Genomic DNA, 48,406 nt, shown 5'->3' on the forward strand with positions numbered 1-48,406 from the left:
CGATCGACGCCGCCATTCGCTAACTTTCCATATTCTGCAAGCTGCGCCAACAGTTGGTTCAGCCAATCCTCATCCAGCTGTCGGGCAACCCGTAAGCCTGTTTCCATCATGGTAGTTTCTCCAGTTCTTCGGGTTGCAGAGGCCGACGAAACAGCGGCGCGAGAAAGCTCCGCAGGCGCTCGCTTTTCGGCTGTGTAAAAATCTGTCGCGGCGTGCCGCTTTCAATAATGTTGCCGTCGGCCATAAACACCAGCCGTGACGAGATATGGGCCGCAAACGCCATCTCATGGGTGACCATCACCATGGTCATCCCCTGCCCGGCCAGATCCCGGATAACGTCCAGCACCTCTTCAACACGTTCGGGATCGAGCGCCGAGGTGGGCTCGTCGAGCAGCAATAACTCCGGATTCAGCGCCAGTGCGCGGGCAATACCCACTCGTTGTTGCTGGCCGCCGGAGAGTCGCACAGGCCAGTCATTCGCTTTTTGCGCCATCCCGACACGGCTGAGGGCAGCCATCGCGGCCGTTTTTGCCGCCTGGCGGGACATTTTTTTCCCCAGTACCAGCGGCGCGGCGACATTTTCCTGCACCGTCATGTGCGGCCAGAGATTGAACTGCTGGAACACCATCGAGAGCGGTTTGCGCACATCGGCTATGAGGCTGGCGCTGTCGGCATGCGCGAGGCCACGCTGCGTGCCGGAATAGCCGAGCAGTTGTCCTTTAATCAGCACGTCCCCTTTGTCGTAGGCTTCCAGAAAATTCATGCAGCGTAGCGCGGTGGTTTTCCCGGAGCCCGACGGGCCAATCAGCGTGACTATCTCACCGTGATCGACGCGTAAATTGATGTCGTTCAGTACCACATGGTTTGCGAATGACTTGCCTACATGGCGCATTTCGAGCACCGGCACAGCAGTATTATTCACGTTATTCTCCGGTCCGTAGTAGGTGGCTCAATGTTTTTATGCTTATACTCACTCCCTGCGCCAGCAGCCAGTAGCTGGCGATCAGCAAGGTATAAGGCAAGATATAGCTGTAGGTGTTAGCAACGATCTGACTCGTCGTCATGGTCAGTTCCGGTACGGTAATGATCGATGCGACAGCGCTCTCTTTGATAGTCAGAATGAACTGGTTGCCCAACAGCGGTAGCGCAAAACGAACGGCCTGCGGTGTCTGGATATGCCAGAAACAGCGGATCGTAGAGATATTGTTTGCCAGCGCCGCCTCTCGCTGTCCCGGTGGGATGTTGTTCCACGCGGCGCGAAAAATTTCGCTGAAATAGGCCGCGCTATACAGCATCAACGACAGCAGCGTAGCTTCAACGGCGCTCAGCATGATGCCGATGGACGGCAGGCCAAAGTAGATAACGGCCAGCTGTGCCAGAAACGGCGTGCCGCGGATCACCCACACGTAAGTACGCCACAGACGAAAGGCCAGACCACGTCTGCCGCAGAGTCCGTTTAAGGCAAACCCCAACAGCATGCCGCCGCACGCGGCGCAGAGACTTATCCACAACGTCACTCCCAAGGCCTGAATGTAGGCTGGTAGGTATTGTGCGAGTTCAGTCATCGTTGTTCCCTCTGCCAGTGGCGTTCTGCCTGACGGCCCAACAGGGCCAGCAGGCTGGTCAGCAGTAGATAGACCAGCGCCACGGCCAGATAGACCTGCAGCGGCTGGTACGTTGATGACGCCAGTTGCTGACCCACGCGCATCAAATCTGTCAGCGCGATAACCGACACCACGGCGGAGGCTTTGATCACATCAATCAGCTCGGAAATCAGTGACGGTAGGGTAGTACGGACAACCTGAGGTACCTGAATGCGCCATAAAATCTGCCGCGGGCTAAGCCCGCAAATCGCGGCGGCTTCCAGTTGACCTGGGGTGATACTGGCGAAACCACTTTTCAGGATTTGCGATTGATAGGCCGCCGTGTTCAGCGTTAATGCCAGCGTGGCGGCCGCAAAGCCAGGAATGTCGATCCCCAATTGTGACGGCAAATAAAAACAGAGCAGCAACTGAGCCAGAACCGGAGTACCGCGAAACAGACTGACCCATCCATGGGCCGTCATGCGGTAAATCCGTAACGGACTTGTCGACATTCGCCATACGCCAATACCCACCAGAAAGCCGGCGACCATCGCTGTCAGGCAGAGCACTGCGGTGGTGAGTGCTCCTTGCATCAGCATCGGCAGCCAGTGGATAAAGCTCGTCATGAAATCCGTCATCGTTTTCCACTCACAGCGCCGGTGCAGGCATTTCTGTTGCCGGAACGGTCATCGTAAAGCCGAACCATTTCTGCTGCAGCGCCTTCATGGTGCCGTCGCGATTGGCTTCAATGATTCCGTCAGCGACCAGTTTCACCAGAGAGGCGCTGTCGGCATCTTTACGCCCTACCCAGCCAAAGAAGGTCTGTGGCCCTATCATTTCCGGGAGTGTGGCAAAAACGCCCGGTCGAGTTTTAATCAGCGGCCCCAGGTTCGAGAGCGACTGGGCGACACCATCAAGACGGTGAGATGCCAGATCGGCATAGGCTTCATCAAACGCGACATACTGTTTGATCTCTTTGATGCCCGGTTTGCCGCTGGCGCGTAGTGCCTGGTCGAACGATTGCAGCACCTGTAGCTGACCGGAACCGGCCTGCGAGCCCACCACTTTGCCGCTCAGGTCAGCCGGCGTTTTAATCGCGCTGTCCTCTGCTCTTTTGAGCAGTGCAACGGTAGATTCCGCCACCGGAGCGGTAAAGCTGAAGCGTTCAATACGCTGTTTATTGACGGTGACGGCGGTAACCACGAAGTCGAATTTTTTCGCATCAAGCCCTGGCAGGATGCCCTGGAAAGGCAGATCCAACTGTTTCACTTTCACGCCTGGCAGTGATTTGGCAAAGATGTGGTTCATCAGGTCAACGTCGTAACCGACGATTTTGCCGTTATCAACATACTCAAAGGGGGCGTATCGTGCTTCCGTGGCAACGGTGATCTCTTTTGCTTCTTTAATTCTTTCAAGCAGATCGGCACTGAAAGCCGTTGAGCAAAAAAGGCAGGTGGAGATAAGTACTGGTAGAGAAAAACGATTTAGCTTCATGGCATGCTCCAATAAAGATATATGAATTACATGAAAGTAACTTGAATTCAATGAAAGCATGAAGCATGCCAATGACGTTAAAATCAGTCATTAAACTGTTATCACTATGAAAAATAATATTTATTTTATGATGAAGTGCAGAAGGTACTGGGTGCTGGTTTTTTGGGGTTGGGGATAGGAATGGTGATCATGCACACAAATAGTGCTCTTTTGGTTGAAAATAGTGCAATCGCGACAGCCGTGTTGCCTTCCTGAATTCAACTCCGCGCTTGTCGTTAATTTGTCCCTGAAGAGACAGTGAGGAGCGATGGATGACTCTGTTCCCGCTGCCTTTCAGCTTCACTTATCTCGCCAGATCCTGGAGCGAACGCGAGCATATTTTAAGCGACTGCCAGCAGAACAATCCCGCCAGCGCACGTGAATATACCGTCGAACACATACTCGCCGCAGGGTTAACTCGACAAGCTTATATTCTCAGTCGTGGCTACCTGCAACGTAATGATTATAAAAATTAGCCTATCTGAACCTCAGCAGATCCCACGTCTGGTACCGTGTGGACAAGAGACTGAGATGGATGTCCGAGAGGAGCGAACATGATACCCTCGGGAAAGTCTGGAAACAGTGTTGTTCCATCACCCGTTTTAGGTTGATGCTTTCCTTATCAGGTGCTTTATGTTGGTCACACTCATCCTGCAGGGTATAACCATGATAACAGTTGAGAAATCAGATCCATTTTCTTCAGAATCCCATCGCTTAATCGAAATGCTGTCAGCAGAACTTGCCGCTATTACTGGTGATAACGGCAAAAGCAATTTCACCGTTGAAGCAATGAGTGATGACAAAGCTTTATGGGCATTAGCCAAGAATTCTCATGGCAAAGCTATAGGATGCGGTGCTATACGACCATTAACGCAAAATATAGCCGAGCTTAAAAGAATGTTTTCAGACCGAAGTGTGTCAGGGGTTGGCAATGCTTTACTGACTTTTCTTGAAAAATCTGCAAAAGTGATGGGATATACCGAACTTAGACTGGAAACCCGACATATCAACTATCGGGCTGTAAATTTCTACGAGAAAAATGGTTATATCCGTATTGAAAATTACGGCCCATACATAGGTAGGGCAGAAGCTGTCTGTTTCTCAAAGGCATTGCGCTGATTGTATTAATCGGATCTGACGTCCGTGCCTGGCACCGGGCAGACAAACTCACTGAGGTATAGGTCTGTTGTGAGCGAGAAGCGGAAGCCGAAACACTTTCCTTTTCGCGGTCAGCATATGACAAAAGGCCATACACTACGCAGGTGATATATTTATTGAAAGCGATATCCTGTGTGGGCACTACCTGCTGCGCAGGCGCTGGGATTCAGGACCGTGCTGATGTCAGATGCGCACACCACGATGGATAACGAACATTTGTCAGCAAAGGAAATCATTGGGCATCACAATGCGACGCCTGGCGGGCCGTTTGTGACACTCTCTCCTGCCGCTAACTGGAGCGTTGCGTCTAACTAACGCGTTTGAGCTGAATGAACCGCCGCAGATCAACCACGCCTGGCTGGCGCCGGGATGCGTGTATGGCGATCGCAAGATCCATCTGGACCTGCGTGATACCGGGCAACAGCGCAGTGTTAAACGAGTCTGGCGGCTGATTAAGCGTGCCGCAATAAAGGCCCTACCCGAACAGCCAGTTAAATTCAGGCATTCCTCCTGCAGCACCTGAATGATTCTACGCCACAGAGGCAACCGGCTATTTAATGTTCTCATTATCATTGAGTTGCAGTGATCAGCAGCTGATGCTGATCGCTACAACCAGACTACCGGAGAAAATCTGAGGCCAAAGGAGCTACAGACTCTAAAGTCACTTTTAAAGAATTTTATTCTTAGCGTCATTGATAATTTGTCACATATTTAAGATGAAAAGAATTAATACTCTAGCGCCAATATTCTAATGATAGTAACCAGCTGTGTGACGACAAAAATACGAACGCGCCATCATTGGTGAATTAATTTTCAATGGTAAAGTAAGACTGATTTTTTGAATGCCTTTTTATAGTTAGACCTTCGATTTTGAATGCATTGCATAATATGTCCGCATCACCTGTAGAAAGAATATCCATTGACCTCCTCATATCACCATCATCTGAAAAACACTCAACCAAATCAATTCCCAGGATAAAAATTGCCGGTGCTGCAGTATTTATGTCCACATGCTTAACCGTTGTCCAGTTTCGTTGTTTCAGGGTGATATCTGACCACCCCTGGCATTTAAGTATCCGGATAACGCGTGTTAATCGTGAGAGTGGAGAATCATCCTTTGGCCTGATAATACTGGTTTTCCAAAGCGTTTCTAAACGTTGACCTAGCCTTGCTGATGGTCCCAGATCTCTGCTAAGTTGTATAAGGTAGTCAATGTCTTTTGAAATAGTCAGAGGGAAACGTCTTTGTTTTTTAGCGGTAACAAGCCAGTTTTGCAGAAACATATGCTCCATTAGTGGTGAGAGGGTCTTTCCATCAATGCGAGACAGATGAAGCGCTATAAGCGCACACCATAAAAAATGCTCCATGTCGGCAAGTTTTTTTTGATTAGTTATGTCAGGCATAGAATTTTTCATAACACCTCCGGTGCTTAGTAATTAAATTTATCTGACAAGTCCTGTTAGCCGTACAATGTGTTTTTTATGCCCTCGCCTGAAAATTAAGCAATTGACTGAGGATATATTTAATTATACGCGGCATATCTCTTATGACTTCCCTTTAGTATCATGTTTATTATGCACGAGATGAGAAGTGTAACTCACCACAACCATCACTATAATGGTACTTCCCAGACAGGAAACAAAAATCAGACCAAACTGCGCTCGCAGTAAACCCGTATATTGTATAACTCCTGCGCCAATTGGAACAAATAACAATGCCATATAACGAACAAGAAGAGTACACCCCGGATTAACCCACCTCTCAGGGATTATTTGAAATGAAAGAAGAACGAACAAAATAATCAACCCCAGAATACTTTCCGGAATAACCACTGGCAATACCGGTGCTATAAATATACCCAGGTAGAGACAGACATAAATTATGACGAATGCACGTATATATTTCACAATGGTGATAGGCATGGTATATTCCTCACCTGTTCTAAGTGACATGGTTACATGTTAAAATGACTCTTAGCTCACAATACTAATGATAACCCTACCAGTGATGATTAAAAATAAAAACATATTCTATATACCCACAACCAACTATACTTAATGAGTATAAAATGCATTTTTTTACAACCATATATGTAGGCATAATTACATACTCTGTTATATATCAATAATAATGCTGTGTACTGACCTAATGCAAACAGTCTGCTGTATGTTTTCTGCTCTCTTTACGCCAGGCTCCAGGCGCCAGCCCAAAGGTACGAGAGAATACGCGAGTAAACGTTTGCCGGGAATCATACCCGCAAGTCAAGGCAATATCGTAGATACAAGCATCAGTGTTGGTTAACTGAAGAGCTGCAAGCTCCATTTTTCTTCTTCTGATATAACTTGCCAGGTTTTCCCCTTTGTAATGAAGAAATAACCTCTGGATGTGCCATTTTGAATAACCTGAATGATTTGAGATGTCTTCAATACATAGTTTTCTATGTAAATTCTCATTAATCCATTCAACAACAGTGTCGATAACCGATGCAGAAATATGCATAAATAATAACCTCTGTATTATTTATTCAGTAACCAGGGGACGAGAAGCATGACTATTTTGAAAACATAGGGTGCAAGCACGGCGGTTATGATTCCACATAGCACCAGGGCCACGGAACTAAATGCGGCTTCTTCTGCGTCAATTTCTGCGCAGCGGGAAGTGCCCAACGCATGACTTGCAGATCCCATTGACAGTCCCCGTGCTATCTTGTGATTGATGTGCACAATGTTCAGATACACATGGCCAAGTACAGCCCCCAAAATACCAACCAGAATTACACATACTGCAGTGATAGCAGGGATACCTCCGATAGCGCTACTTGCAGCCATTGCAATGGGCGTTGTCACTGATTTAGGCAAGATGGTCGCGGCCATTTGAGGCGTAGCTCCCATTTCTAAAGCTATAATGCTGCCTGAAAACATTGCTGTAAGGCTACCTAGCGTGCAGATGGAGAGCAACGATTTCCATTTTGCACGGAGCTGAAGCAATTGCTCATAAAGAGGAAAAGCCAGTGCCACAACTGCTGGCTGCAACAGAGAGTTGAGTGAAGAAGCACCCTGGAAATAGTTCGCATAAGAAATGTGCCCTAATTCCAGGATAACAATTATGAGAATCAGCGTAATGAGGAGTGGATTGAATAAAGGGTTTTTTATTTTATTCATTGCCAGCCAGCGCGCTGAAAAGAATATACATAAAGTTAACGGCAGGGACCAGCAGATATTAAAAATCATTTATTTTCCACCTCGAATCAGACATCAACAGGTTCTCACGCTCACTACTCTCATGGTCATTTCTGTATACATAACTCGATTTATAACTGATTCAGTTAAATTCAGATGCCCCAAGGAATATAAGAGTCATCCTCAGTGTTCGCAGGATACTTCACTGTTAGTGAGAAGATGATAGAGATAATGGCTAAAACGAAGATGACCCAGAAAGTTGACTGGAAACCACCGAAGACCGAAGCAATCACGGACCCCAGGAAAGATCCAATCCCAAAACCCAGATAAATTACGCCATAATTCTTAGTAACGTTATTAAGACCAAAGAACTCAGCCACCAGGGATGGAAAGGTGGTAAGGTGGCCACCAAAATTGAACGCGACACACCCCAGAGCAAAGAAGAAACTATATTCACTCAGATGGAAGAAATTAAGCAGAATCATACCTACCAGGAGGATTATCTGACCAAAGGTGACAATTCGTATGATGCGTATGCTATCGGACATTATGCCCATCACAAGACGACCAACCAAGTTGGCGACAGCAACAACCGTTACCGCATTGGCAGCCGTCACTCCGTCGAGATGAGCGATGCTTTGTGCAATATCTTTTGCCACACCAATAATGTACAACCCTCCCATCATTGCGGTTCCAAACATTAGACATAACATCCAGAATTGCACCGTACAAACAGCTTCACGCAGAGTATATTCTTTTTGGATCGCACCACTGGCAACTTTCACGTTTTGATATGGCGCATCTGTCATCAATAGCCCACCAATAACGCAAATGACCGCAGCAATAACTCCCCAGTACAGTAATGCGGTATGTAATGTGTTATTGGCAAGCAGATCCATATTAATGAATTTGAAGGCTAACGATCCCACCCCATAACAACCGATGGATAAAGCGGAAATAAGTCCTTTTCGTTCCGGGAACCATCGAATACAGTTGGTCAGCGTAAGTAAGTAGCCAATACCATCGGCCAGTCCTACCAGTACACCACCAAAAATCCACAACATTGTCAGATTATGCGAGATCCCCGTCAGTCCTAAACCCACTAACAGTGCGACACCAGAAAATATGGTAAGCAATTTAACACCAAATTTATCCTGTAACCTCCCCGCAAAACTGGATGCAAAAGCCAGGCACAGACACAGGATGCCAAAAGTGAAAGCTACATTTGGAACAGTAGTGTGGAGCTGTGTTGCAAAATGGCTATTAAATAAACTCCAGGTATATACCGAACCCAACGCGAACTGAGCAAGAAGAGTGCCTACGAAAGTCAACCAGCGAGTAATAGGTTGAGATGTTTGCCGTAAATCTTTTTTATGGATCATAATGATACCTGTCAATGGGTTTCTACTGGGGAATTGTTATTTGTCAATTCCTATATCATTCAGATTTCCCTTAGAGAAGGACGATTACTGAATGGGTCAGGTTCGTGATTTAAGACGATATTGGCGTGGAGTTAAATGATAATGCTGTCGAAATGACCTACAGAAGGCTGATTGCTGTCTGTAACCGAGATACATTGCGATCTCCGTAATTGAGCTATTTGTTTCTGTTAGTAAATCACTGGCAATAGCCATTTTACGATTCTTTATATATACACCTGGAGACATACCAGTAACTTCTTTGAAACTTTTTTGAAAGTGCCACTGGGAGTATCCTGTTTTTTCTTCCAGGACTCGAAGTGTTAGCTCTTCTGCTAAATTAAACTCTATCCACTCCAGTATATCTTGAATGGTTAAACGCATAAGACAGGAAGAAGTTTTATCTTTCATTTAAATGCCTTAATTAATATAAATTTTTCGTTATAGAAGGCTGGCAGACTAAAAACAACAGGGCAATCATACTCTATTCAGTACATTCTAAAATGTGAATATTTAGAATACATAACATTCCATTACGGAATGTTCTTTAACGGTTACACATACCGGGTCGAAGGAGGATATCTGGCTGGGAAACGGCGTTTACAGGAGGGGCATCTCCGAGAGAAACGGTTGCTTCGGAAGGTTTGCAGCAGACTGGCATTGTTAAGCTGATGGCTTGACACCTCAGGACATTCAGACATTCCGAAGAATACTTATGAAAACGTCTATTGCGCAGATCGGCCACGTTCAGGCAATGTGGAATGGCTGACGGATAATGGTTAGGCTTACAAGTCCATAAAACGAGGGCATTCGCCCGAATGCCAGGGATTGAGCCGTGCACGACAGCGGTACGCGACCCGGAAAACAACGGTATCGCAAAATCGTTCGTGAAGACGATTAAACGTGATGACAGCGATCTCATGCCAAAACCGGACAGTTAAGTGGCGGTGATGAATCTGACGCTGGCGTTCAGTAATGACCATGAACATCCCACACACAGCACGCTGGGGTATCGCTCACCACGGGATTATCAAACTCTGCCAGTCACCGCGATTCATCGACTTTACGCTGAAGGGGCGTTGACTCAACACGCGCATCTCAGCCACTGACACCGATAAGCGCCTGTGACTTCACGGCATTGCCGCGTGATTCGGCCTATGGCCTCTCCTTTCGGGAACAACGTAAGCGCGGTTCCCGAAAGGGGAAGGCTTTGTCCTGCGACGCGCATTATTTAGGGTATATTACGCGCCACTACGATAAGGATTACCCTATCCAAAGAACGGCGCAGGCGGCAAGAAGACAGTAGCCGCCAAAAAGGTGCCACTTGTCATGTTCAAGCCAGCCTGCTAGCCAGCGAAGCGCCACTAAACCGGCGATAAAACTGAATACCATACCCAGTAAACTCGGCAGAATGATGGATAAAACGGTCGGTGAGACATCATGGAGTGCGGCACCGGCATGGAAAGCGCGCGCCACCTCTTTAACAATGACAATAGGTGTCAGCACAACCGCCAGCGCAAAGCTAAATTCTTCTGCGGTTTTTCGGGCAACGCCTACGGATAATGCAGTAGAAATTGTCGCGCCGGAACGGGATAACCCGCGAAAAGGCAGACAAAGTCCCTGAACCATCCCCACAATGACGGACTGGATTAAAGAGAGACTTTTGCTGTGACTTTCTTTTATTCGTGACGAGATAATGATGAGAATACCTGAAACGACAAGCCCGGAAGCAATCAGTTTACTGTTGCTGAACAGTGATTCAATTTCGAAATTTGGTGTATTGCCAGAGAAATAAACCTTGATGATATGTTGCAAGGTTAATCCTACGATCCCCGTCATCATGGTGGCAATAATGATGCGCAGAGCATAATGTTTAAACGCCGCGCCAGAGCTAAAATAAGTTACACACCAGGATTTCCAGAAATGAACGATAACGGCAAACATAGTCCCCGTGTGCAGCATAACCAACAGCAATGTCATGTCTGGTGCACTTGGGTTAAGCCCCAGAATTTTTTCCGCCATAATAACATGTGCCGAGCTGGAAACGGGCAACAGCTCAGCCAGTCCCTGAATGACTGCCAAAATCAATATGTTCAAAAAGGTCATATTTTCTCCGGGTGATGGATTCCCATGTTGAATACCAAGACAAAGCATCAGGTCATGAATCCATTCAGTCCCCTGCGTGAATATAATCCTTAGCGGTTACATCTTTAATCGTTATATACAGCATCGGGTTGAAGAAAGCGTTTCGTTTAACCTTCGTTTGACTTTACCCAAGAACCGTTGGGAGAGGTGGATTTTCGCATCCCGTTTTCAGCCGTCCGTGTTCTCAGACACAAGACCTGACCTCTGACATATCAGGCGGTCAAGGTCTTCACGCACCACGCCGCTTGCGGCTTCACAGGCTTCACGCCCGATGAACTTAACTACTTTCTGGACGTCATCGGCGCACAGGTGACGGCTATCCATACCGCGCCATGGGCTCCTACGATAATGCCTACTGTGCGACGCTGCGCCGCCAGGCCAAAGTGCTGACCTCTCTCCACCACGGTGAAGTTATTATGTGGCCTCAGCCGGAACAGATTAGCTATCCATACTGATGCGTTGAGTACGCCCGTTCGGCTATTGAGAGCAGGCCCTTCCTCCTCACCCTTTGCCCAGCTTCGACAACATCTCCGGGCGCATAAACTTATGGATGACCAGCATAAACAGCAGCGACGGTACCAACAGAATCAGGGCGGTAATGGACGACACCTGATAGTTCCCCGACATACTGGCGTTGTACAGCAGCAGCGGCAGCGTGCTGATGTCCGGTGCGCCGACGAAAAATGTGCCGGTAAATTCATCCAGCGATTCGAGGAAGACAAAAATACTGGCGGCAATAATGCCCGGCGAAGCCTGCGGCAGCACAATATGCCAGAAGGTGTACATCGGCCCGGCACCGAGGTTACGCGACGCCCTCGCCAGCAACGGGTCTACGGCGGAAAAGGCCGCCACGCAGATCCATACCGAGTACATCAGGCCGTGCATGCTATGCACCAGCACCACTCCCGCTACCGTACCGTTTAACCCCCACTGATAAAAAAGCCGGGCGATATTCATGTACACTGTCAGGTTCGGAAACGCCTGCGGAATCAAAAACAGCAGCATGAACAGCACCCGCAGCGGCATCCCTCGCCGTGACAGCGCATAACCTGCCGGCACCGAAATCAACAGACACACCCCCACCGACAGCACCGCGATCAGCACGCTGGTGAGGAGTGAACCGGAAACATCACTGTAGGGACTGAACACTTGATACCAGTATTTCAGCCCCCACTGGCTGGGCAGCGCATGGGGGAAAAACCAGCTCTCCGCCACCGTCCAGATGAGTAAGTTCAGCAGCGGGCCAAACATCGCCAGCAGCATAAAAACCAACAGCAGCGTCTGGAGCAGCAGACTGGCGCTCAATTTTCGACGCCCTTTCGCCAGCCACGTCTCCGGCAAAGCCATACTGACCTCTTTCATAAGTCTCCTCCCTTCTGTTGCAGACTGTGACGCAGGTAGAACCACGACAGTGCACCACAAATCAGCAGTGACACCACACCCAGCGCATTGGCCACCGCGTAGTCGCCATATGAATTGACACGAAACGCCATGTCCACGGTCATCATCGTCGGCGTGCCGACACCGATCATCAGCGGTACGGAAAGAACCGACATCATGGTCACGGTAGAGATCACCAACGCCACGCCGATAGCAGGCAGCACCTGCGGCAGAATAATGTCGAACAGAATACGCGGACGCGAGGCCCCGAGATTGCGAGCGGCCAGAATTTGCGACGACTCCAACGCCGCCATCGCGCCGCAGATAAGCAGCGTGGCGAACGCCAGTTGTTTCCAGACAAAGGTAATGATGATCCCTTTCCAGCCCAGCCAGGAGACAGTCTCCATCGGCGTAAACAGATCGGTGGCCACCAGCGCATTGTTCATCAGGCCGTTTTTGGCCAGGAAGGTCCGCATCATCTGCGCTGCCACAACAAAGGGGATAAACAGCGGCAGACGGTACAAGAACCCCAGCATATGCACAATCGGCCGACAGGGTGACAAGGTGATCACCGCCGAGAGCGTAATGGACATCGCGGCCAGCAGCGCCACGGAGGTCAGCACAATCACCACCGTAAAGGCAATATCGCTGGAATAGAGGGCATAAACCTTAGCGAAATGGGCCAGAGTCAACTGCCGCACATCGCTGGTAAACGCGACAATCAGCGAAAACCCGAGCGGGTACAAAAAGAGCACGGCGATCATCAGCGCGGCAGGCGCGACCAGTAACAGATATTTCAACGAACGGCGCATAGCAAACCTGACATCAGAAAAAGAAACGCTCAGGGCGACGTCATGCCGCGCCTGAGCCTTAGCGATAATTAGTTGGCGACTTGGCTTTCATAGCCTTCTTTTATGTCGTCAAAGTAAGGGGTTATCGGGAAGCTTTTGCCATAGTCCGCCAGCGCTTTCGGGGAGATTTCCGCGAACAGCTTCTGCCAGGTTGCCGGATCCAGCTTCGGCTTCACGTGCTCCGCATCGATGCCTGGGTACCAGTTAAACTGTTTCACGATCCCCTGCGCCTGCACGTCCGGGCTGGTTGCCAGCTCGATAAACTCACGCGCCAGCTGTGGGTTTGCCGCCTTCGCCGGGGTCACGTAGTACATCGGCTGTCCCGGCATACCCGGCGACAGCAGCGCCAGCTTGATAGACGGCGGCAGCTTGCCCTGATCTTTCCAGCTGTAGAACATATCCACCCATACCGGCCCCATGGTGATCTCGCCGCGGCTGAGCATATCGAGCGTACCGGCATTGCCTGGCGTGAAGGTCACATTCTTATTGAAGGCCTTTAGCTTCTCGTATGCCTGGCTCCAGTTTTTCTCCACGCCTTTGTCGTAAGGCAGCGCAGACAGACGCCGGGCATCCGTACCATAAGCGTACATCCAGCCCACCACAAAGCTCACGCCGGACATGCCGTTTTTGATGCCGTTATAGCCGAAAGCCTGCGGGTTTTTCTGCACCCAACTCACCAGTTCATCGTAAGACGCCGGGGGCGTTTTGATGGCTTCGCTGTTCCACGCGATAGCGGTCTGGCTTAAGAACATCGGCATCACGTAGCCGTCGACGTTCACGCCGAGGGCATTTTTAGCGTTATCCGCGCTCACCATGCTGCCGGTGCTAATCTGCTGGCGATATTTCTCCAGCAGCCCCTTCTCCACCAACTCGCCACCGGCTTTCTGGTGAACGACCGCCACATCAATATCCCAGGTCTTCGCGCCACTCTCTTTTTGCGCACTCAGTTTCTCGATGATTTTATTCGAGCCGGCATCCCCAGGACCGGTACCCACCACCTGCACTTTTACCCCCGGATGCGCCGCTTCAAACTTCGGCCCCAGCCAGGTTTTCACGTAATCCACCATATTCTGATCGCCTGCTGTGGCAACGTTCAGAATGGTGTCGGCCTGTGCGCCGTAGCTCAGAAACAATGCAGTCACTACCGCAGCTTTCGTTTGAGTAAACATGGTCTATCCCCAAAATGAACACAATGAAGTCAACTTGCTTAAGACGATGGAAAAATATGTAACGCGGCGGCTGGAACGTGCAGTCGGACGGATGACTGTGCGGGCCAGTTCTGGGTTGAGTCCGCCAGTAATACGCGGTCACGGCAGCGCACGCTGTGGCGGTATAAACTGCCAATAAAAGCACTTTGTTCGACCACCCCATTCAAGGTTAAGCCCTCGTCAGGCGCGTGGGCGGTTAACGCACTGAGCACCGTATCGGCGCTGCGAAAATAAAAAGTACGATCGCGAAAATCGTCAGCGGAACATTTCCCTGGCGCGCGCAGGGAAATATCCTGAGCGGCGAAGAGCTCGTTGGCAGATATTTTATTGTCCGCCCCCATAAAATCTGCAACAAATGGCGTTGCGGGACGCTGATAAATATCTTCCGGCGTGCCTATTTGCTCGATGTGGCCATTATTTAACACCGCAATGCGGTCGGCCATAACCAGCGCTTCCTGCTGATCGTGGGTCACAATTAATGAGGTAAAGCCGAGACGTTTTTGCAAGGTTTTAATTTCATGACGCACGTTGAGACGCACTTTTGCATCGAGATTCGACAAGGGTTCATCCAGCACCAGCACGTCCGGCGCAATGGCCAGCGCCCGCGCCAGAGCAACACGTTGGCGCTGCCCGCCGGAAAGCTCCGTCACCTTCACATCCGCCAGACCGGTCAAATTGACGATGCTGAGCAGTTCCGTGACGCGGTGGTCAATATCGTCACGACGCCATTTGCGCAGTTTCAGCCCATAGCCAATATTGCGCGCCACCGTCAGATGCGGCCACAGCGCGTAGCTTTGAAATACCATTGTAATATTGCGCTGCTCCGGAGCACTGTGGGTAATATCGCGATGGGCAACGGTAATCTCCCCGGTGTTTACCGGAATAAAACCGCAAAGTGCATTGAGAAGCGTTGTTTTTCCGCAGCCGGACGGCCCCAACAGGGCAATCATCTCGCCTTTCTCGACATGCAAATCGATATTATGCAACACAACCTTTTCGCCATAGCTAATTTTAAGCCCGGCAATCTGTAAATAACTCATATTCATTACCCAAAAATCGCTGCGTTGACTGTTTTTACTGCAATGAACACGTGTTCATTCGAATGTAAAAAAAATGCAATGTTGACTCGACATTATGTGAGCCTACTTTGTCGGGTATTTGTGACAATTTAATTAAGCGTCAAACATTTTTGGTGAGGGAAAATGAAAATAGATGTGCTTGGGTGCGGCAGCGCCTTCTCCCGCGAACAAAATACCTCTGCGCTACGGATAATCGATGAGGCGAACCGACAATGGTTAATTGACTGCGGCCCCACCATTCCCCGGGCCTTGTGGCAGCGCGGGGGAGACGTCAATGATATCGACGCCGTCTATTTTACCCACGTTCACCCGGATCACTGTACCGGGCTGACGGCGCTGCTGAACTACTGGCACAGCTTCTCGCGCCAGAAAGCGGTGATTATTTACAGTCAACCGCAGCAGCGCCCCGTACTGATGCAACTGGCAGCGCTCGCCCACTGGCCGCAGACCACGTTGTGTTTTGATCTCGACTGGCGCGACACCTCCGACGCATGGACGTGGCACGACTGGCATATTCAGACCGCCGAAACCCGGCATGAGCTCACCAACCGCGCCATTCGTATCACCCAGGGCAAGCAGACGCTGTTTTACAGTGGTGACGGTCGCCCAACGCCGGCGTCGGTGGCGCTTATGGATGGCGCCGGTCTCGCTTTCCAGGAGTGTGCGTCACTGACGCCGCTCAGCAATGACGCGTCACACGGCGATTTCCCCTCCTGCCTGGCGCTGTTTCAGCAACTGAATCTCCCGGCACTGGGGCTCTATCACTGTAACGATGCGATACTGCCTGACCTTCAGCGCGCTTGCCAGCCGTGGAACGGGTTGTTCGTCAGCCATGACGGTCTTGAATGGACGCTCAATCCCCTCGAGATTTCCACTGAGGAACGCCCGGCATGAATTCAGTCCCCCGTAAACAGAGCGTCACCGCGCAGGATGTAGCCCGCCGGGCGGGCGTCTCACGGGCGGTGGTCTCGCGCGCACTGAGCAACAACGGCAGTATCTCTCCCGACACCCGGGAGCGAGTCCTGCGCGCGGCGGAGGAGCTTGGTTATCAGGTTAACTTTCTCGCGCAAGGACTCAATCGCCGCCGCAGCCATCTGATTGGCGTGATTGTCTCACGCATCAGCGACCCGTTTCGCAGCAGCTTGCTGGATGCCCTGCTGAGCGAGATCCAGCGCTGTGGTTTTCAGGCGCTGGTGAGTGAAATTCGCAGCGAAAAAGACCTTGCCCGCACGCTGCGCCGTTTTTCCCAGTTCCGTGTGTCCGGGGTGATCGTTACCTCAGGTCAGCCACCGGAATCGCTGGTAAATGAGTGCGTATCGCAACAGATCCCAGTGGTGGGCATCAACCGCCAACCGGATATCCCCTTTGTGGATTACGTCAGCTCAGACAACGTCTACGGTGCAACACTCGCAGCCGGGCAATTGGCGCGCAACGGCTGCCGTCGTTTCGGCTGGCTTAATACCGCGCACTCCACCTGGGCCGGGCGAATGCGCGGCGATGCCTTTTACCAGGCGCTACAGACCTTCGGTGTTGACACCGCCCACAATCTGCAGGCGATTATCGCGCCCACCGAAGGCTATGACGGTGGGTTTCAGGCCGCTGTCGGAGCCGATGAGACCCTTGATGGCATCTTCTGCGCCAATGCGCAGCTCGCCTGCGGTTTTCTTGACGGGATGCGCCAGCGCGGCAGGCACGCCCCAGACGATTTTCAGCTCATTGGTTTTGACAATACGCCACAAACGGCGCAATACAGTTATCAGCTCACCACCCTGCATCAGGACGTTGAGGAGATTTCCCGTCAGGCATTAACCCGCCTGCTGGAACGCGCTGACGATCCGTTACAGCCCTCGCGAACCACCTGGGTGGATGTGCAACTCATTTCCCGGCGCACGTCGCCATTATCTCAATAAGAGCAGGCCATGACGGAAGAACAGCAGCAATCATTATGTATATTGATTCGCCAGTTGGGCGCAGAAGCGCAGGCATTACGTAATGCCGGACTACAAGTGGACAAAAAAGCCCGCCAGGATTTTGTCTCACACGCCGATTTGTATGTGGAAAAAGAGATCAAACGCTGGCTGAACGCCCACTGCCCGCAGGATGGCTTTCTCGGGGAAGAGAGCGGTCTGCAGGCCGGTAAGCACGGCACCTGGGTGCTGGACCCTATCGACGGGACGACCAACTATATTCAGGGGATGGATTACTGGTGCATCTCACTGGCTTACGTTCGCGAGAACACCACGGAGCTGGGGATGATTTACGCCCCGGATCGGAATGAGTTTTTCTTTGCCCGCCGTGGCGCAGGGACGTTTCTTAACGATCGGCGTCTGACGCTACGCGAGCCGGATCCGGAAACGGTGGTTATCGGTATGGGGCGCTCAAGTCGCGCGCCGGTCGAACACTATACCCGTACCCTGGCCTGCGTGCTCAATGCCGGCATGGAGTATCGCCGCTTTGGTGCCGGGGCGCTGATGCTCGCCCACGTTGCCACCGGGCAGGTGCATGCCTATTACGAAGAGCACATGAACAGCTGGGACGCGCTGGCGGGGATGTTGATCATTGTCGAAGCGGGCGGAGGCAGTAATGCGTTTCTCGCCGATAATGGCCTGTTAAACGGCAATCTGGTGCTGGCCGGATGTGTCGATGTGGTGGCGCGTCTTTCCGCCCTGCTGGGGAACCCCTAATCGTTCGTGCCATGAGCCAATAAAAAGCCTGCTCGCAGCAGGTTTTTTATTGGCTCACCTTTGCGCTTGTTTCGGCGTTCGCCTCCTGTAAGCCTCCCGCTAAAACGCCCCCTTCACGTTTAGTGATATTCCGATATCCTGATCCAACCAATAATTTCCTATCCGCCACGTTCAGAAGGTGCATTACCTGGCCTCTGGAAATATCCGCTGTCAATATCCCCTGAGCAATTCATGGCATAAAAGACCGAGTTGTTCCACTGCATTCAAAAGCTGGCGGGTGGGTTCATTCGCGCAGTTCAACCGCAGGTAGTTTTGCAGTTCTGCCGCCCCCGGCGAAAAAAGCGGTCCCGGACTGACCCCAATCCCAAGGGCGAGTGCGCGACGATGGACCTCCAGCGCATCTATCCCGGACGGGAGTGTTACCCAAATCAGAAAACCGGCTGCTGGCGCGGCAACGCGCGTGCCCGGCGGGAAGCTTGTTTCAACCTTTGCGATGATAGCCCGGAGGCCTTCCGCAATCCGCCGCTTCAGGTACCGCAGATGTCAGTCATAATCACCACTGGCCAGGATCTCGTTCGCCGCGGCTTCAATCAGCGGTGCGCCTGCCCACTCCCCCGCCATGCGGGCCTGCAATACCGTTGAGTGATAGCGTCCGGCCACAATCCAGCCAATTCTCCAGCCCGGCGCCAGGGTTTTAGACAGTGAGCTGCAGTAAATGACATTTCCGCATCTGTCGAAGGCTTTACACGCTGGCGGACGCTGCGCGCCACCGGCCAGATCGCCATACACGTCGTCCTCAATTAAAGGAATGTCCTGACTGGCAAGCAGGGTCACCAGATCCCGCTTGCGTTCAACAGTCATGCTGGCACCCAACGGATTTTGCACCGTGGGTGAAGCCAGAACGGCGGCAGGTCGGTGGCGCAGAATCGCGTCTTCAAGGGGCGCCAGCAATAAACCTTCAACAGGGTCAGTGGGAATCTGTAATGCCTTCAGCCCCAGATCCTCCAGTAGCAGGAGCGTGCCAAAGTAGGCGGGCTGCTCAATCGCCACGACATCGCCTGGCCGGCACATGGCGTGGAGCGCCAGACGTAGCGCCTGTGTTGCACCTGCGGTAATGATCAGGTCATCCGCGCCAAAAAGGCCCCCCCACTGTGCAGCGCGTGCGGCAATCTTTCGGCGCAGATCGGCTCCCCTCTCTGAGACCGTGGCACGCAAGCGGCCTGCACGCCTTATGTCGGCGATAAAGACAAACTCATCTTCTTGCCTGAAAATCTCGGGAAGTAAACGAACCGCTCTGTCGGGAGAGTTACCATCGTATCAGGCCCACAGTCCAATACATTGTGGAACAGACCGTTGCTATAGTTCAGGGTGTTAAGGACAGCGCCTGCGATTGCGCGCGACTCTTTAGAATTTTCGTACTTCGATGTTGAGTTTCTGCAATGCGTAATAGAGCTGGCGCGGCGTGATATTTAATAGCCGTGCCGCTTTCGCTTTCACCCACCCACTCTTTTCCAGTGCGGCGATAAAGCGGTGGCGAATGTCATCGTCCACATCGCTGCCGCTGACGGATACCGCAAGCGGCAGCTGAACATGAGGCGGTGCGGCACAAGGGTCCCACAGTGCCGGCGCAGACGCAGTGCTTTTGCGCCGTTTGGTATAGTGATCAATACGCAAATTCAGCTGCTTACGCAGGCATACGCTGTGAATGCAGGGCAACTGTTCAATCAGATCGTCTTTGCGGTGCAGAACCGCATATTCAAGGCAGTTTTCCAGATCGCGCAAATTATCAGGCCACTGGCAGATATACAGCGGCGCCAACGCATCGGGCGTCATGATCACGTGGGTGTGATTACGGCAATTAAATCGGCTAAAAAAGTCGTCCACCAGTGCCACGATATCTTCCCGGCGATCGCGCATCGGTGGTAAGACAATGTTCGCGACATGTAGCCGATAGTAAAGTTCGGGCAGAAATTCCCCCTCCGCCACCTGTTGTTCAAGGTTGACCTCGCTGGCACAGACCAGGCGGGTATCTCCGCAGTGCGGCATGTTATCGATAGGTGAGGTAAAACTTTTCTGTTGTAGTATCTGCAATAGCAGCTGTTGCAGGCGCAACGAGAAATGGCCAATCTCGCTTAAGAACAAGGTGCCTTTTGCCGCGCGCGCCAGCGCTCCTGGGCCTTGCGTTGCCCGGGACACATCCCCCAGCAGCAAAAACAGAACCTCTTCATCGCTCACATGGTCGCAGCCTAATTTCACAAACGGCCCCTCCCGCCAGGGCGAACCGTGATGCAGCGCGTGGGCGATGGTGTCTTTGCCGGTCCCTGACTCACCGCGTAATAACACCGGCGTCTGCACAGAGGCATATTGCTGCACGCGAAGCACCACCTGCTGCATGGCTGGCGAGTGGGCGATGATTGGCCGCGGTGCATGGCGCAGCGCTGGCCGCTCGGGGGTCTCGATCATGGCAGTTTTACTTCGCGTCATCGTCTGACTCAGCCCCGAAACTGCTTATAGTTTACCTGGTATTTTTCCAGCCGCAGTCCCAGCGCCCGGCGCGTCATGTTCAGGTGCGCCGCCGCACGGGAGACATTGCCCTGAAAGGTGGTCAGCGTTTCAATAATCAGGTCATGCTCGACACGGGCGAGACGCGCCTCCAGCCCGCCATGTTCAATCACGTGGTCAATGATAGGTTGTAAGCTAATCGGCAAATGCCAGGTGTTAATGATGCCTTCATCGGCCAGCAGCACTGCCCGCTCCATCACATTTTCCAGTTCACGCACGTTCCCAGGCCAGTCGTAATTGAGCAGCATATTGAGTGCCGGCGTGGCAATCGTGGGAATGTCGACACCCTGCTCGTGTGCAAAGCGTGCGTTGAAGTGGTCGGCGAGGATAAAAATGTCGTTGCCCCGCTCCCGTAGCGGCGGGATGGTAATGGGAAAGACGTTGAGTCGATAGTAGAGGTCTTCACGAAAGGTCCCCTTTTGCACCATTTCACTCAGGTCCCTATGGGTCGCAGCCAGAATACGGACGTTGACCCGCAACGTGTCATTGCTCCCTACCCGTTCAAAGCTGCGCTCCTGAATCACCCGCAGTAGCTTTGACTGGGCCGAAGGTGACAACTCCCCCACCTCATCAAGAAAAATGGTCCCTCCGTCGGCCTCTTCAAAACGCCCGGCGCGGCGCGAAATCGCCCCGGTAAACGCCCCCTTCTCGTGGCCAAACAACTCACTTTCAATGACGCTTTCCGGCAGCGAGGCGCAGTTGAATTTGATAAAGGGCCCACTCGCACAGTGACTATTCTGGTGAATGGCGGTCGCCACCCGTTCTTTGCCGACGCCACTTTCGCCCAATATCAGCACCGTGGTCCGGGCGTGGCTGACTTTTTCAATAAGCTGGTAAATCGACTGCATGGCGCGGGAGTTACCAATAATATTGGCGGGCTTGAACTTGTCAGTACTTAAACGCATCGCCGCGCTTTGCGCCTGTAACACTTTCTGATGGGCTCGCTCCAGCAGATGAAGTTCCACCGCCTGCGCAATAATGGCGGCAATCACCCGCAGCACTTCAAGATCGAGAAAACGCAGTTGCACGTTGTTGTAAACCCGCTCGATCCCGATGGTACCCATCACTTTTAGCCCACGAATAATCGGCACGCAGATAAACGAATGCTGGCCGTCACGGTGTTTATCCCAGCTTCCGGTGCGGTTAAGAAATAACGGGTCGTCGGCGATATGCGGCACGATGATCGGCTGTCGGGTTTCGATTACCCGCCCGGTGATGCCTTCGCCCGGAGAATAGACCCCTTTTTTGACCTCTTCCGGGGAGAGGCCGTAACTTTCATGAATGAAAATCTGATCGCAACTGGCGTCATAGAGGGTGATCATGGCACGGATCACCTGCATATGTTTTTGCATCAGCTCCAGCACCAGCTTAAGCGTGCGTGACAGCTCTCCTTCGACGCTGACCACTTTGCTGACCTCAGACAGCAGCGGCATCAGTTCCGAACGGCACTCCCCCAATCGACAGCTAAATGAAAGCGGTTCTGCCAGCAGCGCAGGCAATATGCCCGTCGCGGCCAGGTTTCGTTTCTCACGGTGCATCGCAGGTCTCCCGATCAATCAACATTCAGGTTCTGGGCGAGCCGCCGCGGGCGTGTGCCGCGGCGGTTAATCGAGCGGTGCAAAATCAGCGCCAGCCGTTATTGTTAAAAAACAAATTTAACTTTTTGAATTTATTTAATTTTAATTAAAAATACAGACTTATCCGACAAACAATGTACGACCATGAACAGGTTTGTCGGCTTTCCCACATTAGCCCACGGCGGCAGCGGTAACCGGTGTGACGATCACCCGCAGTACACCGTCAACGGCCGGCATCACCTGGTAACGCAGCCGGGTGGGATCCAGCGAGGAGAACCATTTCGGCAGATGATCGCAGGTGATCTCAAGGCGCGTGAACTGGCACTGTTCAAATAAAGGCATCAGTACGCGCTTTGAGGTGTGCGCCCCGCCGCCGCACAGCGCCTTGATCAGATCAACCCGGAACTGCCCTTCCGTTTCCCCCGGTTCGATAAAGACCTCGGGGTACAATAGCCGCGGTTCTGTCGCAGGAGGGATCTGTGCCGCAATACGATCAAGCGCATCCAGCGGGCGCCCGATACATTTCCACATCGTCAGCCCTTTACCATCGATCCACGCCAGCAGCGCGCCGTGGATATCCCGGGCGACAAAATGGCGGCACTCGGGCAACTGTGTCAGCAGCGACAGGGTATGCTCACGGATCTCCGCCAGCGACATTTCTGGCGTCAAAGCAAACGGAAACTGCTGGCAGACGCGCCATTGCTGTACCTCGCGGGTAAACAACAGCACCGTTCCGGACTGACCCAGCGGTGCGATCTGCCCCATATCGTCAACAAAAACGGCTATTTTCATGACGCCCTCTGCTCAAAACCCATGTTGTTTACCCTTCATCGACGTAATATCGATGCGAATTACCTGCGTTGCCGTCAAATTTGCCGCCGGAAAGGTGAAGATTTTCTCCGTAAAACGCGCCATCAACTGATGCAGCATGGCGATTTTTTCCGCATCGTCCTGAACGAAACTCGCCGTGCCGAGGCCAATGACCGTGCGATGCCGGGCCTCAAAATTACAGGCCAGTTCATCTTCGATAATCCCGCCATAGTGGGTGATGGCAAAGCAGATGGCCGGGTTCTTTTTCATGATCTCAATCTTGCTGCCGCCACGCGCGGAGTGGAAATAGAGAGAGGTGCCGTTCCAGACATAGAACACCGGCAGTACAAAGGGCACGTCATCGCTGGATAAGGCGATATACATCACCCGCTGCTGGGTGAGAATGGTATCGATATCTGCCGGGTCGCAAATCTCACGCTCATCGCGGCGCATTTCGCCGTGCGGGTGGCCTGGCGGCATAAAGGTTTGCATCATCGCGTTTTCTCCACGGGGATGCCGGTCAAGCGCGCCTGGTCTGCATGGATCAGCGTGTCGATGGCGTCGCAGATAGCAAGAATGCGTACTTTGTCTTCGTCATTCGGCGTGCCGTGATGGTAGTCATCAATCGAGCAGATACCAAAAATGCTATCCAGCGCATGAATATCGTCACGCAGTGTAGCGTCGATTTGGGTTTTACCTTCCACACTGCGTAACAGGCTGCGGTAGTTATGGTTCATCGGCATTTCGCCATGCAGCGCGCACAGGGCGATGAGATAGCACTCCACGGCTATCGCCGCAACGTTGAAAACCAGGCTTGCCGATGAGGTCTGATTGACCAGAAGCCGCGCACGGCGGTGATAGCCGCAGGCATGTTCATAGCAGCGGGCGAAGCGCTGCTCCTCACTCTCAAACAGTAATGTGGACATAGCCTTATCCTGTGTATGACCGGGGCGAACCCCGGTCGGGTGGGATGTCGGGGATTACCAGACGTTGAGGATCCACTCTTTGTTTTTCTTGTATTCCATATCGGTAAACAGCGAGTTCGCCATTTGTTCCGCCAGCCAGATGGCCCCGGCATAACCCACCACCGGATGGCGGTAGTGCCCTGCGCGGTCGTAGGTGGGAAAGCCCACGCGGACCATCGGGATCTGGTTGTCGATGGCGGTAAAACGCCCTTTCGAGTGACCGAGAATCAAATCCAGCTCAATCTCTCCTGAGGTAATGCGCTTTTCCATTTCCCACAGATCCGCGTTGGTGATGATCTCCATTTTGTATGCCACCTGCTGTTGCAGCGCCTGAATACGCGGGTCCTTATCGTAGCTGGCGTTGTCATCCCCCAGCAGCAGCAGAACCGGCTTCATCTCCAGGTCGAGGCAGAATTCCGCCAGGCCCACCACCAGGTCCGGGTTGCCGTAAATCGCCACCTTCTTATCGGCCAGGAACATATGTACCAGGTCGGTCAGCGCATCAAGAGCGATCCCACGCTCACGAACCAGCGACGCCGGAATAGGTTTGCCGGTCAGCGTTTTCAGGTTATGCAGGAAGGTATCGGTGTTACGAATACCAATCGGCGTCGGGCCAATCAGTGCCGGAACCTCGAAGGTTTCCTCCAGATAACGGGCCGCTTTTGCCCCTTCGTAACGGTTCAGGGCAAGGGTTGCACTGGCATTCGCGGTATCCACCAAATCGGCAATGGTGGTGTTGCCGTGGGACACATGGTTGCCGGACGGCATCAGCGGCGAGTCGAACGCTTCGATTTCAAACAACACCGTCGCATCGATATCCATCTCTGCCAACAGGTGCTTCAATGCCGTCACATCGCCAGGGTTAACCCAGCCGGTGATAAGGTTGATTTTGCCGTTCGGTTCCCCTTTGCGGGCAAAATATTTCACCATGTCACGGACCGCCAGGTCGTAGCCGCTGATCATACTGCCCACAAAGCTCGGGGTGTGGATTGGAATCAGGTGTACTTCACGCCCGGCATATTTCTCTTTGAGCAAGCCGTCGTTGAGTTTGCGCACGACTCCGTCAACGTCATCGCCAATCACCTCGGTCGAGCAGGTCGTGATGATTGGGATGACTTTAACGTGCGGATAACGCATCAGCAGCACATCCACCGCTTGTTCAACCCGATCCAGCGCGCCAAAAACCGCTCCATCTTCGTGAACCGACGACGAGGCGATCTCGAAGCTCTCTTTCAGGTGCTGCGAAATCAGCAGACGGACAAACATCACGCAGCCCTGGCCGCCGTGGACAATGCCAATACAGTCTTTAATACCGATGCTGACATACTGCGCCCCGGCAGGCTGACAGGTAAAAATGGGGTTGATGACCCCGGTGCGATCTTTCGCTTTTAATTCACAAGACATGGTCAGCCCCTTTTAGTAGCGCTTATCGGTTAATTCCGCATTCAGCGAACCGGTAATCGTCAGGTAATCCAGGCGTTCATGCAGCGCCGTCATTAGCGTAGCGATCGCCTCTTTGGTCATGGTCTGCAACCACGTAAAACGCGCACGATACGCATCTGCCAACACCATGGCGTCAACCCAGTAGCAACGATCCGCAGGGGTTTCCAGCGTCACCGGCTCATCGCACAGCAACTCACGCGCTTTCCCCAGCACACCTGCATTTTGTTTTTCACGATCCCAGTTGCGGGAGTGAAACTGCCACAGGCAGTGCTTCATGATGTAGTCGATCATCAGCTCAACTTTTTCATCCTGAGTCATACGGCCTCCTGACGGCTCGCTGCTTCGCCGGAGAAATCCGGGTATGCACGCTGACGTAATTTCGTGACGCTGTCGTAGCCGCCGGTGTATTCACGCATCCGATCGCTGTTACGTACGTCTTCACTCAGTCCAACATCAGAGATCATGCGCGCCGTCGAGAAGCCCTGGTCTGCCGGGATCTGATCCTGGCTGATGTCGAGTTTTGCCAGTTGATGGATTGGCGAGTAGATGGCGTTATAGATATCGCGCGCAAAACGCACCCAGCCTTCGAAGCCTTTGTAAGGGCCGTTGTGATAAGCGTGCGCGTTCAGATACGGCACGCGAATTTTCTTCGCCACTTCGCCAGGACGTTTGCCGGTGAAGATGACATCCGGTTTCAGCTTGTACATCGCTTCCAGCGACTCGAGTTCGTTAGGATCGTCGATGGCCAGCGCCCCGGCCTCACAACGGGCGATGCCTTTTTCCATATCCCCCTGATGGCCGAATTTTGTGTAGACCGACACCACCTCCACGCCCATCTCTTCATGGATAACGTGCGCCCAGTGCCACAACTTCGACCCACCCGGCCAAAGGCAGACTTTCTTGCCTTTCAGACGCTCTTTGTACCAGTCCAGTTCCGGTTTCCAGCGCGCGACTTCTTCGTCGATGATCGCCTGTGCGCGATCTTCAATACCGAAAAACAGGCCGATTTTGCGCAGGGAGTCCGACAGCGGGCCGAAACCAAAACCGTCGATATCCAGACGTGGAATGCCGTAGCGCACTCGCAGTTCGTTGCAGATGTACTCGGCGGACCGGGCGCATTCCAGCACGTTGAGCTGTGCTTTGTGCATCGCGCGCAAGTCGTCATAGGAGCCGTTGCCAGTAAACGTGGAGAGTACCTGAATACCCATGCGCTTGAAGAAATCCACCATCACTTCCTGGTCGCCCTGGATGTTATATTCACCTACATAGTTGATGACGTAGTCGCTGGTGATCACCGGTTCGACCGTCCCGACTTTTTGGTTAATCCAGGCGATATTGATTTTGTGATGCCCGCCAGACTGGCTTGGGCCCGCAAATCCCGGAGAGTTACAGACGAAGATGTCCACTTCCGGCCGCTCGTCCATCACCTCTTGTGCAATGGCCGCAATATCATCCCCGATTAACGCCGAGGCGCAGGTCTGATAAATAGTCATGCGGTTAATATTGGGGTGTGCGTCAAAGGCTTCGATAATATTTTTCTTGAGCACTTTTTCCGCCCCGAAAACGATATGTTTTTCTTTCATATCGGTGGCAAACGTATATTTCAGCTGAAAGTTGTCGTTATCACTGATATAACGCTTGGTTTGCCAGGTATCATAGGTACAACCGACCGGTCCATGACTAATATGGATCACATCTTTCATCGGTGTACCGATGACATGCTTGGCGCCACAATAAGCACAGCCACGTTCTGAAATGGTCCCCGGAATGGTATTTAAATATCCCAGCGGTAAAGCTGAGGTGATATCTTCATCCGGCCCTTTTACAACGGCATGCTGTTTGCGCTCAGGAATGCATTTACTGCACTCAAACTCATGGTAAGGCATAATATCTCCCCCATCCGGGAAATGTGGCTGTTAACAGGAAAATTAAAGCAGGCGCGAATTAATCCATCATGCCGTATTTAACCACCATTTTTTCCAGCTGATCCATCGATAATGGCCGCGGAATCACAAAATCTTCGTTTTCAACAATCTTGCGGCCCAGCTCACGATATTCCTGTGCCTGGTTAGCTTCCGGATCAAATTCCGTCACAGTTTTTTTATTGAATTCCGCCTTTTGCACAATATTGTCGCGCGGGACAAAGTGAATCATTTTGGTGCCAATCGCGGCAGTAAACTCTTCCAGAAACTCTTTCTCACCGTCGACATTACGACTGTTACAGATGATGCCGCCCAGACGTACTCCGCTCTGCTTCGCGTACTTCACCAACCCTTTGCAGATATTATTGGCGGCATAAATCGCCATCATTTCGCCGGATGCCACAATATAAACTTCCTGTGCTTTACCATCGCGAATCGGCATAGCGAACCCACCACACACAACGTCCCCCAGAACGTCGAAGAAAATAAAGTCGAGATCGTCAGTGTAGGCTTTATTATCTTCCATCAGATCAATCGCGGTAATAACCCCACGACCGGCACAACCCACTCCAGGTTCCGGGCCACCGGATTCCACACAGCGGATATCAAAACATCCTGTTTTCACCACCATTTCATTAGTGATTTTCTCCGCCCCTTGATCGCGAAGAATATCCATCAAGGTCTCTTGCGGTTTCCCGCCAAGAATAAGACGTGTGGAGTCTGCTTTTGGATCGCAGCCGTGAATAAACACTTTTTTACCGTGGAAGTAAGCGAGCGCGGCAGCGGTATTTTGCGTGGTCGTCGATTTACCGATCCCCCCTTTACCGTAAATAGCCAACTTGCGAGTCATGTTATTTCCTCATGTATTGAATGAAAATAAAAGTTCGTTCATGAATGTGCATAAAAGGAATTGCAATTGCGGGGCCAAATATGCCGAAACGCAACTTACAAGTGGGTTAAAAAACACGATAAAAGACTTTTTGATTGAAAAGTAAGGGGTTATTTTTTATCCCCGAGGTGTGCACAATGACAAAGAAGACGATATCCGGAGGGCGACAGGAAAATAAAGTGTACATCTGCGAACTATTGCATCCAGGAACGTACTTTGAGGGTAAAAACGGCAATTTTTATCCTCTGCGGGGCTTTGTTCAATCAGTCTGACTCGGGATGAGCATCCCCGTAACGAGCGATGACTCTCAAGGCATCGTCTCCCTTCTGGTATCAGCTACCCCCAGCCGAGGCCCCTATTCAAGACGTCGGCGGCGTTTTCCCCTACGGTGTGGACATCATTTTGATAAACAAGAAGAAAAGCGTCACTTCCAGTGACTTTATTGCACCATGCATTTTTTGCGTCAGTCATCATTTTAGAGCCCTGCACAGTAGTGTGATGATTTATGATTTCTAACCTGGCGGTTCCTCAGGCATGTGGTGCCCTCTCTGCATGCATTGATCTGAACGTAACGAATAGACGCAATGTGCGATGTTAATGAACCCGTTTCAGGGAATGAGAACAGAGAGGACCTTGATTACCAACGGCCTCAACGAAGCTTTGATAATGTCACAGGGTCATACGGGGAGATCACGGTTTCGCCTTCGCGATATAAGCCCGTAAACCCTCGGCAAGAATATCGAATACCGTTTTACAAGCCTTGCTATGGCGAAGGTCTTCATGCATTACCAGCCAGGTGTCAAGATGAAAGGCAAAAAAATCAGGCATCAATCTCTGTAGCGGAACAGGAAAGCCGGCCAGTTGAACCTGGCATATACCAATGCCGGCGCCAGCGCGAATAAGGTTCAGCTGCGCCACATCACTGTCAGTGCGCACGGTAAACAGTTCACGATTCAACTGAGGATAGTGTTTCAGTGCCTGTAAAATAAAGGGCGTTATTTTATCAAAGCCCACCAGCGTATGCGTGAACAACGCTTCCATACTCTCCGGTGCGCCATGCCGTGCCAGATAGGAAGGTGCAGCATGCAGACCAATTTCAATACTGCCCATCCGACGTGCAATCAGTTGCTCCTGCACGGGCCTGGTCATGCGTACTGCAATATCCGCTTCCCGGTTTAATAAATCCTGAATGCGGTTAGATAAAACCAGTTCAATGGTAACCTGCGGGTACTCCTTTTTAATTTGCGCAATAAGGGGAGGCAGAACTTCTGTGCCGATAATTTCGCTCGCAGAAATCCGCACCACGCCACGCAATCCGGCGGTGTGGGTGCTGAAGCTGGCAGCCGATCGCTCAATCATACTGGCCGTGTTTTCCATCGCTTGCGCATGGCCTTGCAGCGCAACTGCGGCATCGGTGGGCTGCAGACCCGCCTGAGAGCGTGTAAACAACACCAGGCCAAGTGCTGATTCCAGTGCCGCCACATGGCGCCCCGCTGTGGGCTGGGTAATAGCAAGCACACGGGCAGCCCCCGACAGAGAACCTTCTTTCATCACCGTCAGGAAGGTTCGATACCATTCCCATGGAATGTTTAGTTTCATACAAAAATGCATACCTGCTATCTGATGTCATGCAATTACATTTAGCTCGCGCAGGCATTACGCTGTCAAGCAGCAGACATCAGGCAAAGGTAAAATAATGAAAAGCAAAAACAAGGTACTCATACTGGGTGCAACAGGCGGAATCGGTAGCGAAATCGCCCGTAAACTCATCCGCGAAAAATGGCACGTTCATGCCTTGCGCCGCAACGCCCTGCACAATGAAGACTCCGGAAGTGTGACGTGGATAAGCGGTGATGCGCTGAATGCAGAGCGGGTCGCGTCTGCCGCGTCAGGGTGCAGTGTGATTGTTCACGCCGTTAATCCGCCGGGCTATCGAAACTGGGAACAACTGGTTTTGCCCATGTTACATAACACTATATATGCAGCAGAGCGAAATGGCGCATTAATCGTTCTTCCGGGCACCGTTTACAACTACGGGCCGGACGCCTTTCCACTGCTGCGGGAAGACTCTCCCCAAAATCCCGTCACCCGAAAAGGGGCTATACGGGTGCAAATGGAGAAGGCGCTGTTAGCCTATGCGCAGCGTGGCGGAAAGGTGCTGATTCTGCGGGCAGGTGACTTCTTTGGCCCTGACGCAGGCAATAACTGGTTTTCACAGGGATGGATCAAACCGGGACACCCCCCGCGGATCATTAAAAACCCGGGGCAAGCCGGAACAGGCCATCAGTGGGCCTGGCTGCCTGACGTCGCAGAGACGCTTGCGGCACTGTTGACGCGTCGGGATCAACTCGAGCCGTTTGCCTGTTTTCATCTGCGTGGACACTGGGATGCCGATGGTACGGCGATGGCCACGGCCATACAACATGTCGCGCAACTTACCGGGGTTCAGGCGAAGATAAAATCGTTTCCCTGGTGGCTCATCTTTGCGATGTCACCTTTCAATACCACGCTGCATGAAATGTTGGAGATGCGATATTTATGGCAACAGCCAATACGGATGGACAATGCAAAACTGATCGATTTTCTGGGCTATGAACCGCATACCCCCCTTATTGAGGCCGTACACAAGACTTTAATTGGTCTGGGCTGTATTCATCATGCGGTAGCAACGCGTTCATGAGCGAACCAGGGGAGTATTTTTACGTCCGCACCTGACCCGAAGCGAACAACGCCAGGGAACATGTCGTTTACGGTGAGCGAGGAGCAAACCTACAGGAAAGACTCGCGACTGTTAATCAGGATAAATATTGTGCGGGCTGCGTAAGTACACGCCTTAAATTGCACAACAAGATATCTTTAGGTGGTATGGTTATATTCTGTCGTTAACAGAGGAAAAGCTAATGATTGTAAGGACCTGGCACGGTTGTGTTCCGCTTAAGCATGCAGAAGGTTTTGCGAATCATCTTCAGAGAACAGGTGTGGAGCACTCAAGGAGTATCGAGGGCAACAGAGGTGCGTTTGTGCGCAGGGAAACCCAAGGCGACCAGGAGCATTTCTTTCTGGCGACTTACTGGCAGGATTTACAGTCGGTAAAAGCCTTTGCAGGAGAAAACTATCACGTCGCGGTGACTTATCCCGATGACGAAGAATTTGAACTACTTTCCGATCCCTACGTTTTTCAGCATGTTGTAGACGCCATTTCACCGCTTTAGCTTCATTTCCGGGGCAACCTGTCGGTGCCACGGAATGGGTATAACCTGGCAAAAAGTCTACCTTTCGGCGCTCGCTTCTGGCACAGAAGCGACTGCCCGCGTCCTCTTCACTCCGTTTATCAACCTTATCAGGTCACCAGGAATCTCCCTCCCCTTCGACGCATCAGCCAGCCACCGGCATGCCTTAAGCGCGGGAGCAGAAGTCATCCGCAAAGCGCTCTCAATGAAATCACAACGCTCAGCATGCCATCAAAAAGAGTCCCGGTCCGGGTCAGGTGCTCCGCTCAATCGCAAAATATCCCCCAACCGGGCTAAGTAATGCCACTCATCGCACTATCGCTGATGAAAAGCAGCTAGCGATAGGTAATGAACTGAGAAGTATCACTTAACCGTAAGCAGATCGGCATATCGCGTGGTGTATCGCGGCGAAAGCATTTCCCGTTTCATCCGCCACTGCGGCTGGATTCCCTGTCCGGCGAAATAAAGCGTTTCACGCCCCGCTTTGGCGTTAAGACGATCCAACACCTCCATCAGCTTCTGGCTGTTGTGTCGCGGTGCATTTTCATCGAACAGGCTAAGCTGCGCCACCCCCTGGCTGTAAAAGTCACCCAGAATGACCCCGCCTTTCTGATACCGCTGGCCGTCTTTCCAGATGGCATCCAGACAGCGCATCGCCGCACCGATAATGTCCCGGCTGTCCTGGGTCGGCGTCTGCAGTTTAAAGGATGCGCTGTTGCTGTAATACGGTTCGTTGTGCGCAAAGGGCGAGGTTTTAACAAACGCGGAGATGAAGCGGCAATATTGATGCTCGCTACGCAGTTTCTCCGCAGCCCGGGTCGCATAGCTGCAAATCGCCTGCCGCATCTCGTCGTATTCCACGACGTAGTGGCTGAAGGAACGGGAGCAGATAATCTCCTGCTTGAGCGGGGGAAACTCTTCCAGTTCAAGACATGGCTCGCCGCGTAGTTCACGCACGGTTCTCTCCAGCACAACGTTGAAATGCTTTCTAATAAAGTGAATATCGGCGTCTGCCAACTGCAATACGCTCTTGATGCCCAGTCCTTCCAGTTTTTTCGCAATCCGCCGACCTACGCCCCAGACATCATCGACACATAATGTCGCCATGAGTTTCCTCTGACGTTCAATGTTTGACAGATCGACCACCCCTCCGGTCTGCCGTTGCCATTTTTTTGCCGCATAGTTTGCCAGTTTGGCCAGGGTTTTGGTCTGGGCGATACCCACACCAACCGTCAGATGGGTGCGTTGCAGAACCGTGGCTCTGATTTCGCGCCCAAACTCGGTCAGATCGCGACAGTTACGCACGCCGGTAAGATCACAAAAAATCTCATCAATAGAGTATATTTCACAGCGGGGAGACATCTCCTCGATCGTGGTCATCACCCGATTGGACATATCGGCATAGAGTTCATAGTTGCTACTGAAGCAAGTCACCCTGTGGCGCCTGAAAAGATCTTTCAGTTTGAAGTACGGTTCACCTGTTTTCACCAGCGATTGCGCTTCGGCAGAACGCGCAATAACGCACCCGTCATTATTGGATAACACGACCACCGGCCGCCCCTTCAGGTCCGGGCGAAAAACGGTTTCACAGGAGGCATAAAACGCATTCACATCGCACAGCGCAAACATGCTCAGCTCGCAGACTTCACGATGTAGGTCACCACCCCGAAAATGTCCAGCCGATCGTCGCGGCCAATCACGATCGGGGAACAGGCGCTGTTTTCAGGCTTAAGCATCACGACGGGATGCAGTTGCAGACGCTTAACGGTAAATTCGCCATCAACCGCAGCAATAACGATATTTCCATGCTCAGCCTGACGGGAACTATCCACCACCAGCAAATCCCCTTCGCCAATTCCGGCTTCGATCATTGAATCGCCGGTGGATTTTACAAAATAGGTCGCGCTCGGGTGCTGAATCAGCAGTTCATTCAGATCAATGCGCCGCTCAACATAATCCTGTGCCGGGCTGGGAAAGCCACATGGAACAAGATCGCTGAACAGAGGCAATGCCACTATCTGATGTCGGTCGGCAGGTGTGGAAAACAGCATGATAGTCACCATTAAAAAAACTGTATATGTATACAGTATTATCAATCGATGATAGAAATCAAGAGCTGGCTGAGTGATAACGGAGTACTGGCTGTGTATCCCTCTGATTTAATAACGACTCTTTTTGCTTATAAGGACAGGTCCCGGGACGCAGGGCAAGACAAGGAGAAAAACCGGGCGATAGCGTCGGCCAGCACAACAAGATATGTCACTCTCAAATAGACTCTCCCGGCCCTCCACAGACAGAACCATCGGCAGTAGAAATGACCAGAAAATTGCCAAAGAGTAGGTCGCATCTCTGGAAATTTCCGCCGGTTGGGAGGAGGATAGTCTCTGTGAAGCCGCCCGTTATGGGCCATCGCCATCCCCACCATACCGGTGATGCACCCGACATACTGAACTGGAGATTCTTATGTATTACACGTTAGGAGATACTACCCTCCACTTTTATCGCTATCAGTGCCGCTTCTACGTCGCCCACTGGGACGGCGGTAATGTAATGAGCGATAAGTTCAAGCAGTTCATTGAGTTGATTACCGAAAAAACGGGTATTGATTCTAAGCGCATTGAAGCCGCTGCGCGGGACTACTTCAATAACGTGGACTGATGACGCCCGGAATCCGCATACGTTTTTATTCCGCCGTCGGACACAGTAACCCGGTGAACGTTTATGGATGAACAACCCGCCGTCCTCCGCTAACCCAGGGCTATCGCGCGCGTATTGTGCTAAACAGTCCGCTTCAGCAGGCCTCCCGCGAGGTCTGCATTCTCATTTTTGACTAAAACTCCCGGTTCGCCGTCAGATTGCTATTTCCATTGAGTTATTAATTAGATATCGCCTGCTATCGGCCTCTTTTCTCTGCTTGCCTGTCTCACAGGCAAACCATAGCGCACCCGGCATTTTTGAGCGAAAAACCCATTATCAATAAAAATATAATTCTGTAATTAATGTTATTAATAGCACAAAAAACCAATTAAAAGACTGGAAAAGAATTAAAAAAACTTTTCTTGCATTCCGTTAAAATATTTAGTTAGGATTTTTCTTAATCCTGGAGTACATTCGCTTTTATAAAAGCAAGAATATCCATAAACTTCTCGGGGACTAAACCACATGGCGAACTTATTCTTTTTAGTATTAGCTATCGTACTGCTTTTGGTTGCTGTTTTTTCTCTCGTTTCCTATATCAAAGACAGAAAAAAGCAGCAGTTTACGTTCAAAAAAAGACGTTAATAACAAAACCAGGCAGGAGAGAGACATTCGTAAACTTTCGAGAATAAATTTAACTTAATGATCGATAGTCTGACATGACCCGTTTAACGCGATACCTCAGCAAAAGTTGACGTCGCTGTAAGTGTCCAGGTCATGCATATTAGCAATATTATGCATAAGAAAATCAAATTAATAATACTGTATTAATAAGATTTAAATTTCTTGCGGGTTAATCAAGATCGTTATTTAACGACCTTATCAACACTGAAAGGTGATTGATGCTGACAGGCCGTATCGAGAAATTAACATGCTGTTTGCCCCTCGGTGGTCTGCCGCAGACCACCGAGTTCACTCGCCGATGCCATCCCCCGCGCTTTCTCCCATGAATGCTGTGCGAATGCCAGGTCATTTCATGGTCCGAACCGTCAGTGTATCGCCAATTTACGCTACCTTTACCGATGTTGGCAATGGCAGTCAGCAGCTCATAAAACAAATTATAAAATCAACATAACTTTCACCTCGCCGTTATTTATTAATTACAGAGAGCTCCCTTTCCTCAACGTCACTACGGCGACTACGGCGGCCACTTTTGTTTAAAATAAAACAAAATAAGACTATGACAAAACATCAATTCGTTGTTGAACAGGATTCTTATTATCAAGCAATCTCTTTATCATATTTTACCCTGAACATTTATTGTCAACACTAAATGAATTAAATTTCACTTAATCTAAAAAACATTTATTCCAGACTCGCCATAATAAAATTAACTGGCGACATCATCTTGACAGAAATAGTGGCGGGTGAGTTTTCTTTATGTCATGCCCCCCTAAATAACAGCAGCGACGCCGCCAGAATTTTCATCATTCACTCGCAAAAGGGGGCTGGTTATAAAAAGTCCGTTTTCTGACTGCATTAAAGGATTCGTTGTCATTTATGGAAAAATTCACTTATCAATATCAAAAATTCATTGAAAAAACACTGAAGATTAACAGCATAAAACCACATATAAATCAGTATCATGATAATTCAGAAGATGCTTTGACTGCCGGTGTAACTCGGTCCCTGCGATACAACTAACCTTTCTCTGTGCCATCAGCATCAGATTCAATACGTCCAATATCGCCAAAAAGTTAAGCAGGAATCAGAAGACGGTATTTTCACACAAAAAATATAATAAATAACTTTAACCTCGCCAACAAACAGGATCTGCAAAATTTTGCAAACCGGTTTGCCCGAAAAAAGAGAGCCATCGTGGTGAATCAATATTGCCAAAAAATCAGGGCGCGAATAACGGCGCCCCGGCTAAACGGTACTGAGGTAAGCATTACGGGTGCTTCACGATATACATCGTACGGCTATAGGCAACATCTTCCGGATTATTAATCGGATACCCTTTCAGCCACGGCTTAATCAAACGCCCGTTGGTATACTGATAAATCGGAGCAACCGGCGCTTTACTCATGATGATTTTTTCCGCCGCATTGTAATCATCATTGCGCGCTTTATCCGAGGTTTCCAGCGCCGCCTGGCTCATAATCTTGTCATAAGCCGGGTCGTTAAAACGGGAAATATTTCCGCTGTGGGTCGAGGTCAGCAGCGACAGGAAAGTGGAAGGTTCATTGTAATCTCCTATCCACGAAGCGCGAATGACATCAAAATTACCGGTATTACGGCTATCGATATAGGTTTTCCACTCCTGATTCTGCAACTTCACCTCCACGCCGAGATTCTTTTTCCACATCGAAGCAACCGCAATCGCGATTTTCTGGTGGTTTTCCGAAGTGTTATACAACAGTGTCAACTGCAGCGGACGACCGGGACCGTATCCCGCCGCCTGCAATAGCGCTTTGGCCTGAGCATTCAACTCAGCCTGGCTCATGCTTTCCATCTGCGACGGCTGCGGTATAAACCCGGCCGTCACGTCCGGCGTAAAATGCCAGGCCGGTTTTTCGCCGGTGCCCAGTATCTTCTCCGCCATCAGACGACGATCGATAGTCATGCTCAGCGCCAGACGCACACGCTCATCGGCGGTGGGGCCTTTCTGAGTATTAAAGGCGTAGTAATAGGTTCCCAGCTGTGGCGGTGTATACACCTGGCCCGGAATATCCTTCAGCAATTTCTGATACAGATTTTTCGGGAAAGACTCGGTGATATCAATATCGCCGGCCAGATAGCGCTTCGTTGCCGAGGACTCCTGATTGATCGGGACAAAAGTCACCTGCTGAATGACCGTTTTGGCATTATCCCAATAGTGGCTGTTCGGCACGACCACCAGTTTTTCGTTAACCACGCGATCTTTTAAAACGTAAGCACCGTTGCCGATAAGATTGCCCGGACGCGTCCAGTTGGCACCGCTCTCGACGTTGGCTTTCTGTACCGGATAAAACGCGAAGCTGGCCGTCAGGTTACTGAACCACGGCAGCGGTTTATCCAGCTGCACGCGCAGAGTACGCGTGTCCACGGCGGTAACGCCCAGCGTCTGCGGCGCCGCTTTACCGTCGATAATATTTTGCGCGTTGCTGATCCCCGCCAGCGCGGCAAACCAGGCGAAAGGTGACGTGGTTTTCGGGTCGACCAGACGCTGCCAGCTATAGACAAAATCCTGTGCTGTCACCGGTGAACCATCGGACCAGCGCGCGTCATCACGCAGCGTAAACGTCCAGACGCGGTTATCATTACTCTGCCAGCGGGTCGCTACGCCAGGGATAATATTGCCTTTCGCATCCTGGTTGACTAAACCTTCAAAAAGATCGCGAATCACCTGAATTTCCGGCAGACCAACGGCTTTAGCGGGATCTAATGATGCGGGTTCATCTTTAATGTGCCGTACCAACACCTGCTTTTCGGCTAATACAGTTCCCTGAGGAACATCCGCCGCCCAGGCAAGAGAAGAAACGCTGGCTAACCACAGCGTGCCGCATGTCAATGTGACAGGATACTTCATGAGATCCCCTTTAAAATAAAAAAACAGAGCTGGCAGAGCGATAATTATTTGTTTCATCACCTGAAATTGCAAACGGCTTGTGATAGAAAATTGACATGTCTACTGATTTAACCGTCTCAGGAAACGATTTGATTCCGGGACGCTTTTACACAACACTGCAGAAAATAACCTGCTAACAGGATGCCCCTATGCCCGTCTCCCGTCCTCGCCCCCTGCGCGGCGCCTTTCCACCCGGTACGCAGCGCTATGGCCAGTCACATCTTGGCGCGCCGCTGCTCTGGTTTCCCGCACCGCTGGCAGACAGCCGCAGCGGCCTGATTCTTGCCGGTACCCACGGTGATGAAAACTCATCGATCGTGACGCTCTCCTGTGCGCTACGCACCCTGAAACCGGAATTACGCCGCCATCACGTCGTGCTGGCGGTGAATCCCGATGGCTGTCAACTGGGGCTGCGGGCCAACGCCCGCGGCGTCGATCTGAACCGTAACTTTCCCGCGGCAAACTGGAAAGAAGGGGAAACGGTGTATCGCTGGAATAGCGCGGCAGAACAGCGCGACGTGGTACTGCTGACCGGTGAAAAACCCGGTTCAGAACCGGAGACGCAGGCACTGTGCCAGCTGATCCATCAGATCCACCCGGCGTGGGTCGTCTCCTTCCACGATCCGCTGGCCTGCATTGAAGATCCCGGCCACAGCGAGCTGGGACAGTGGCTGGCCGACGCTTTTGCCCTGCCGCTGGTCGGCAGCGTCGGTTACGAAACCCCCGGTTCTTTTGGCAGCTGGTGCGCCGATATTGGCCTGCCCTGCATCACCGCCGAGTTTCCGCCCATCTCGGCCGACGAAGCCACGGAAAAGCATCTGTCAGCGATGATGGATCTGTTGCGCTGGCACGCTCAGAGATGAAGTACGCCAGTGCTGAAATGCAGCGCCGGCTCAACATCCACCGCCAGCCAGGTTGGGCCATCCAGATCGGCGAAACGCGCCAGCGGCGCCAGCGGGAGCGCCGCTGAAATGGCCCGCGACGTGCAGAGCATGCAACCCAGCATGCGTTCAAATCCCAGCTCCCCGGCCTCCTGCGCCAGAAACAGCGCTTCGGTCAAACCGCCGGTTTTATCTAGCTTAATATTCACCATCTCATAGCGCCCGCGCAGCTGCGGCAGGCTATCACGGGTGTGGCAGCTCTCGTCGGCACAGATGGGTAGCGGGTGAATAAAATTTTCCAGTGCGTCGTCGGCATCCGCCGGAAGCGGCTGTTCGAGCATGGCCACGCCGATATCCGCCAGCAGCTGGCAGCGCGCCGCCAGGCCATCGCCTGACCAGGATTCATTGGCATCCACTATCAGTGTCGCCTGCGGCACCACGTTGCGAATAGCAATCAGCCGTTCGCTGATCAGATGATTATCCAGTTTCACCTTCAGCAGCCGGGCGCCCTTCTCCCACAGCGCGGCGGCGCTGGCCGCCATCTGTTCCGGGGGGCCGATCACCACCGTTTGTGCCGTCACCACCTGATTGGGGAGCCCAATGCCCAGCAGTTGAGGAATCGTTTTCCCGACGCGACGGGCCTGCAGATCCCACAGCGCGCAATCTACAGCGTTACGCGCTGCCCCGGCCGGCAGCAGATGCTGGAGCTGTTCGCGGGTCATGCCGCTTTCTAACTGCTCCCCGATGGTGAGGATCTGCGCCATGACCGACGCGATACTCTCACCATAGCGCGGGTACGGCGTACACTCTCCAACCCCTTTTACGCCGTCCTCTTCAATTTCCACCACCACCACCTTCGCCTCGCTGCGACTGCCGCGGGCAATCACAAAAGGCGTATGTAACGGCCAGGCTTCTTCATATACTCGCAGGTTTCGCATTCCCAGGTTCCTCCAGGGGAAACATTAAATAGGATTTGCCGTGGCGATAACGGATGTCATACACTACTTGTGACGTTAACTATATGTAAACAGGAAGATAAACATGTCACAAACCGTGCATTTCCAGGGCAACCCCGTTTCTGTTCAGGGCACCATTCCGCAAGCTGGCGCTACCGCACAGCCGTTTACGCTGGTCGCCAAAGATCTCTCTGACGTCGCGCTGAGCCAGTTCGCCGGCAAACGTAAAGTACTGAATATTTTCCCGAGCATTGATACCGGCGTCTGCGCGGCATCGGTTCGTAAATTTAACCAACTGGCCTCCGGACTGGATAACACCGTTGTACTGTGCATCTCTGCCGACCTGCCGTTCGCCCAGTCTCGCTTCTGTGGCGCGGAAGGCCTGAACAATGTCGTCACGCTATCCACGCTGCGCGCTCCGCAGTTCCTCGCCGATTACGGCGTCGCGATTGCAGCCGGTCCGCTGGCGGGTCTGGCGGCGCGTGCGGTGGTGGTTGTTGATGAAAATGACCAGGTTGTTTACAGCCAACTGGTGAACGAAATCACCGAAGAGCCGGACTACGATGCGGCCCTGGCTTCGCTGAAAGGCTAAGACCACAAGCTCTACCGGAAGGCCGCGTCACCGCCAGCCTTCCGGCTACCTCAAGCCTCCGTTGTCCGGAGGCTTGTTTATTTCTGCGGCGCATAACGCGAGATAAAACGCGCAATCATTGGGCCGGTCAGCAAAATGGTAAACAAGCGCAACGTCTGCATCGCCATAATAAACGACATATCCGCCCGCGTACCGGCGGCAATGATCGCCACCGTATCCAGCCCACCGGGGCTTGTCGCCAGATAAGCGGTCATAAAATCGATCGGCAGCACCCGGGTAACCCCCAGCGCCATCAACGCACAAATCACAATCAGGCCGATAATGGCGGCGATAATCTGCGGCAGCGTCTTCAGGGCCAGCAGGAAGATCTCTTTATTAAACTTTAGCCCAACACTCCAGCCAATGGCGGCATACGCCAGCGCCAGCAGCCATTCCGGCAACTCCAGCATCCACCAGCCCTCTCCCTGCACCACCGCACCCGCCAGCATCGGGAATAGCATCGCGCCGGACGGGAAACGCATTCTCAGCCCCAGCCATCCCGCAACGACCGTCAACAACAGGGTCCACGGCAGTTGCCACGTCACTGGCGGAAACCAGACGATCTGCTGGGTCATCGCCTGCGCATCACCGCCCAGGGCAAAACGCACCACCAGCGCCGCCGCGCCCGCGACAAACAGCACCCGCAGATACTGCATCAGAGCCACCAGCCGCACGTCGGCGCCATACTCTTGCGCCATCACCACCATGGCCGACGCCCCGCCGGGCGAACAGCCCCATGCGCCGGTCGCGCCGGGTAGTGCGCTATAGCGCACCAGCAGCCACCCCGTCAGGGCGCTAACGGCAAGTGTGGAGAAGAGGATAAGCAGCACCAGTGGCCAGTGCCCGATGAGGACGCTAAAAATAGCGGGGGTTAACGTACGGGCAATCATGCAGCCGATAATAGCCTGAGCGGCAATAAAAAACGGGCGCGGAACGCGAATGGTCGCCCCGCGCAGACTCAACGTTATCCCGGCGATCATCGGCCCCAGCAGCAATGCCGCAGGCAGGTGCAGTCCGAACAGAACCCCAGAGAGTCCGGCAGAGAATCCCAGCAGTTTCATCCACTGAAGCAGATGACCCGGCGAAGTTGACATCCGTATTCCTGAAAAAGATGAAGAAAACTGAGTATATACAGAAGCGGGCGAAAGGCTGAAGCCCCTATGGCACCCGATTGTCACCGGCCGCCTGAGGCGCCGGTGACAGCGCCTACTCTTCGCCTTTCTTCTGGCTTAGACCGTATTCACGTAGCTTGTTGGCGATCGCGGTATGCGATACGCCGAGGCGCTTCGCCAGCTTACGGGTGCTCGGAAAGCTGCGATAAAGCTGAGTAAGCACCGAGCGTTCAAAGCGACGCGTAATATCATCCAGCGACCCTTCCATCGCCTCTTCACCAACCGGTAGCGAGGCCACATCGTGATCCGGCAACAGAATATCCTGCGGACGCATCTCATAGCCTTCCAGCTGGGTCAACGCGCGGTAAACTGCGTTCTTCAGCTGGCGAACGTTGCCAGGCCAGCTATAGCGAGTCAACACCGTACTAAGGTCGGCGGAAAGTTTCGGCCGCGGGATCCCCTGCTCGTCGGCAAACCGGGAAACAAACAGCTCCGTCAGCGGAATGATATCCTGCGGACAGTCGCGCAGCGGCGGCAGATAGAGGGTGAGCACGTTGAGGCGGTAGTAAAGATCCTCGCGGAATAACCCCTTCTGCACCAGCTCCACCAGATTTTTCTGTGTCGCGCAGATGACCCGCACGTCGACGTGAACTTCGTGATCTTCCCCGACGCGACGGAAGGTACCATCATTGAGAAAACGCAGCAGTTTGGTCTGCATTCGCGGCGACATTTCGCCGATTTCATCCAGCAGGACCGAGCCGCCGTTCGCCTGCTCAAAGAAGCCTTTTTTACCCTGAATGGCGTCACCAAACAGTTCGCTTTCCACCGCGTCTTCCGGAATGGAGCCACAGTTCAGCGCCAGATAGGGTTTGTTTGCCCGCGGGCTGGCGAGGTGGCAGGCGTGGGCGAGTAAATCTTTGCCGGTTCCGGTATCACCGACGATCAGCAGCGGCGCGCTGAGCATCGCCAGCTTGCGGGCTTGTTCGACGACATGGCGCATTTTCGGGCCGACAGCGAGAATTTGGCTGAAGGCACTGGTATCCTGCGTCGTCATGGTTTGTAGTTGACGCCCCATCCGGACGGTGGAACGCAGCATCGCCACCGCACCGGTCAGAACCCGTTCGCCGTGTTCGCCTTCAAGATAGACCGGGGTGATTTCCAGCACGAAGTTCTGACCGTTAACCACCACATGTTCGCTATGCGACTCCTGCGGGCTGCTTTCCAGCCAGCGCTGGATGTTAAAATCGGTAATTAACTGGGCGACCGGATGATTGCGCAGCCGCTCCTGACTTTGCGCAAACAGCTGGCAACTGGCAGGATTCGCCAGTTCAACCTTACCTTTGGTGTCCAGCGACAGCACTGGTTCCGGCATTGCCACCAGCAGCGCGCTGAGCGCCAGGTGTTCACGTTCCGAGGGCATCCACGACACGGTACGCACGTCGGTCACGCCAGCGATCCGGCGGATTTCCGCCATCAGACTGCTGAAGCTGGCAAACTCCAGCTCGGCAAAATTAAGATAAATTCGGCCAATGGGATCAATGTCAATGCCGCGCAGATCGATACCGCGGAGCACCAGCAAATCAAGCAATTCACGAGTCAGACCAAGACGGTCTTCACAAAAGACTTCAAGACGCATGGGAGTATTCACCCTAAAAAGGCCAATGACGGATGAATAATAGGACAGTTATTTGCTGGCGTGAAGATAGCTGTCAACAATTATTGACAGTGTGGCGGAAAAATGGCCGCTATGGTGTAAAGATATCCGTTCAAAGCCCCGACAGCCGGGGGATAGATGCTAAAACCGCCGTTCCGCCGGCGGTTATCAAAAGGCGATCAGGTTTGCGGGCCGGTTTTACTTTTTTGCAGCGTCTCTTTCAACTGACCAATCAGTTCACGACGGAAATCGCCCAGCCGCGGTTTGTCGTCAGCGATCCACGGTAGCGGGCGGCACAGCTCCATTGCTTTAATCCCCAGACGCGCCGTGAGCAGACCAGCACCAATCCCCTGCGCTGCACGAGCCGAGAGTCTGGCCGCCAGGTCCTGCGACATCCAGTCCATGCCCACTTCACGCACCAGTTCGCTGGCGCCAGCAAAGGCGATATTCAGCAGCACCCGTCGGAACAGACGCAGACGGCTGTAATAACCCAGCTCAATACCATACAGCGTGGCGATGCGGTTGATCAGGCGTAAATTACGCCAGGCGATAAAGGCCATATCCACCAGTGCCAGCGGGCTGACGGCGATCATCAGCGTGGACTCCGCCGCCGAACGGCTGATTTCCCGCCGCGCCTGAGCATCGAGCACCGGCTGCACCAGTTGCGCATACAGGCTGACCACTTCCCGGTCGTTTTGCGTTTCATGAATCGCCGCATACCAGCGCTGCAGCGCAGGGTGTGCCTGATCCAGCCCGGCCTGCTGCGCCAGTTTCTCGCAAAAGGCACGCCCTTTTCCGACCGCATGACTGTGCATCAAATCCCGCGCCTCATCGCGCTCGTGGGCCCGCTGGCGCAGGCGCCACAGCCGCCGCCATTCGGTCGCGACCGACCCGACACCGGCACCGACCATCAGCGCTCCCGCCGCACAGCCGCCCAGCGCAATCCAGTCCTGGGTTTGCCAGGCGCTCATTGTCCACTGTACGCCCTGCGCCACGACGCTGGCGCCAAAAATAGCCAGACCGGCGCTGACCATGCGTCGCCATAAACTCCGTTTCGGCCGCAGAACCGATTCGACTACCGCTTCTGCCGCCCCCTCGTCTTCCTCCTGCGCATCGACGCGTGCCGGAGCAAATTTCGCCGCCTCTGCGCCGTCAAAGGCACGGGCTGATTTCAGCGCCGCCATTTGCTCCGCTTCCAGCGGACCGTCGAAGTCAATACGCGGTTTTAAGGGTTCGCTCATCGCAATTTATCTCCGATCAAAAATTCAAGCGCGGCATCCAGGCGGATATGCGGCAGCGGCTTATCGACGTCCATCACCTGCGGACGGAAATTCTCAAACTGAAACCCCTGCTGCTGCCAGAACGCCTGTCCCGGCAACCGGGCCGGAACCTCTCCGGGGTAGACAGTCAGCGGCTGACCATCGCTCAGGCGGTTTCCACGTAGTGCGGGAATCTTCTCGCCGTTAACCTCAATCAACCCGCTCTGCGTTGCCTGAATCGATGCCAGCCCCAGACAATCCATACTGATGCCTTCGAACGCGGCATTCTGCCAGGCGTCCTGAATCAGCTGCTGCAGCAGAGAAACCATATTGCCGTGCTGATCGACGGTGACGTGATCGGCTTTGGTCGCGGCAAACAGCAGCTTGTCGATCACCGGGGAAAACAAACGGCGGAACAGGGTTCGCTGACCGTAATGGAAGCTCTGCATCAGCTGAGTCAGCGCCAGGCGCATATCGTTGAAGGCCTGCGGGCCGCTGTTCAGCGGCTGCAGGCAGTCCACCAGCACGATCTGGCGGTCAAAGCGCAGGAAGTGGTCTTTGTAAAAGCCCTTAACCACTTTTTCGCAGTAATATTTAAAGCGTTCACGCAGCATCCCGGCGTTGCTGTGTTTATCCGCCTGGGCCAGTTTCGCTTCGCCGATCGCATCCACATCCGGCCAGGGGAAAAATTGCAGGGCTGGCGCCCCGGCCATATCCCCCGGCAGCACAAAGCGCCCCGGCTGAATAAAGTGCAGCCCTTCTCGTTTGCAGGCATGCAGATACTCTGTCCACGCGGCGGCAATTTCCGCCAGACGGTTTTCATCCGCCGGCGCCAGTGGGTCCAGCCCATCACAGAGCTGACGCCAGCGGGCTGACCACGCCTCACGCTGCCCTTGCAGCAGGCCGGTCATCTGCCGCGACCAACTGAGGTAGTCCTGCGCCAGCATCGGTAAATCAAGCAGCCACTCGCCCGGGTAATCGACGATCTCCAGGTACAGCGTGGAGGTCTCTTTAAAATGGCGGAGCAGCGATTCGCTGGAGCGATAACGCAGCGCCAGACGAATTTCGCTTACCCCGCGGGTCGGCGTCGGCCAGACCGGCGGCGAACCGTACAGCTGCGCCAACCCTTCGTCATAGGTAAAACGCGGAATGCCGAAATCTTGCTGCGGAACCCGTTTAACACCAAGCAGGCGCTCTTCTCTCACTGCGCTAAGCAACGGCAGGCGCGCCCCGGAGTGAATATTCAACAGTTGATTGACCAGCGCGGTGATAAAGGCGGTTTTACCGCTGCGGCTCAGACCCGTGACCGCCAGACGCAGATGGCGGTCAACACCGCGGTTCAGCAGCGCATTGAATTCAGTTTTGAATCGCTTCATTGCCATCCTGTTATGCTCTGAAGGAAAGTGCTTTGATTATAAGCTATTAGATGAGGATAAGTTGAAAGATTCCCGCTCGCGCTGCGGGAGATTGACGGCTGATGCCCTTCGCCTCAGTCGCTGCGCGCGATGCTCGCGCAGGCACGCCTGCGCGAGCACACTCCGTCCGTCCCGTGGACGTCGGTACGATACGCCTGGCGCATCGCCTCGATAGATCATTTCATCCCGCGGGCAAAACGGTTGGCCAGACGGCTGAGCAACGGTTCCAGCGCCACCGCGAGCAACATTTTTAACGGCCGACGCGCCACCGATTTCACCGCCCAGCCGGCAACGCCCGCCGGACCATAGCGTAACGCGGTCAGCAGAACCAGCCTGCCCGCAATTTTGAGACCGGGTTTCACTTTTTGCCCCGCCTGCTGCCATTTCATGTTCATGCGTGACCTCATATTTCAGTTAGAGCTGGCGAAAACGGCTACGTAGCGTAAAGGTATCAGACGTGACATAGCGTTCCATTTCGCGCAGGCGGCGTTCGCTGGCCGCCAGCTCTTGATCCGCCGCGGCCAGCAGTTCGCCGCTGGTCGGCATTTTCTCGCCGTACAATTCACTTTCCGGCATCGGATCGAGAGCGAATGTCAGGATGATGTACGCCACCACCACAAAGAAAAACAGGCCAAAGATCATCGCCAGCACGGTAATCAGTCGAACCAGCTTGACCGGCACATCCAGATACTGCGCGATACCGGCGCAAACGCCTTTTACCATGCCGCGCTGCGGCACGCGCCACAGTTTTTTATTCAGATCCAGTCCGCCCATTATTTGTCTCTCCAGTTCGGATGTTCGGCATCAAGAATGTCTTCCAGCGTCTGAATACGTTCGCGCATGCGCTTTGCATCGTCGGTCAGTTGCAGCAAACGCTGCTGTTCATTCTGCGATAAGTTGCCGCTCGCGGTGCGGTTGTTGTAGTGCAGCCAAAGCCAGACCGGCAAAACGAACAGCACGAACAGCGTCAGGGGTATGGCAATAAAAAGCGTACTCATGTGTACTCCTTACAGTGAGTGAACTGCGGCGCATGGCAGCGCCGCAACGCGTTATCCTTCAGAACGTCGGGACACCGGGTCACGGCCGACATTAGCCGCAACCGCCGGACCCGGCCCACCGGTCCTGAGGGCGCTGGCGTATGCCATTAGTTGTTTTGGTTCATTTTACTTTTCAACGCCGCCAGCTGTGCACTGATTTCATCATCCGCTTTCAGGTCGGCAAACTGCTGATCCAGCGTTTTCTGTTTGCCAAAACCATGGCTTTCCGCTTCGGCTTCCATATGATCGATGCGGCGTTCAAAGGATTCAAAACGCGCCATCGCTTCATCAATTTTACCGCTATCCAACTGACGACGAACATCGCGGGAAGAGCTGGCTGCCTGATGACGTAGCGTCAGCGCCTGCTGGCGAGCGCGGGTTTCACTCAGTTTATTCTCCAGCTCAGCTATCTCTTTTTTCATGCGCGTCAGCGTTTCATCAACCATCTGCGCTTCATTTTCCAGACTGCCGATAAGATCGGTGAGCTTTTGTTTTTCGATAAGCGCGGCACGCGCCAGATCTTCTTTGTCTTTACGCAGCGCCAGTTCAGCTTTTTCCTGCCACTCGGCCTGCTGGGCAAGCGCTTGTTCAATTCGGCGGCTCAGTTGTTTCTTTTCCGCCAGCGCACGCGCCGAGGTTGAACGCACTTCGACCAGCGTATCCTCCATCTCCTGGATCATCAGGCGAACCAGCTTCTGCGGATCTTCCGCTTTCTCCAGCAGGGAGTTGATGTTAGCGTTCACGATGTCGGCAAAACGAGAAAAAATACCCATAACGTTGATCCTCATAGTTCTGATTTCAGGCGGTGGCCTGTGATGATACTTACGTTGATTAATACAAATTCTGTGCCAAATTTTTATCCTGTTGATTTTAAAAGGAGTGATTGTTATCTGCACAACGGGTTGCTAGAGTAACCTGGTGAATCACACGATTAAATGGCGAATTTCATCATGGCGGAATACAAGGATAACCTGCTCGGAGAAGCGAACAGCTTTCTCGAGGTACTGGAACAAGTGTCGCGGCTGGCGCCGCTGGACAAACCGGTGCTGGTCATTGGTGAGCGCGGTACCGGTAAAGAGCTTATCGCCAACCGCCTGCACTTTCTCTCTTCGCGCTGGCAGGGACCGTTCATCTCCCTCAACTGCGCGGCGCTGAATGAAAATCTGCTGGATAGCGAACTGTTTGGCCATGAAGCCGGCGCATTTACCGGCGCCAGTAAGCGTCATCCAGGGCGCTTTGAGCGCGCCGACGGCGGAACCCTGTTTCTGGATGAACTGGCGACAGCGCCGATGCTGGTACAGGAAAAGCTGCTGCGGGTGATTGAATATGGCGAACTGGAGCGTGTGGGCGGCAGTCAGCCGCTGCAGGTCAACGTGCGCCTGGTTTGTGCCACCAACGCTGACCTGCCGCAGATGGTTGAGGACAGCCATTTTCGCGCCGACCTTCTCGACCGCCTCGCCTTCGATGTGGTACAGCTTCCGCCGCTGCGCGACAGACAGAGCGACATTATGCTGCTGGCAAATCAGTTTGCTATCCAGATGTGTCGTGAACTGGGGCTGCCGCTGTTTCCCGGTTTCAGCGACCGCGCCAGCGAAACA

At 52.8% G+C, this 48,406-nt stretch carries 50 protein-coding genes and 4 pseudogenes; 16 read left to right on the top strand and 38 right to left on the bottom strand.

Annotated features, from left to right (window positions below; all coding sequences use genetic code 11):
• Positions 1–106: 106 nt before the first annotated feature.
• Genes ACZAHD_RS06000 through ACZAHD_RS06015 form a run of 4 tightly spaced genes read right to left on the bottom strand, consistent with a single transcriptional unit; the run spans position 107 to position 3,077 of the window.
• Positions 107–892, bottom strand: a complete 786-nt coding sequence (locus tag ACZAHD_RS06000) for an amino acid ABC transporter ATP-binding protein (protein WP_032432532.1) — start codon at positions 890–892, stop codon at positions 107–109.
• Positions 893–923: 31 nt separating this feature from the next.
• Positions 924–1,565, bottom strand: a complete 642-nt coding sequence (locus ACZAHD_RS06005; RefSeq protein ID WP_462455964.1) for an amino acid ABC transporter permease — start codon at positions 1,563–1,565, stop codon at positions 924–926.
• A complete protein-coding gene (locus ACZAHD_RS06010; RefSeq protein ID WP_462455965.1) occupies positions 1,562–2,209 on the bottom strand; it encodes an amino acid ABC transporter permease in 648 nt (215 codons plus the stop codon). The genes ACZAHD_RS06005 and ACZAHD_RS06010 overlap by 4 nt, the downstream gene beginning before the upstream one ends.
• 22 nt (positions 2,210–2,231) lie before the next feature.
• Positions 2,232–3,077, bottom strand: a complete 846-nt coding sequence (locus ACZAHD_RS06015; protein ID WP_462455966.1) for a transporter substrate-binding domain-containing protein — start codon at positions 3,075–3,077, stop codon at positions 2,232–2,234.
• 311 nt (positions 3,078–3,388) lie between these two features.
• On the opposite strand from ACZAHD_RS06015, the gene ACZAHD_RS06020 reads away from it, so the two are divergent.
• From ACZAHD_RS06020 to ACZAHD_RS06035, 4 genes and pseudogenes are all read left to right on the top strand, one after another.
• Positions 3,389–3,592, top strand: a complete 204-nt coding sequence (locus tag ACZAHD_RS06020) for a hypothetical protein (protein ID WP_462455967.1) — start codon at positions 3,389–3,391, stop codon at positions 3,590–3,592.
• Positions 3,593–3,749: 157 nt separating this feature from the next.
• Positions 3,750–4,235, top strand: coding sequence for a GNAT family N-acetyltransferase (locus tag ACZAHD_RS06025; protein ID WP_462455968.1), 486 nt, complete (start codon positions 3,750–3,752; stop codon positions 4,233–4,235).
• 186 nt (positions 4,236–4,421) lie between these two features.
• Positions 4,422–4,589 (top strand): annotated as a pseudogene (locus tag ACZAHD_RS06030) (cysteine hydrolase); the annotation flags it as partial.
• A complete protein-coding gene (locus ACZAHD_RS06035; RefSeq protein ID WP_462455969.1) occupies positions 4,576–4,797 on the top strand; it encodes a hypothetical protein in 222 nt (73 codons plus the stop codon). The pseudogene ACZAHD_RS06030 and the gene ACZAHD_RS06035, both read left to right, overlap by 14 nt.
• Positions 4,798–5,080: 283 nt before the next feature.
• Here the strand turns inward: ACZAHD_RS06035 and ACZAHD_RS06040 are convergent, their stop codons facing one another.
• From ACZAHD_RS06040 to ACZAHD_RS06065, 6 genes are all read right to left on the bottom strand, one after another.
• Positions 5,081–5,689: a DUF2913 family protein gene (locus tag ACZAHD_RS06040; RefSeq protein WP_462455970.1), complete on the bottom strand. Its 609-nt coding sequence runs from the start codon at positions 5,687–5,689 to the stop codon at positions 5,081–5,083.
• A 129-nt stretch (positions 5,690–5,818) separates the two neighbouring features.
• A complete protein-coding gene (locus tag ACZAHD_RS06045; protein WP_462455971.1) occupies positions 5,819–6,196 on the bottom strand; it encodes a CidA/LrgA family protein in 378 nt (125 codons plus the stop codon).
• 223 nt (positions 6,197–6,419) lie between these two features.
• Positions 6,420–6,773: a helix-turn-helix domain-containing protein gene (locus ACZAHD_RS06050; protein WP_462455972.1), complete on the bottom strand. Its 354-nt coding sequence runs from the start codon at positions 6,771–6,773 to the stop codon at positions 6,420–6,422.
• 17 nt (positions 6,774–6,790) lie between these two features.
• On the bottom strand, positions 6,791–7,504 hold the full coding sequence (locus ACZAHD_RS06055; RefSeq protein WP_462455973.1) for a CidB/LrgB family autolysis modulator: 714 nt from the start codon (positions 7,502–7,504) through the stop codon (positions 6,791–6,793).
• 101 nt (positions 7,505–7,605) lie between these two features.
• A complete protein-coding gene (locus ACZAHD_RS06060; RefSeq protein WP_462455974.1) occupies positions 7,606–8,835 on the bottom strand; it encodes an MFS transporter in 1,230 nt (409 codons plus the stop codon).
• 96 nt (positions 8,836–8,931) lie between these two features.
• A complete protein-coding gene (locus ACZAHD_RS06065; RefSeq protein ID WP_462455975.1) occupies positions 8,932–9,282 on the bottom strand; it encodes a helix-turn-helix transcriptional regulator in 351 nt (116 codons plus the stop codon).
• Positions 9,283–9,627: 345 nt separating this feature from the next.
• Here ACZAHD_RS06065 and ACZAHD_RS06070 point away from each other — a divergent pair.
• Positions 9,628–9,980 (top strand): annotated as a pseudogene (locus ACZAHD_RS06070) (hypothetical protein); the annotation flags it as partial.
• Positions 9,981–10,134: 154 nt separating this feature from the next.
• Here the strand turns inward: ACZAHD_RS06070 and ACZAHD_RS06075 are convergent.
• A complete protein-coding gene (locus tag ACZAHD_RS06075; protein ID WP_462455976.1) occupies positions 10,135–10,977 on the bottom strand; it encodes an undecaprenyl-diphosphate phosphatase in 843 nt (280 codons plus the stop codon).
• Positions 10,978–11,313: 336 nt separating this feature from the next.
• Here ACZAHD_RS06075 and ACZAHD_RS06080 point away from each other — a divergent pair.
• Positions 11,314–11,471: pseudogene (locus ACZAHD_RS06080) on the top strand (hypothetical protein); the annotation flags it as partial.
• A gap of 46 nt (positions 11,472–11,517) precedes the next feature.
• Here the strand turns inward: ACZAHD_RS06080 and ACZAHD_RS06085 are convergent.
• The 4 genes from ACZAHD_RS06085 to ACZAHD_RS06100 form a co-directional block, all read right to left on the bottom strand.
• Positions 11,518–12,378 (bottom strand): ABC transporter permease, encoded by an 861-nt coding sequence (locus ACZAHD_RS06085; RefSeq protein ID WP_462455977.1) that lies wholly within the window; start codon positions 12,376–12,378, stop codon positions 11,518–11,520.
• A complete protein-coding gene (locus ACZAHD_RS06090; RefSeq protein WP_462455978.1) occupies positions 12,375–13,208 on the bottom strand; it encodes an ABC transporter permease in 834 nt (277 codons plus the stop codon). The genes ACZAHD_RS06085 and ACZAHD_RS06090 overlap by 4 nt, the downstream gene beginning before the upstream one ends.
• Positions 13,209–13,276: 68 nt before the next feature.
• Complete coding sequence (locus tag ACZAHD_RS06095; protein WP_462455979.1) at positions 13,277–14,416, bottom strand: ABC transporter substrate-binding protein; 1,140 nt, start codon at positions 14,414–14,416, stop codon at positions 13,277–13,279.
• Positions 14,417–14,454: 38 nt separating this feature from the next.
• Positions 14,455–15,495, bottom strand: a complete 1,041-nt coding sequence (locus ACZAHD_RS06100) for an ABC transporter ATP-binding protein (RefSeq protein WP_462455980.1) — start codon at positions 15,493–15,495, stop codon at positions 14,455–14,457.
• 162 nt (positions 15,496–15,657) lie between these two features.
• Here ACZAHD_RS06100 and ACZAHD_RS06105 point away from each other — a divergent pair, with 162 nt between their 5' ends.
• From ACZAHD_RS06105 to ACZAHD_RS06115, 3 genes are read left to right on the top strand one after another with little or no spacing between them, the layout of a single operon-like run.
• The gene (locus tag ACZAHD_RS06105; protein WP_462455981.1) at positions 15,658–16,428 is read left to right on the top strand and encodes an MBL fold metallo-hydrolase; all 771 of its coding nucleotides are present in this window, start codon (positions 15,658–15,660) and stop codon (positions 16,426–16,428) included.
• Entirely contained in the window at positions 16,425–17,444 is a 1,020-nt protein-coding gene (locus ACZAHD_RS06110; RefSeq protein ID WP_462455982.1) for a LacI family DNA-binding transcriptional regulator, read from the top strand. Before ACZAHD_RS06105 ends, ACZAHD_RS06110 begins: the two co-directional genes overlap by 4 nt.
• 9 nt (positions 17,445–17,453) lie before the next feature.
• Positions 17,454–18,218 carry an inositol monophosphatase family protein gene (locus ACZAHD_RS06115; RefSeq protein ID WP_462455983.1) on the top strand — a complete coding sequence of 255 codons (765 nt, stop codon included), beginning with the start codon at positions 17,454–17,456 and terminating at the stop codon, positions 18,216–18,218.
• Between the two features lie 210 nt (positions 18,219–18,428).
• Here ACZAHD_RS06115 and ACZAHD_RS06120 read toward each other — a convergent pair.
• The 11 genes and pseudogenes from ACZAHD_RS06120 to ACZAHD_RS06170 all read right to left on the bottom strand — a co-directional run.
• Positions 18,429–19,406 (bottom strand): annotated as a pseudogene (locus ACZAHD_RS06120) (aminotransferase-like domain-containing protein); the annotation flags it as partial.
• A gap of 216 nt (positions 19,407–19,622) precedes the next feature.
• Positions 19,623–20,681, bottom strand: a complete 1,059-nt coding sequence (locus tag ACZAHD_RS06125; RefSeq protein ID WP_462455984.1) for a sigma 54-interacting transcriptional regulator — start codon at positions 20,679–20,681, stop codon at positions 19,623–19,625.
• Between the two features lie 29 nt (positions 20,682–20,710).
• Positions 20,711–22,318, bottom strand: coding sequence for a sigma-54 interaction domain-containing protein (locus ACZAHD_RS06130; RefSeq protein WP_462455985.1), 1,608 nt, complete (start codon positions 22,316–22,318; stop codon positions 20,711–20,713).
• Positions 22,319–22,528: 210 nt separating this feature from the next.
• Positions 22,529–23,149 (bottom strand): Fe-only nitrogenase accessory AnfO family protein, encoded by a 621-nt coding sequence (locus ACZAHD_RS06135; protein ID WP_462455986.1) that lies wholly within the window; start codon positions 23,147–23,149, stop codon positions 22,529–22,531.
• Positions 23,150–23,161: 12 nt separating this feature from the next.
• The gene (locus ACZAHD_RS06140; RefSeq protein WP_462455987.1) at positions 23,162–23,662 is read right to left on the bottom strand and encodes a pyridoxamine 5'-phosphate oxidase family protein; all 501 of its coding nucleotides are present in this window, start codon (positions 23,660–23,662) and stop codon (positions 23,162–23,164) included.
• Positions 23,659–24,093, bottom strand: coding sequence for a hypothetical protein (locus tag ACZAHD_RS06145; RefSeq protein WP_462455988.1), 435 nt, complete (start codon positions 24,091–24,093; stop codon positions 23,659–23,661). Before ACZAHD_RS06145 ends, ACZAHD_RS06140 begins: the two co-directional genes overlap by 4 nt.
• 54 nt (positions 24,094–24,147) lie before the next feature.
• Positions 24,148–25,536, bottom strand: coding sequence for a Fe-only nitrogenase subunit beta (anfK, locus tag ACZAHD_RS06150; RefSeq protein ID WP_368763468.1), 1,389 nt, complete (start codon positions 25,534–25,536; stop codon positions 24,148–24,150).
• 12 nt (positions 25,537–25,548) lie between these two features.
• Entirely contained in the window at positions 25,549–25,893 is a 345-nt protein-coding gene (gene anfG, locus ACZAHD_RS06155; protein WP_368763469.1) for a Fe-only nitrogenase subunit delta, read from the bottom strand.
• Complete coding sequence (gene anfD, locus ACZAHD_RS06160) at positions 25,890–27,461, bottom strand: nitrogenase iron-iron protein, alpha chain (protein ID WP_368763470.1); 1,572 nt, start codon at positions 27,459–27,461, stop codon at positions 25,890–25,892. Before anfD ends, anfG begins: the two co-directional genes overlap by 4 nt.
• 58 nt (positions 27,462–27,519) lie before the next feature.
• Positions 27,520–28,347: a nitrogenase iron protein gene (gene nifH / locus ACZAHD_RS06165; protein WP_462455989.1), complete on the bottom strand. Its 828-nt coding sequence runs from the start codon at positions 28,345–28,347 to the stop codon at positions 27,520–27,522.
• Positions 28,348–29,076: 729 nt separating this feature from the next.
• Entirely contained in the window at positions 29,077–29,985 is a 909-nt protein-coding gene (locus tag ACZAHD_RS06170) for a LysR family transcriptional regulator (protein WP_462455990.1), read from the bottom strand.
• A gap of 97 nt (positions 29,986–30,082) precedes the next feature.
• On the opposite strand from ACZAHD_RS06170, the gene ACZAHD_RS06175 reads away from it, so the two are divergent.
• Positions 30,083–31,066, top strand: coding sequence for an NAD-dependent epimerase/dehydratase family protein (locus ACZAHD_RS06175; protein WP_462455991.1), 984 nt, complete (start codon positions 30,083–30,085; stop codon positions 31,064–31,066).
• Positions 31,067–31,286: 220 nt separating this feature from the next.
• Positions 31,287–31,598 (top strand): antibiotic biosynthesis monooxygenase, encoded by a 312-nt coding sequence (locus ACZAHD_RS06180; RefSeq protein WP_462455992.1) that lies wholly within the window; start codon positions 31,287–31,289, stop codon positions 31,596–31,598.
• Positions 31,599–31,979: 381 nt separating this feature from the next.
• Here the strand turns inward: ACZAHD_RS06180 and ACZAHD_RS06185 are convergent, their stop codons facing one another.
• Together ACZAHD_RS06185 and ACZAHD_RS06190 are read right to left on the bottom strand one after the other, a co-directional pair.
• Positions 31,980–33,245: a Y-family DNA polymerase gene (locus ACZAHD_RS06185; RefSeq protein WP_462455993.1), complete on the bottom strand. Its 1,266-nt coding sequence runs from the start codon at positions 33,243–33,245 to the stop codon at positions 31,980–31,982.
• A gap of 2 nt (positions 33,246–33,247) precedes the next feature.
• Positions 33,248–33,667, bottom strand: a complete 420-nt coding sequence (locus tag ACZAHD_RS06190) for a translesion error-prone DNA polymerase V autoproteolytic subunit (RefSeq protein ID WP_462455994.1) — start codon at positions 33,665–33,667, stop codon at positions 33,248–33,250.
• Between the two features lie 412 nt (positions 33,668–34,079).
• Here ACZAHD_RS06190 and ACZAHD_RS06195 point away from each other — a divergent pair, with 412 nt between their 5' ends.
• Together ACZAHD_RS06195 and ACZAHD_RS06200 are read left to right on the top strand one after the other, a co-directional pair.
• On the top strand, positions 34,080–34,274 hold the full coding sequence (locus ACZAHD_RS06195) for a hypothetical protein (protein ID WP_462455995.1): 195 nt from the start codon (positions 34,080–34,082) through the stop codon (positions 34,272–34,274).
• A gap of 504 nt (positions 34,275–34,778) precedes the next feature.
• Entirely contained in the window at positions 34,779–34,898 is a 120-nt protein-coding gene (locus tag ACZAHD_RS06200; protein WP_137056547.1) for a small membrane protein, read from the top strand.
• Between the two features lie 1,306 nt (positions 34,899–36,204).
• On the opposite strand, the gene ACZAHD_RS06205 is transcribed toward ACZAHD_RS06200, so the two are convergent.
• Positions 36,205–37,824 (bottom strand): peptide ABC transporter substrate-binding protein, encoded by a 1,620-nt coding sequence (locus ACZAHD_RS06205; RefSeq protein ID WP_462455996.1) that lies wholly within the window; start codon positions 37,822–37,824, stop codon positions 36,205–36,207.
• 188 nt (positions 37,825–38,012) lie between these two features.
• Here ACZAHD_RS06205 and mpaA point away from each other — a divergent pair, with 188 nt between their 5' ends.
• Complete coding sequence (mpaA, locus tag ACZAHD_RS06210; RefSeq protein WP_015584551.1) at positions 38,013–38,726, top strand: murein tripeptide amidase MpaA; 714 nt, start codon at positions 38,013–38,015, stop codon at positions 38,724–38,726.
• Here mpaA and ycjG read toward each other — a convergent pair.
• The gene (gene ycjG / locus ACZAHD_RS06215) at positions 38,717–39,682 is read right to left on the bottom strand and encodes an L-Ala-D/L-Glu epimerase (protein WP_462455997.1); all 966 of its coding nucleotides are present in this window, start codon (positions 39,680–39,682) and stop codon (positions 38,717–38,719) included. The two genes, mpaA and ycjG, sit on opposite strands and share 10 nt — an antisense overlap.
• Before the next feature lie 103 nt (positions 39,683–39,785).
• Between ycjG and tpx the strand changes: the two genes are divergently transcribed.
• Complete coding sequence (gene tpx / locus ACZAHD_RS06220) at positions 39,786–40,292, top strand: thiol peroxidase (protein ID WP_462455998.1); 507 nt, start codon at positions 39,786–39,788, stop codon at positions 40,290–40,292.
• A 77-nt stretch (positions 40,293–40,369) separates the two neighbouring features.
• Here the strand turns inward: tpx and ACZAHD_RS06225 are convergent, their stop codons facing one another.
• The 8 genes from ACZAHD_RS06225 to pspA all read right to left on the bottom strand — a co-directional run bounded on the left by ACZAHD_RS06225 (position 40,370) and on the right by pspA (position 47,581).
• Complete coding sequence (locus tag ACZAHD_RS06225; RefSeq protein ID WP_462455999.1) at positions 40,370–41,425, bottom strand: AbrB family transcriptional regulator; 1,056 nt, start codon at positions 41,423–41,425, stop codon at positions 40,370–40,372.
• 112 nt (positions 41,426–41,537) lie between these two features.
• Positions 41,538–43,079, bottom strand: a complete 1,542-nt coding sequence (tyrR, locus tag ACZAHD_RS06230) for a transcriptional regulator TyrR (RefSeq protein WP_462456000.1) — start codon at positions 43,077–43,079, stop codon at positions 41,538–41,540.
• A gap of 197 nt (positions 43,080–43,276) precedes the next feature.
• Positions 43,277–44,338, bottom strand: a complete 1,062-nt coding sequence (locus ACZAHD_RS06235; protein WP_462456001.1) for a TIGR01620 family protein — start codon at positions 44,336–44,338, stop codon at positions 43,277–43,279.
• Positions 44,335–45,732 carry a YcjX family GTP-binding protein gene (locus ACZAHD_RS06240; protein WP_462456002.1) on the bottom strand — a complete coding sequence of 466 codons (1,398 nt, stop codon included), beginning with the start codon at positions 45,730–45,732 and terminating at the stop codon, positions 44,335–44,337. Before ACZAHD_RS06240 ends, ACZAHD_RS06235 begins: the two co-directional genes overlap by 4 nt.
• Positions 45,733–45,947: 215 nt before the next feature.
• Complete coding sequence (gene pspD / locus ACZAHD_RS06245; protein ID WP_462456003.1) at positions 45,948–46,166, bottom strand: phage shock protein PspD; 219 nt, start codon at positions 46,164–46,166, stop codon at positions 45,948–45,950.
• Between the two features lie 19 nt (positions 46,167–46,185).
• Entirely contained in the window at positions 46,186–46,545 is a 360-nt protein-coding gene (gene pspC, locus ACZAHD_RS06250) for an envelope stress response membrane protein PspC (protein WP_100683883.1), read from the bottom strand.
• On the bottom strand, positions 46,545–46,769 hold the full coding sequence (pspB, locus tag ACZAHD_RS06255) for an envelope stress response membrane protein PspB (RefSeq protein ID WP_100683884.1): 225 nt from the start codon (positions 46,767–46,769) through the stop codon (positions 46,545–46,547). The genes pspC and pspB overlap by 1 nt, the downstream gene beginning before the upstream one ends.
• Positions 46,770–46,915: 146 nt before the next feature.
• Positions 46,916–47,581 carry a phage shock protein PspA gene (gene pspA / locus ACZAHD_RS06260; RefSeq protein ID WP_462456004.1) on the bottom strand — a complete coding sequence of 222 codons (666 nt, stop codon included), beginning with the start codon at positions 47,579–47,581 and terminating at the stop codon, positions 46,916–46,918.
• Positions 47,582–47,743: 162 nt separating this feature from the next.
• Between pspA and ACZAHD_RS06265 the strand changes: the two genes are divergently transcribed.
• Positions 47,744–48,406 (top strand): sigma 54-interacting transcriptional regulator (locus tag ACZAHD_RS06265; RefSeq protein ID WP_462456005.1); only part of this gene is annotated, 663 nt, incomplete at its 3' end.

The sequence above is a fragment of the Raoultella sp. genome (genome assembly GCF_039594335.1).
Taxonomy (GTDB): domain Bacteria; phylum Pseudomonadota; class Gammaproteobacteria; order Enterobacterales; family Enterobacteriaceae; genus Klebsiella.

What these genes read in the sequence shown, in the direction of transcription:
- ACZAHD_RS06000 (WP_032432532.1), bottom strand. Translation starts at nt 892, where the DNA reads ATGCGCCATGTAGGCAAGTCATTCGCAAACCATGTGGTACTGAACGAC.
- ACZAHD_RS06005 (WP_462455964.1), bottom strand. Translation starts at nt 1,565, where the DNA reads ATGACTGAACTCGCACAATACCTACCAGCCTACATTCAGGCCTTGGGA.
- ACZAHD_RS06010 (WP_462455965.1), bottom strand. Translation starts at nt 2,209, where the DNA reads ATGACGAGCTTTATCCACTGGCTGCCGATGCTGATGCAAGGAGCACTC.
- ACZAHD_RS06015 (WP_462455966.1), bottom strand. Translation starts at nt 3,077, where the DNA reads ATGAAGCTAAATCGTTTTTCTCTACCAGTACTTATCTCCACCTGCCTT.
- ACZAHD_RS06020 (WP_462455967.1), top strand. Translation starts at nt 3,389, where the DNA reads ATGACTCTGTTCCCGCTGCCTTTCAGCTTCACTTATCTCGCCAGATCC.
- ACZAHD_RS06025 (WP_462455968.1), top strand. Translation starts at nt 3,750, where the DNA reads ATGTTGGTCACACTCATCCTGCAGGGTATAACCATGATAACAGTTGAG.
- ACZAHD_RS06040 (WP_462455970.1), bottom strand. Translation starts at nt 5,689, where the DNA reads ATGAAAAATTCTATGCCTGACATAACTAATCAAAAAAAACTTGCCGAC.
- ACZAHD_RS06045 (WP_462455971.1), bottom strand. Translation starts at nt 6,196, where the DNA reads ATGCCTATCACCATTGTGAAATATATACGTGCATTCGTCATAATTTAT.
- ACZAHD_RS06050 (WP_462455972.1), bottom strand. Translation starts at nt 6,773, where the DNA reads ATGCATATTTCTGCATCGGTTATCGACACTGTTGTTGAATGGATTAAT.
- ACZAHD_RS06055 (WP_462455973.1), bottom strand. Translation starts at nt 7,504, where the DNA reads ATGATTTTTAATATCTGCTGGTCCCTGCCGTTAACTTTATGTATATTC.
- ACZAHD_RS06060 (WP_462455974.1), bottom strand. Translation starts at nt 8,835, where the DNA reads ATGATCCATAAAAAAGATTTACGGCAAACATCTCAACCTATTACTCGC.
- ACZAHD_RS06065 (WP_462455975.1), bottom strand. Translation starts at nt 9,282, where the DNA reads ATGAAAGATAAAACTTCTTCCTGTCTTATGCGTTTAACCATTCAAGAT.
- ACZAHD_RS06075 (WP_462455976.1), bottom strand. Translation starts at nt 10,977, where the DNA reads ATGACCTTTTTGAACATATTGATTTTGGCAGTCATTCAGGGACTGGCT.
- ACZAHD_RS06085 (WP_462455977.1), bottom strand. Translation starts at nt 12,378, where the DNA reads ATGAAAGAGGTCAGTATGGCTTTGCCGGAGACGTGGCTGGCGAAAGGG.
- ACZAHD_RS06090 (WP_462455978.1), bottom strand. Translation starts at nt 13,208, where the DNA reads ATGCGCCGTTCGTTGAAATATCTGTTACTGGTCGCGCCTGCCGCGCTG.
- ACZAHD_RS06095 (WP_462455979.1), bottom strand. Translation starts at nt 14,416, where the DNA reads ATGTTTACTCAAACGAAAGCTGCGGTAGTGACTGCATTGTTTCTGAGC.
- ACZAHD_RS06100 (WP_462455980.1), bottom strand. Translation starts at nt 15,495, where the DNA reads ATGAGTTATTTACAGATTGCCGGGCTTAAAATTAGCTATGGCGAAAAG.
- ACZAHD_RS06105 (WP_462455981.1), top strand. Translation starts at nt 15,658, where the DNA reads ATGAAAATAGATGTGCTTGGGTGCGGCAGCGCCTTCTCCCGCGAACAA.
- ACZAHD_RS06110 (WP_462455982.1), top strand. Translation starts at nt 16,425, where the DNA reads ATGAATTCAGTCCCCCGTAAACAGAGCGTCACCGCGCAGGATGTAGCC.
- ACZAHD_RS06115 (WP_462455983.1), top strand. Translation starts at nt 17,454, where the DNA reads ATGACGGAAGAACAGCAGCAATCATTATGTATATTGATTCGCCAGTTG.
- ACZAHD_RS06125 (WP_462455984.1), bottom strand. Translation starts at nt 20,681, where the DNA reads ATGATCGAGACCCCCGAGCGGCCAGCGCTGCGCCATGCACCGCGGCCA.
- ACZAHD_RS06130 (WP_462455985.1), bottom strand. Translation starts at nt 22,318, where the DNA reads ATGCACCGTGAGAAACGAAACCTGGCCGCGACGGGCATATTGCCTGCG.
- ACZAHD_RS06135 (WP_462455986.1), bottom strand. Translation starts at nt 23,149, where the DNA reads ATGAAAATAGCCGTTTTTGTTGACGATATGGGGCAGATCGCACCGCTG.
- ACZAHD_RS06140 (WP_462455987.1), bottom strand. Translation starts at nt 23,662, where the DNA reads ATGATGCAAACCTTTATGCCGCCAGGCCACCCGCACGGCGAAATGCGC.
- ACZAHD_RS06145 (WP_462455988.1), bottom strand. Translation starts at nt 24,093, where the DNA reads ATGTCCACATTACTGTTTGAGAGTGAGGAGCAGCGCTTCGCCCGCTGC.
- anfK (WP_368763468.1), bottom strand. Translation starts at nt 25,536, where the DNA reads ATGTCTTGTGAATTAAAAGCGAAAGATCGCACCGGGGTCATCAACCCC.
- anfG (WP_368763469.1), bottom strand. Translation starts at nt 25,893, where the DNA reads ATGACTCAGGATGAAAAAGTTGAGCTGATGATCGACTACATCATGAAG.
- anfD (WP_368763470.1), bottom strand. Translation starts at nt 27,461, where the DNA reads ATGCCTTACCATGAGTTTGAGTGCAGTAAATGCATTCCTGAGCGCAAA.
- nifH (WP_462455989.1), bottom strand. Translation starts at nt 28,347, where the DNA reads ATGACTCGCAAGTTGGCTATTTACGGTAAAGGGGGGATCGGTAAATCG.
- ACZAHD_RS06170 (WP_462455990.1), bottom strand. Translation starts at nt 29,985, where the DNA reads ATGAAACTAAACATTCCATGGGAATGGTATCGAACCTTCCTGACGGTG.
- ACZAHD_RS06175 (WP_462455991.1), top strand. Translation starts at nt 30,083, where the DNA reads ATGAAAAGCAAAAACAAGGTACTCATACTGGGTGCAACAGGCGGAATC.
- ACZAHD_RS06180 (WP_462455992.1), top strand. Translation starts at nt 31,287, where the DNA reads ATGATTGTAAGGACCTGGCACGGTTGTGTTCCGCTTAAGCATGCAGAA.
- ACZAHD_RS06185 (WP_462455993.1), bottom strand. Translation starts at nt 33,245, where the DNA reads ATGTTTGCGCTGTGCGATGTGAATGCGTTTTATGCCTCCTGTGAAACC.
- ACZAHD_RS06190 (WP_462455994.1), bottom strand. Translation starts at nt 33,667, where the DNA reads ATGCTGTTTTCCACACCTGCCGACCGACATCAGATAGTGGCATTGCCT.
- ACZAHD_RS06195 (WP_462455995.1), top strand. Translation starts at nt 34,080, where the DNA reads ATGTATTACACGTTAGGAGATACTACCCTCCACTTTTATCGCTATCAG.
- ACZAHD_RS06200 (WP_137056547.1), top strand. Translation starts at nt 34,779, where the DNA reads ATGGCGAACTTATTCTTTTTAGTATTAGCTATCGTACTGCTTTTGGTT.
- ACZAHD_RS06205 (WP_462455996.1), bottom strand. Translation starts at nt 37,824, where the DNA reads ATGAAGTATCCTGTCACATTGACATGCGGCACGCTGTGGTTAGCCAGC.
- mpaA (WP_015584551.1), top strand. Translation starts at nt 38,013, where the DNA reads ATGCCCGTCTCCCGTCCTCGCCCCCTGCGCGGCGCCTTTCCACCCGGT.
- ycjG (WP_462455997.1), bottom strand. Translation starts at nt 39,682, where the DNA reads ATGCGAAACCTGCGAGTATATGAAGAAGCCTGGCCGTTACATACGCCT.
- tpx (WP_462455998.1), top strand. Translation starts at nt 39,786, where the DNA reads ATGTCACAAACCGTGCATTTCCAGGGCAACCCCGTTTCTGTTCAGGGC.
- ACZAHD_RS06225 (WP_462455999.1), bottom strand. Translation starts at nt 41,425, where the DNA reads ATGTCAACTTCGCCGGGTCATCTGCTTCAGTGGATGAAACTGCTGGGA.
- tyrR (WP_462456000.1), bottom strand. Translation starts at nt 43,079, where the DNA reads ATGCGTCTTGAAGTCTTTTGTGAAGACCGTCTTGGTCTGACTCGTGAA.
- ACZAHD_RS06235 (WP_462456001.1), bottom strand. Translation starts at nt 44,338, where the DNA reads ATGAGCGAACCCTTAAAACCGCGTATTGACTTCGACGGTCCGCTGGAA.
- ACZAHD_RS06240 (WP_462456002.1), bottom strand. Translation starts at nt 45,732, where the DNA reads ATGAAGCGATTCAAAACTGAATTCAATGCGCTGCTGAACCGCGGTGTT.
- pspD (WP_462456003.1), bottom strand. Translation starts at nt 46,166, where the DNA reads ATGAACATGAAATGGCAGCAGGCGGGGCAAAAAGTGAAACCCGGTCTC.
- pspC (WP_100683883.1), bottom strand. Translation starts at nt 46,545, where the DNA reads ATGGGCGGACTGGATCTGAATAAAAAACTGTGGCGCGTGCCGCAGCGC.
- pspB (WP_100683884.1), bottom strand. Translation starts at nt 46,769, where the DNA reads ATGAGTACGCTTTTTATTGCCATACCCCTGACGCTGTTCGTGCTGTTC.
- pspA (WP_462456004.1), bottom strand. Translation starts at nt 47,581, where the DNA reads ATGGGTATTTTTTCTCGTTTTGCCGACATCGTGAACGCTAACATCAAC.